The 54,738-nt window shown below is 72.0% G+C and carries 50 protein-coding genes, 1 tRNA gene, 1 other RNA gene, 1 pseudogene and 1 riboswitch (1 of these 54 only partly in view); of the genes and pseudogenes, 31 read left to right on the plus strand and 22 right to left on the minus strand.

Annotated features, from left to right (window positions below):
- The 3 genes and pseudogenes from HEQ75_RS17415 to nudC all read right to left on the minus strand — a co-directional run.
- Positions 1-555, minus strand: a pseudogene (locus HEQ75_RS17415) (hypothetical protein); the annotation flags it as partial.
- Between the two features lie 51 nt (positions 556-606).
- Complete coding sequence (locus HEQ75_RS17420) at positions 607-903, minus strand: phosphoribosylamine--glycine ligase (protein ID WP_168032984.1); 297 nt, start codon at positions 901-903, stop codon at positions 607-609.
- Positions 900-1,829 (minus strand): NAD(+) diphosphatase, encoded by a 930-nt coding sequence (nudC, locus tag HEQ75_RS17425; RefSeq protein ID WP_168032986.1) that lies wholly within the window; start codon positions 1,827-1,829, stop codon positions 900-902. Before nudC ends, HEQ75_RS17420 begins: the two co-directional genes overlap by 4 nt.
- A gap of 121 nt (positions 1,830-1,950) precedes the next feature.
- Here nudC and ffs point away from each other — a divergent pair.
- The 4 genes from ffs to recR all read left to right on the plus strand — a co-directional run bounded on the left by ffs (position 1,951) and on the right by recR (position 5,138).
- Positions 1,951-2,049, plus strand: an RNA gene (gene ffs / locus HEQ75_RS17430) — signal recognition particle sRNA small type.
- A gap of 49 nt (positions 2,050-2,098) precedes the next feature.
- A complete protein-coding gene (locus HEQ75_RS17435; RefSeq protein WP_168032988.1) occupies positions 2,099-4,015 on the plus strand; it encodes a DNA polymerase III subunit gamma/tau in 1,917 nt (638 codons plus the stop codon).
- 7 nt (positions 4,016-4,022) lie between these two features.
- Complete coding sequence (locus tag HEQ75_RS17440; RefSeq protein ID WP_168032990.1) at positions 4,023-4,364, plus strand: YbaB/EbfC family nucleoid-associated protein; 342 nt, start codon at positions 4,023-4,025, stop codon at positions 4,362-4,364.
- A gap of 177 nt (positions 4,365-4,541) precedes the next feature.
- Positions 4,542-5,138 carry a recombination mediator RecR gene (gene recR, locus HEQ75_RS17445; protein ID WP_168032992.1) on the plus strand — a complete coding sequence of 199 codons (597 nt, stop codon included), beginning with the start codon at positions 4,542-4,544 and terminating at the stop codon, positions 5,136-5,138.
- Between the two features lie 3 nt (positions 5,139-5,141).
- Here recR and HEQ75_RS17450 read toward each other — a convergent pair whose 3' ends face one another.
- Positions 5,142-6,122, minus strand: a complete 981-nt coding sequence (locus HEQ75_RS17450) for a YihY/virulence factor BrkB family protein (RefSeq protein WP_168032994.1) — start codon at positions 6,120-6,122, stop codon at positions 5,142-5,144.
- A gap of 137 nt (positions 6,123-6,259) precedes the next feature.
- Here HEQ75_RS17450 and HEQ75_RS17455 point away from each other — a divergent pair, with 137 nt between their 5' ends.
- From HEQ75_RS17455 to HEQ75_RS17480, 6 genes are all read left to right on the plus strand, one after another.
- Positions 6,260-6,673: a DUF3830 family protein gene (locus HEQ75_RS17455; protein WP_168032996.1), complete on the plus strand. Its 414-nt coding sequence runs from the start codon at positions 6,260-6,262 to the stop codon at positions 6,671-6,673.
- A 15-nt stretch (positions 6,674-6,688) separates the two neighbouring features.
- Positions 6,689-7,021, plus strand: a complete 333-nt coding sequence (locus HEQ75_RS17460; RefSeq protein ID WP_235961876.1) for an FKBP-type peptidyl-prolyl cis-trans isomerase — start codon at positions 6,689-6,691, stop codon at positions 7,019-7,021.
- A 62-nt stretch (positions 7,022-7,083) separates the two neighbouring features.
- A riboswitch (SAM-I-IV-variant riboswitch) is annotated at positions 7,084-7,193 on the plus strand.
- A gap of 44 nt (positions 7,194-7,237) precedes the next feature.
- Positions 7,238-7,636: a hypothetical protein gene (locus HEQ75_RS17465; RefSeq protein ID WP_168033000.1), complete on the plus strand. Its 399-nt coding sequence runs from the start codon at positions 7,238-7,240 to the stop codon at positions 7,634-7,636.
- Between the two features lie 50 nt (positions 7,637-7,686).
- Entirely contained in the window at positions 7,687-8,649 is a 963-nt protein-coding gene (locus HEQ75_RS17470) for a tripartite tricarboxylate transporter substrate-binding protein (protein WP_168033002.1), read from the plus strand.
- Positions 8,646-9,830: a 3-hydroxybenzoate 6-monooxygenase gene (locus tag HEQ75_RS17475; protein ID WP_168033004.1), complete on the plus strand. Its 1,185-nt coding sequence runs from the start codon at positions 8,646-8,648 to the stop codon at positions 9,828-9,830. Before HEQ75_RS17470 ends, HEQ75_RS17475 begins: the two co-directional genes overlap by 4 nt.
- The gene (locus HEQ75_RS17480) at positions 9,827-10,549 is read left to right on the plus strand and encodes a class II aldolase/adducin family protein (protein WP_168033006.1); all 723 of its coding nucleotides are present in this window, start codon (positions 9,827-9,829) and stop codon (positions 10,547-10,549) included. The genes HEQ75_RS17475 and HEQ75_RS17480 overlap by 4 nt, the downstream gene beginning before the upstream one ends.
- Before the next feature lie 3 nt (positions 10,550-10,552).
- On the opposite strand, the gene HEQ75_RS17485 is transcribed toward HEQ75_RS17480, so the two are convergent.
- From HEQ75_RS17485 to ppsR, 3 genes are read right to left on the minus strand one after another with little or no spacing between them, the layout of a single operon-like run.
- Entirely contained in the window at positions 10,553-11,131 is a 579-nt protein-coding gene (locus HEQ75_RS17485; RefSeq protein ID WP_168033008.1) for a biliverdin-producing heme oxygenase, read from the minus strand.
- A gap of 3 nt (positions 11,132-11,134) precedes the next feature.
- The gene (locus tag HEQ75_RS17490) at positions 11,135-13,354 is read right to left on the minus strand and encodes a GAF domain-containing protein (protein ID WP_168033113.1); all 2,220 of its coding nucleotides are present in this window, start codon (positions 13,352-13,354) and stop codon (positions 11,135-11,137) included.
- A gap of 2 nt (positions 13,355-13,356) precedes the next feature.
- Positions 13,357-14,703 carry a transcriptional regulator PpsR gene (gene ppsR, locus HEQ75_RS17495; protein ID WP_168033010.1) on the minus strand — a complete coding sequence of 449 codons (1,347 nt, stop codon included), beginning with the start codon at positions 14,701-14,703 and terminating at the stop codon, positions 13,357-13,359.
- Between the two features lie 236 nt (positions 14,704-14,939).
- Between ppsR and HEQ75_RS17500 the strand changes: the two genes are divergently transcribed.
- Entirely contained in the window at positions 14,940-16,400 is a 1,461-nt protein-coding gene (locus HEQ75_RS17500; protein WP_168033012.1) for a phytoene desaturase family protein, read from the plus strand.
- Positions 16,397-17,356, plus strand: a complete 960-nt coding sequence (locus HEQ75_RS17505; RefSeq protein WP_235961883.1) for a carotenoid 1,2-hydratase — start codon at positions 16,397-16,399, stop codon at positions 17,354-17,356. Before HEQ75_RS17500 ends, HEQ75_RS17505 begins: the two co-directional genes overlap by 4 nt.
- 2 nt (positions 17,357-17,358) lie before the next feature.
- On the opposite strand, the gene HEQ75_RS17510 is transcribed toward HEQ75_RS17505, so the two are convergent.
- The gene (locus HEQ75_RS17510; protein ID WP_209318626.1) at positions 17,359-17,628 is read right to left on the minus strand and encodes a hypothetical protein; all 270 of its coding nucleotides are present in this window, start codon (positions 17,626-17,628) and stop codon (positions 17,359-17,361) included.
- A 193-nt stretch (positions 17,629-17,821) separates the two neighbouring features.
- Here HEQ75_RS17510 and HEQ75_RS17515 point away from each other — a divergent pair, with 193 nt between their 5' ends.
- Positions 17,822-18,193, plus strand: a complete 372-nt coding sequence (locus HEQ75_RS17515) for a c-type cytochrome (RefSeq protein ID WP_328734266.1) — start codon at positions 17,822-17,824, stop codon at positions 18,191-18,193.
- Positions 18,194-18,255: 62 nt separating this feature from the next.
- On the opposite strand, the gene HEQ75_RS17520 is transcribed toward HEQ75_RS17515, so the two are convergent.
- From HEQ75_RS17520 to HEQ75_RS17540, 5 genes are all read right to left on the minus strand, one after another.
- The gene (locus HEQ75_RS17520) at positions 18,256-19,110 is read right to left on the minus strand and encodes a type 2 periplasmic-binding domain-containing protein (protein ID WP_168033016.1); all 855 of its coding nucleotides are present in this window, start codon (positions 19,108-19,110) and stop codon (positions 18,256-18,258) included.
- Positions 19,103-19,897, minus strand: a complete 795-nt coding sequence (locus HEQ75_RS17525) for a class II aldolase/adducin family protein (RefSeq protein WP_168033018.1) — start codon at positions 19,895-19,897, stop codon at positions 19,103-19,105. Before HEQ75_RS17525 ends, HEQ75_RS17520 begins: the two co-directional genes overlap by 8 nt.
- Positions 19,898-19,932: 35 nt before the next feature.
- The gene (locus HEQ75_RS17530; RefSeq protein ID WP_168033020.1) at positions 19,933-20,910 is read right to left on the minus strand and encodes a Bug family tripartite tricarboxylate transporter substrate binding protein; all 978 of its coding nucleotides are present in this window, start codon (positions 20,908-20,910) and stop codon (positions 19,933-19,935) included.
- A gap of 403 nt (positions 20,911-21,313) precedes the next feature.
- A complete protein-coding gene (locus tag HEQ75_RS17535; RefSeq protein ID WP_168033022.1) occupies positions 21,314-22,348 on the minus strand; it encodes a questin oxidase family protein in 1,035 nt (344 codons plus the stop codon).
- Positions 22,349-22,387: 39 nt separating this feature from the next.
- On the minus strand, positions 22,388-23,572 hold the full coding sequence (locus tag HEQ75_RS17540) for an amidohydrolase (RefSeq protein ID WP_168033024.1): 1,185 nt from the start codon (positions 23,570-23,572) through the stop codon (positions 22,388-22,390).
- Between the two features lie 145 nt (positions 23,573-23,717).
- Here HEQ75_RS17540 and HEQ75_RS17545 point away from each other — a divergent pair, with 145 nt between their 5' ends.
- The 3 genes from HEQ75_RS17545 (at position 23,718) to HEQ75_RS17555 (ending at position 25,910) form a co-directional block, all read left to right on the plus strand.
- Positions 23,718-24,395, plus strand: coding sequence for an isochorismatase family protein (locus HEQ75_RS17545; RefSeq protein WP_168033026.1), 678 nt, complete (start codon positions 23,718-23,720; stop codon positions 24,393-24,395).
- Positions 24,392-25,783 (plus strand): dihydroorotase, encoded by a 1,392-nt coding sequence (locus HEQ75_RS17550; protein WP_168033028.1) that lies wholly within the window; start codon positions 24,392-24,394, stop codon positions 25,781-25,783. Before HEQ75_RS17545 ends, HEQ75_RS17550 begins: the two co-directional genes overlap by 4 nt.
- Positions 25,784-25,833: 50 nt before the next feature.
- Positions 25,834-25,910 (plus strand) — tRNA-Arg (locus tag HEQ75_RS17555).
- A 61-nt stretch (positions 25,911-25,971) separates the two neighbouring features.
- Here the strand turns inward: HEQ75_RS17555 and HEQ75_RS17560 are convergent.
- Entirely contained in the window at positions 25,972-26,835 is an 864-nt protein-coding gene (locus HEQ75_RS17560) for a prephenate dehydratase (RefSeq protein ID WP_168033030.1), read from the minus strand.
- Between the two features lie 203 nt (positions 26,836-27,038).
- Here HEQ75_RS17560 and HEQ75_RS17565 point away from each other — a divergent pair, with 203 nt between their 5' ends.
- From HEQ75_RS17565 to HEQ75_RS17600, 8 genes are all read left to right on the plus strand, one after another.
- A complete protein-coding gene (locus tag HEQ75_RS17565; protein ID WP_328734275.1) occupies positions 27,039-27,548 on the plus strand; it encodes a c-type cytochrome in 510 nt (169 codons plus the stop codon).
- The gene (gene hisN / locus HEQ75_RS17570; protein WP_168033118.1) at positions 27,545-28,339 is read left to right on the plus strand and encodes a histidinol-phosphatase; all 795 of its coding nucleotides are present in this window, start codon (positions 27,545-27,547) and stop codon (positions 28,337-28,339) included. Before HEQ75_RS17565 ends, hisN begins: the two co-directional genes overlap by 4 nt.
- 51 nt (positions 28,340-28,390) lie before the next feature.
- Positions 28,391-30,247, plus strand: a complete 1,857-nt coding sequence (locus tag HEQ75_RS17575) for an extracellular solute-binding protein (RefSeq protein ID WP_168033034.1) — start codon at positions 28,391-28,393, stop codon at positions 30,245-30,247.
- Between the two features lie 257 nt (positions 30,248-30,504).
- Positions 30,505-31,623 carry a microcin C ABC transporter permease YejB gene (locus HEQ75_RS17580; protein WP_168033036.1) on the plus strand — a complete coding sequence of 373 codons (1,119 nt, stop codon included), beginning with the start codon at positions 30,505-30,507 and terminating at the stop codon, positions 31,621-31,623.
- A gap of 24 nt (positions 31,624-31,647) precedes the next feature.
- A complete protein-coding gene (locus tag HEQ75_RS17585) occupies positions 31,648-32,685 on the plus strand; it encodes an ABC transporter permease (RefSeq protein WP_168033038.1) in 1,038 nt (345 codons plus the stop codon).
- Complete coding sequence (locus HEQ75_RS17590; RefSeq protein WP_168033040.1) at positions 32,682-34,292, plus strand: ABC transporter ATP-binding protein; 1,611 nt, start codon at positions 32,682-32,684, stop codon at positions 34,290-34,292. The genes HEQ75_RS17585 and HEQ75_RS17590 overlap by 4 nt, the downstream gene beginning before the upstream one ends.
- Entirely contained in the window at positions 34,289-34,738 is a 450-nt protein-coding gene (locus HEQ75_RS17595) for a hypothetical protein (RefSeq protein WP_168033042.1), read from the plus strand. The genes HEQ75_RS17590 and HEQ75_RS17595 overlap by 4 nt, the downstream gene beginning before the upstream one ends.
- Positions 34,738-35,670 carry a 2-hydroxyacid dehydrogenase gene (locus HEQ75_RS17600; protein ID WP_168033044.1) on the plus strand — a complete coding sequence of 311 codons (933 nt, stop codon included), beginning with the start codon at positions 34,738-34,740 and terminating at the stop codon, positions 35,668-35,670. The genes HEQ75_RS17595 and HEQ75_RS17600 overlap by 1 nt, the downstream gene beginning before the upstream one ends.
- A gap of 116 nt (positions 35,671-35,786) precedes the next feature.
- Here HEQ75_RS17600 and HEQ75_RS17605 read toward each other — a convergent pair whose 3' ends face one another.
- Positions 35,787-36,170 (minus strand): MarR family winged helix-turn-helix transcriptional regulator, encoded by a 384-nt coding sequence (locus tag HEQ75_RS17605; protein WP_168033046.1) that lies wholly within the window; start codon positions 36,168-36,170, stop codon positions 35,787-35,789.
- 169 nt (positions 36,171-36,339) lie between these two features.
- The gene (locus HEQ75_RS17610; protein WP_168033048.1) at positions 36,340-37,734 is read right to left on the minus strand and encodes a leucyl aminopeptidase family protein; all 1,395 of its coding nucleotides are present in this window, start codon (positions 37,732-37,734) and stop codon (positions 36,340-36,342) included.
- A gap of 288 nt (positions 37,735-38,022) precedes the next feature.
- Here HEQ75_RS17610 and HEQ75_RS17615 point away from each other — a divergent pair, with 288 nt between their 5' ends.
- Entirely contained in the window at positions 38,023-39,120 is a 1,098-nt protein-coding gene (locus HEQ75_RS17615; RefSeq protein ID WP_168033050.1) for a glycosyltransferase family 4 protein, read from the plus strand.
- A 12-nt stretch (positions 39,121-39,132) separates the two neighbouring features.
- Here the strand turns inward: HEQ75_RS17615 and HEQ75_RS17620 are convergent, their stop codons facing one another.
- Positions 39,133-39,345 (minus strand): hypothetical protein, encoded by a 213-nt coding sequence (locus HEQ75_RS17620; protein WP_168033052.1) that lies wholly within the window; start codon positions 39,343-39,345, stop codon positions 39,133-39,135.
- 146 nt (positions 39,346-39,491) lie between these two features.
- Here HEQ75_RS17620 and HEQ75_RS29080 point away from each other — a divergent pair, with 146 nt between their 5' ends.
- The gene (locus tag HEQ75_RS29080) at positions 39,492-40,580 is read left to right on the plus strand and encodes a class I SAM-dependent methyltransferase (protein WP_168033054.1); all 1,089 of its coding nucleotides are present in this window, start codon (positions 39,492-39,494) and stop codon (positions 40,578-40,580) included.
- 231 nt (positions 40,581-40,811) lie between these two features.
- Here the strand turns inward: HEQ75_RS29080 and HEQ75_RS17630 are convergent, their stop codons facing one another.
- Positions 40,812-42,671: a hypothetical protein gene (locus tag HEQ75_RS17630; RefSeq protein WP_168033056.1), complete on the minus strand. Its 1,860-nt coding sequence runs from the start codon at positions 42,669-42,671 to the stop codon at positions 40,812-40,814.
- Positions 42,672-42,930: 259 nt separating this feature from the next.
- A complete protein-coding gene (locus HEQ75_RS17635) occupies positions 42,931-45,312 on the minus strand; it encodes an ATP-binding protein (protein ID WP_209318627.1) in 2,382 nt (793 codons plus the stop codon).
- 180 nt (positions 45,313-45,492) lie between these two features.
- Here HEQ75_RS17635 and HEQ75_RS17640 point away from each other — a divergent pair, with 180 nt between their 5' ends.
- Positions 45,493-46,926 carry an amidohydrolase family protein gene (locus HEQ75_RS17640; protein WP_168033066.1) on the plus strand — a complete coding sequence of 478 codons (1,434 nt, stop codon included), beginning with the start codon at positions 45,493-45,495 and terminating at the stop codon, positions 46,924-46,926.
- Between the two features lie 90 nt (positions 46,927-47,016).
- Here the strand turns inward: HEQ75_RS17640 and HEQ75_RS17645 are convergent, their stop codons facing one another.
- The gene (locus HEQ75_RS17645; protein WP_168033068.1) at positions 47,017-47,997 is read right to left on the minus strand and encodes an ABC transporter substrate-binding protein; all 981 of its coding nucleotides are present in this window, start codon (positions 47,995-47,997) and stop codon (positions 47,017-47,019) included.
- A 199-nt stretch (positions 47,998-48,196) separates the two neighbouring features.
- On the opposite strand from HEQ75_RS17645, the gene HEQ75_RS17650 reads away from it, so the two are divergent.
- Genes HEQ75_RS17650 through HEQ75_RS17660 form a run of 3 tightly spaced genes read left to right on the plus strand, consistent with a single transcriptional unit; the run spans position 48,197 to position 51,893 of the window.
- Entirely contained in the window at positions 48,197-49,147 is a 951-nt protein-coding gene (locus HEQ75_RS17650; RefSeq protein ID WP_168033070.1) for a tripartite tricarboxylate transporter substrate binding protein, read from the plus strand.
- Positions 49,147-49,890 (plus strand): aspartate racemase/maleate isomerase family protein, encoded by a 744-nt coding sequence (locus tag HEQ75_RS17655; RefSeq protein WP_168033072.1) that lies wholly within the window; start codon positions 49,147-49,149, stop codon positions 49,888-49,890. Before HEQ75_RS17650 ends, HEQ75_RS17655 begins: the two co-directional genes overlap by 1 nt.
- Positions 49,890-51,893: a tripartite tricarboxylate transporter permease gene (locus tag HEQ75_RS17660; RefSeq protein WP_168033074.1), complete on the plus strand. Its 2,004-nt coding sequence runs from the start codon at positions 49,890-49,892 to the stop codon at positions 51,891-51,893. Before HEQ75_RS17655 ends, HEQ75_RS17660 begins: the two co-directional genes overlap by 1 nt.
- Here the strand turns inward: HEQ75_RS17660 and HEQ75_RS17665 are convergent.
- A complete protein-coding gene (locus HEQ75_RS17665) occupies positions 51,888-52,745 on the minus strand; it encodes a metallophosphoesterase family protein (RefSeq protein WP_168033076.1) in 858 nt (285 codons plus the stop codon). The genes HEQ75_RS17660 and HEQ75_RS17665 overlap by 6 nt on opposite strands.
- A 284-nt stretch (positions 52,746-53,029) precedes the next feature.
- On the opposite strand from HEQ75_RS17665, the gene HEQ75_RS17670 reads away from it, so the two are divergent.
- Positions 53,030-54,061, plus strand: a complete 1,032-nt coding sequence (locus tag HEQ75_RS17670) for an acyltransferase family protein (protein WP_168033078.1) — start codon at positions 53,030-53,032, stop codon at positions 54,059-54,061.
- A gap of 124 nt (positions 54,062-54,185) precedes the next feature.
- Here HEQ75_RS17670 and metX read toward each other — a convergent pair whose 3' ends face one another.
- A protein-coding gene (gene metX / locus HEQ75_RS17675; RefSeq protein ID WP_168033080.1) for a homoserine O-acetyltransferase MetX crosses the window boundary here: on the minus strand, positions 54,186-54,738 show its 3' portion. Its footprint extends 581 nt past the window's final position; the window shows 553 of its 1,134 coding nt (coding positions 582-1,134); the start codon falls outside the window, past its right edge; the stop codon is at positions 54,186-54,188.

Consider the following 54,738-nt stretch of genomic DNA (forward strand, 5'->3'; position numbering starts at 1 on the left):
GGGGCGCGGCGGCACCGGGACGGCGCGGACCGGCCGCGGTTCCGCCGGCCTTGCTGCGGCCCCTGCTTCGGCGACCCCTGCTTCGGCGACCCCCGGCGCGGCGGTCCCTGCCTGGCTGCCCGGGGCTTCGGCGGGCACGGCCTGGGCAGGTCGGGCCTCGGCAGGCGGCGCGGCAGGCGGCGCGGCGGGCGCCTCCGTGGTCGAATCCCAGCCGGCCTCGGCTTCCAGCGCCTCCCGCATCCGGCGGGTCATGGCCAGGGTGGTGCTGGCCTGGCGGCCGGGCAGCAGGGCGCGCACCCGCACCCGGCCTTCCAGGAAATCCTGCGGTGCCAGCTTCTGCGGCGCCCTCAGCCGGAAGCCCGGATTGCCGTCGTCGCGGGCCACATCGGCCTCGCATTCGGCCAGCACCTCCACCCCACGCATCAGGCGGATGGTGGGGCGCGCCTGGCGGTCCGTGGGATCGGCGGCCCAGCCGACGACCAGCTCCCCCTGCCGCAGCGCGTCAAGGAAGCCGATCAGCCCGCGCGGCGGCGCGGCGGGGCCGGGGCCGCTCATGCCCCCTGGCCCCCGATCCGATCCGTCTCGCGCGGCACCGCCATGGCCGGGCTAGAAGCGCGGCCGGCGAACCGGCTCCACCCCGCCGCCCCTGGCCAGGCCGCGCCGCCGCAGGCAATCGCTGAAGGCGCTCGATTCGGCCTGCGCCGCTTCCTGGCGGTAGCGTTCCTCGCTGGACGCCAGCCCGATCACCACCCGGCCATAGGCGTTGCGCACACCCGTGGATTGCGCGGCTTCCGCCCGGCAGGCGGCGAGTTCCGGGCTGTCGCTGGCCGGTTGCGGCGCGGCGCTGCCGCAGCCGGCCAGCAGCAGGCCCAAAGCGGGCAGGAGGCGAAGAAGGGGGGTCATGGCGCCTGCTCCAGCCAATCCTCGATCAACCGCCGGGCGATGGAATCCACCCGCGGCAGGGAGAAGCCATGCGCCGCCGGGTCGCGCAGCTGCGCGCGGCTGAACCAGCGGGCGTCCTTCAGCTCCTCCGGGTCGATGGTGATCGCCTCGGAAAGTCCTTCCGCATGGAAGCCCAGCATGATGCTGGCCGGGAAGGGCCAGGGCTGGGAGGAATGGTACAGCACATCCCCCACCGCGATGCCGGCTTCCTCCATCACCTCCCGCCGCACGGCTTCCTCCAGGCTTTCCCCCGGCTCCACGAAGCCGGCGAGGGTGGAATACATCGCCACGTTGGGGAAGCGGTGCGAATGGCCCAGCAGGCAATGCCCGTCGCGCACCACCAGCATGATGACGGCCGGGTCGGTTCTCGGAAAATGCTGCGCGTTGCAGTGGGTGCATTGCATGGCGTTGCCGGCGCTGCGCGGCGCGCATTCATGGCCGCAGACGCCGCAGAAGCGGTGCCGGGTGCGCCAATGCATCAGGCCGCGCGCATGCGCCAGCACCGAAGCCTCCCCCGGCGGCAGCAGGCCGGCCACTTGGCGCAGGTCGGTGAAGCCGCCCATGCCGTCGGGCAGCAGCGGCAGCGGGTCCTCGGCGGCGGAACAATCCACCGCGAAGACCGGCCGCTGCTCCCACAGGCCCAGGAAGGCCCAGGGGCCGCCGGCCATGCGCACGGCCTCGGCCGCCGCGCCGGTCAGCAGCACGGCTTCCGGCGCACCCTCGGCCACACCCTTCATGAGGCTGCGGCTGCGCCAGACCGGCGCGAACAGGGTTTCGGGATCGACGAGCGCCTGGGCGATCCAGTCCGCATCGTCCCGGCGGGTGCCCGCGCGGTCGAGAGGACTGCCGGTATAGGCATTGGGGCGGCTGGCTGGGACTGAGAGCATGCGGGCGGACCCTGCCACGCGCCCGTGATCGGGGCAACCGAGCGCCGGTTGCAGGGCCGAGTGGGCGGATCGGCCGCGGCCCCCCATTGCTCCGCGCCGCCGGAGCCCCGATATAGGGGTCGGAAGGTCGGCGACGGACGTGCCCCTCGCCAACCCGGTCAGGTCCGGAAGGAAGCAGCCGTAACGAGTTCTCGCGCGGGTCGCCCGCCGGCCTTCCACCCCTTCCCGCGGCCCTGCCATCCGGGCCCCCGCTTCCCGGACAGCGCCCGATGCCCAGCGACATCTTCGGCGATCCGATCGCCCCCGACGATCTTCCGGACCCGCCGCAGGACGGCCCCGGCCTGTTCGGCGACCCGGCGCCCGCCGCGCCGGCCAGGGCGCCCGAACCCGCGCCGCCCGCCACCACCCCCTACCGGGTGCTGGCCCGCAAATACCGGCCCCAGAGCTTCGCCGACCTGATCGGCCAGGAAGCCCTGGTCCGCACCCTGAAGAACGCCTTCGCCCAGGGCCGGGTGCACCACGCCTTCATGCTCACCGGCGTCCGCGGCGTCGGCAAGACCACCACCGCGCGCATCATCGCCCGGGCGCTGAACTGCGTCGGCCCGGACGGCAAGGGCGGGCCGACGCCCGAGCCCTGCGGCGTCTGCGCCGAATGCCGCGCCATCCTGGCCGACCGCCACCCGGATGTGCAGGAGCTGGACGCGGCCAGCAACAACGGCATCGACGATGTGCGGGAACTGCGCGAGCGCCTGCGTTTCCGCCCCGCCCAGGGCCGCTTCAAGGTCATCATCCTGGACGAGGTCCACATGATGTCCACGGCCGCCTTCAACGCCCTGCTGAAGACGCTGGAGGAACCGCCGCCGGACGTGAAGTTCATGCTGGCGACCACCGAGCTGCGCAAGGTGCCGACCACCATCCTCTCCCGCTGCCAGACCTTCCGCCTGGCCCGCGTGCCGCAGGAGACCCTGCGCGCCCATTTCGCCCGCATCTGCGACCTGGAAGCGGTGCCGGCGGAGGCCGAGGCGCTGGCCATGGTGGCGCGGGCGGCGGATGGCTCGGTGCGTGACGGCCTTTCCATCCTGGACCAGGCCATCGCGCTGGCCGGCGGCGGGCCGGTCTCGGCCGCGCTGGTGACGGAGATGCTGGGCCTGGCGGATCGCGGCCTGGCGCTGGACCTGATGCAGGCGCTGATGGAAGGCGATGCCGCCCGCGCCCTGGCCCTGGCCGAAGCGGCGCATGCCGCGGGCATCGACCCGGCCGTGCTGCTGTCCGACCTGATGGAGCTGGTCCACCTGCTGTCGCGCATGAAGACCGTGCCGGCGCTGGCCGAGGATCCGGCGCTGCCGGAGGCGGAGCGCACGCGCGGCGCCGCGCTGGCCGGGAAGCTCGGCATCCCGGTGCTGGCGCGGGCCTGGCAGATGCTGCTGAAGGGCCTGGCGGAAGTGGCGCAGGATGGCGTGAACCGCCGTGCCGCGGCCGAGATGGTGCTGATCCGCATCGCCCACCTGGCCGACATGCCGACGCCCGGCGAATTGGTGCGCCGCCTGACCGAAGCCGGCGCCGCGCCGGCCCAGGGACCATCGCCGGGACCATCGCCGGGACCATCCCAGGGCGGCGGGCTGCGGGCGGTCGCCGGCGGCCTGGCGATGGCCGCGCCGGCACCCGCTTCCCTGCCCCTGGCGGCGCCGGCGCCGGTCCCGCAGCCCGCCAGCTTTCGGGAGATCGTCGCCCTCGCCTCCGGCCGGAAGCCCAGCCTGCACGCGCATCTGCGGCTGAACGTGCATCCGGTGCGGGTCAGCCCCGGCCGGATCGAGATCCGCCCCCGTCCGGAAGCCCCGCGCGACCTGGCGCAGCAACTGACCGCCCTGATGCAGGAGATGACCGGCACGCGCTGGACCGTCAGCCTGGTCAACGAGGGCGGCGAGCCGACGCTGGCGGAACAGGGCCGCACGGCGGAGGCCGACCGGCTGGTGCTGGCACAGGGCCATCCGCTGGTGCAGGCGGTGCTGGCCGCCTTCCCCGGCGCCAGGATCGAGGCGGTGCGCGACACCACCCTGGATGCCTATGGCCTGCCGCCCGCCATGGCCGCCGACATGGCCAGCCTGGTGGATGGCGATGGCCGCGACTTCGCCCCGCCGGATGCGCTATCCGCCGGACCCGACGACGATTTCCCGCAGGAGGATTGAGGACGCCATGAAGAACCTCGGCAACATGCTGAAGCAGGCGCAGCAGATGCAGACCCGCATGCAGGAGATGCAGGCGAAGCTGGAGCAGACGGAGGTCGAGGGCGCGTCCGGCGGCGGCATGGTGAAGGTGCTGCTGTCCGGCAAGGGCGATCTGCGGCGCGTGACCATCGATCCGTCCCTGATGGTGGCCGATGACCGGGAGGTGCTGGAGGACCTGCTGGTCGCCGCCCATGCCGATGCCAAGCAGCGGGTGGAGGCGACGATGGCGGAGGAGATGCAGAAGGCCACCGCCGGGCTGAACCTGCCGGGCGGCCTCGGCGGCCTCGGCGGCCTCAAGCTGCCCTTCTGATCCCCACCACGTCGCTTTGCGACGCGGCGGGGGCCCCATCGACATCCCCACCACGTTGCTCCGCAACGCGGCGGGTGCCCCGGTTTGGCGCCGGTCCCGCCAGGTTGCTCGGCCTGCCGTGGCAAAGCCACGGCAGGATTCCGGCGATCGCCCTTGGGCCGCAGGCAGTAGGGAAAAATGGCTGACCGCGACCCGATCGAGCATCTGATCGCCCTGCTGTCGCGCATCCCCGGCCTCGGCCGGCGCAGCGCGCGGCGGGCGGCGTTGCGCATGCTGATGCGGCCGCAGGAGACGATGCTGCCGCTGGCCCAGGCGCTGGAAGCCGCCGCCCAGGCGGTGCGGCCCTGCGAGACCTGCGGCAACCTGGACGCGCAATCGCCCTGCGGCATCTGCCGCGACCCGCGGCGCGACCGCCACCTGGTCTGCGTGGTGGAAGGCGTGGCGGATCTCTGGGCGCTGGAACGCGCCCACGCGCATCAGGGCCTGTACCATGTGCTGGGCGGCGTGCTCTCGCCGCTCGGCGGGGTGGGGCCGGAGGATCTGTCCATTGCCCCGCTGCTGGCGCGCATCGCGGCGGAAGGGGCGGAGGAGGTGATCCTGGCCCTGCCGGCGACGGTGGATGGCACCGCCACCGCGCATTACGTGACGGACCGTCTGCAGCCCACCGGGGTGGCGGTGACCCGCCTGGCGCAGGGGGTGCCGATGGGCGGCGCGCTGGACGTGCTGGACGAGGGGACGCTCGCCACCGCCCTGCGCGCCCGGCGCCCTGCCTGACCCTCAGCGCGGCCGCCTGCGCAGCCCGTTGCCCAGCCCCTTGCCCAGCCCATGCGGCCTGGGCGCCTTGCCCTGCGGCCGCAGGGCCCGCACCGAGGCCGCCGGTACCGCGCCTTCCCCGGGCTGGGCCTCGCCTTTCGCCCGCAAGGCCGGTCGCCGGGTCCAGGCACGGGTGAATTCCGCGCCCAGCAGGAAGATCTGGGCGGAATAATACACCCACAGCAGCACCACGATCAGCGCCCCGGTGGCGCCGTAGCGCGCGGCGATGCCGCTGCCGCCGATGTACCAGCCGATCAGCGTCTTGCCGATGCTGAACAGCAGCGCCGTGCACAGCGCCCCCATCGCCACGTCGCGCCAGCGCAGCCGCCGGTCAGGCAGCACCTTGTAGATGGCCGCGAACAGCAGCGCGGTCAGCAGGAAGGAGACGGCGAAATTCGCCGCCTCCAGCAGGTTCGCCGCCTGCGGCAGCACGCTGCCCGCCCATTCCCCCAGCGCCGTCAGCGCGGCGGAAGCCAGCAGCGAGACCAGCAGCAGGAAGCCGGTGGCCGCCACCAGACCGATGCTCAGCAGCCGCGCCCGCAGCAGGTAGGAGACCGAGAGCCCGCGCGGCTCCGCCTTCCAGATGGCGTTCAGCGCCGCCTGCAACTCGGCGAAGACGGCGCTGGCGGTGACCAGCAGGATGGCGATGCTGACCAGCGCCGCGAAGCCGCCGCCCTGCGTCTGCTGCTCGAACCCGGCATCGCCGATCAGGCCCTGGATCGCCGTCGCCCCCTGCCGGCCGACCAGGCCGATGAGCTGCATGGCCACCGCCTCCCGCACCGCTTCCTCGCCGAAGGCGACGCTGGCCATGGCCACCGCCAGCACCAGCAGCGGGGCGAGGGAGAACATGGTGTAGCAGGCGATCGCGGCACCACGGGTCATTGCCTCGTCATCGATATAGCCCTGCACCGTTTCCGACAGCAGCGTCCAGGCGCCCTTGCCCATGCCGAAATCCCCCGCCCAAGGCCCGGGAGGGAAACCGTTCTGCGGCACCAAGGTTTCCCCACCCGCCGCGACCCCGCCACCTTGGCAAGCGCCGGCCTCTCGCGTAGGCCGGGTGGGAAAGCGGGAGAGGCAGCCAGATGGCCGAGATCGAGATCGACATTGCCGGCGAGACCTTCCTCGCCCGGTTCGAGGATGCCGACGCGCCGAAGACCTGCGCCCGGTTCCGCGAACTGCTGCCCTTCAGCGACCGCATCATCCATGTGCGCTGGTCCGGCGAGGCCTGCTGGATCCCGATGGGCGACCGCGACCTGGGCATCGGGCATGAGAACGCCACCAGCCATCCCGCCCCCGGCCACGTCATCGTCTACCCGGGCGGGGTCAGCGAGACCGAGATCCTGATCGCCTACGGCCCCTGCTGCTTCTCCTCCAAGGCCGGGCAGCTGGCGGGCAACCATTTCCTGACCATCACCGGCGGGCTCGACCGCCTGGCGAAGATCGGGCGCGCCGTCCTTTGGGACGGCGCCAAGACCATCACCTTCCGGAAGGGCTGATTCATGGGCGTTGCAATGGTCGATTCCACCGTGGGCGAGGGCGCGCTCGCCATCGCCGGCAAGCCGGTGGCGGTGCACTACACGGGCTGGCTGTTCGACCCGAAGGCGGCGGACAAGAAGGGCCGGAAGTTCGACAGCTCGCGCGACCGGGGCGAGGCCTTCCGCTTCCAGCTCGGCGCCGGGCAGGTGATCGCGGGCTGGGACCGCGGCGTGCAGGGGATGAAGGTGGGCGGCCACCGCACCCTGACCATCCCCCCCGAGTTCGGCTACGGCGCGCGCGGCGCCGGCGGCGTCATCCCGCCGAACGCCACGCTGGTCTTCGACGTGGAACTGCTGGAGGTCGGCTGACCGGCCAGGCGGGTGGGGGGTGGAAACCCCTTGCCCGCCGCTTCCCGCGCTTGCTATCAGCGCCCCTGCATCAAGAGTTGGGCCGACGCCCAACGCCAACCTGCCTTCCCGGGCAAGGTGGCGCCTCCTTCACCGGGGGGATGCGGCCGTTCCGGCAATCATTCGGGCAGCGCCGCCGTCGGTTCATGGCTTGAAGACCATGGGTTGGAGGCTGGCATGCTGGATTGGACGGGCGCGCGCCCGGATTTCTCCCTGTTTCTGGGGCCGGAGGATGTGGCGGAGTTCGTCGGCGCCTGCAGCTGGCGCGACCGCGCCGGGCGCTGCCGGCCGGCATTGCTGTATGTGCTGCTGCACCGCCGCGGGGCGGAGGCCTGGACCCATGCCTGCCGAATCGCGCCGGACCGCCGCCCCGGCCACCTGACCCTGCACCTGGAACGCGCGGCGCCGGGCGACCGCCGGGCGGAGCTGGCCGCCTGGCTGCGGGACGCAGCCGCAACGACCGCGCTGCGGGACGCAGCCGCAACGACCGCGCTGCGGGACGCAGCCGCAAGGACTGCGCTGCGGGACGCAGCCGCAAGGACTGCGCTGCGGGACGCAGCCGGAATGGCCGGTTGACAGCGCCAACGGGCGCGTGATCCTGCGGCCACAGGGCAGGAAACCAAATCATGAATCGCAGGACCATTCTGGCCGCCGCCGCCATTGCCGCCTTGGCGCGGCCGGCCCTGGCGCAAGGCCGCGCCGTGCGGCTGGTGGTGCCGGCCCCGCCGGGCGGCGCCATCGACGTGCTCGGCCGGCTCTACGCGCAGAAGCTGACGGCGGCGGGCGGCCCGGCCTGGCTGGTGGAAAACCGCGCCGGCGGCAACAACACCATCGGCGCGGCGGAGGTGGCGCGCAGCGCGCCGGATGGCAACACCTTCCTGGTCAATGCCGACATCCACCTGATGGGCAAGCGCGTGGTGCCCGGCCTGACCTACGACCCGGTGGCAGATTTCACCCCGATCGCCCGGCTGGCCACCGCGCCGCTGGTCATCGTCGGCCACCCCACCGCCAGCGGCGCCGGCAGCCTGGCGGAGCTCGCGGCGAAGATGAAGGCGGCGCCGCGGGACTACACGATTTCCACCTCCGGCGCCGGGTCCATGGCGCATCTGGCGGCGGAAGGGCTGAAGCGCCGCGTCGGCGCGGATGAGGCGGTTGTGGCGCATTACCGCGGCACCGCGCCGGCCATCAACGACGTGGTCGCGGGCAATGTCTCGCTGATGGTGGCACCGCTGCTCTCGGCGCAGCCGCTGGTGCAGGCGGGCCGGCTGCGCGCCTTCGCCGTCGTCTCCCCCACCCGCAGCGCCGCCATGCCGGACGTGCCGAGCGTGGAGGAGGCCGGGCTGCCCGGGCTGCATTTCCTGCTTTGGTACGCCGTCTGGGCGCCGCGCGGCTTTGCCGGCGGGCCGGCGGCCGCGCTGGCGCAGGCGCTGAACGCCGCCGGCCGGACGCCGGAGATCACCCAGCGCCTGACCGCGATGGGCGCCGAGGCGCATACCACCGACACGCCGGCCAGCTTCGCCGCCTTCATCGCGGAAGAGGACCGGAAGAACGCCCGCATCGCGGAACAGGCCGGAATCAAGCCTGAATGAGCCTGCCGATCCTGGTCGCCGGCGGCGGCATCGGCGGGCTGGCGGCCGCGCTGGGCCTGGCGCGGCAGGGCTTTGCCGTGACGGTGCTGGAGAAGGCGGCCGCGATGGGGGAGGTGGGGGCCGGCATCCAGCTTGGCCCCAACGCCTTCCACGCCTTCGACTGGCTCGGCATCGGTGAGACCGCGCGCGCCATGGCCATCCATATCGACCGGCTGCGGCTGATGGATGCGATGACCGCGGCGGAAATCTGCCACATCGACCTGGGCGAGGCGTTCCGGGCGCGCTTCGGCGCGCCCTATGCCGTGATCCACCGCGGCGACCTGCATGGCGTTTTTTTGCAAGGCTGCCGCGGCAGCGATCGCATCACGCTGCGCACCTCGGCGGAGGTGGTTGGGTATGAGCAGGATGCGTCCGGCGTCATCGCCACCCTGGCCACCGGGGAAAAACTGCGCGGACGGGCGCTGATCGGCGCCGACGGGCTGTGGTCCAAGGTGCGCCGGCAATTGGTCGGCGACGGACCGCCGCGCGTCTCCGGCCACACCACCTATCGCAGCGTGATCCCGACGGAACGGATGCCGGAAACGCTGCGCTGGAACGCCGCCACGCTGTGGGCCGGGCCGAAATGCCACATCGTCCACTACCCGCTGCAGGGCTGGAAGGCGTTCAACCTGGTCGTCACCTGCCACAACGACGCGGCGGCGCCCGTCGCCGGCAAGCCGGTGCCGGCCGAGGAGGTGCTGGCCGGCTTCGGCCATGTGCATCCGCTCGCGCGTTCCATCATCCACCAGGGCAGCGACTGGAAGCTGTGGGTGCTGTGCGACCGCGACCCGGTGGAGAATTGGGTGGAGGACCGCGTGGCGCTGCTGGGCGATGCCGCGCACCCGACGCTGCAATACCTGGCGCAGGGTGCCTGCATGGCGATGGAGGATGCCGTCTGCCTGGCGCAGACCCTGGCGGCGCATCAGGGAGAGGTCGCGCCGGCGCTGGCCGCCTACCAGGCGGCGCGCCTCCTGCGCACGGCCAGGGTGCAGTTGCAGTCCCGCGCGGTGGGCGATCATGTCTACCACCCCGCCGGCGCCCATGCGGCGCTGCGCAACAGCATCATGGCCGCGAAGACGCAGGCCGAATGGCAGGACACGCTGGCCTGGCTCTATGCCGGCCCGAAGGAGACGACGAGATGAGCGACGCCGTGGCGCATGCGATCCGCGAGCTGGTGCTGGCCAACCGCATCCTGGCGCGGGAGGAGGTGATCGACGATTTCGGCCACATCTCGCTCCGCCACCCGGAACGCCCGGACCGCTACTTCCTCTCCCGCAGCCGCAGCCCCGTGGCGGTGACCGCCGACGACATCATGGAGTTCGAGCTGGACGGCACGCCCGTGGCGCAGAACGGCAGGCGGATGTATTCCGAACGCGCGCTGCACTCCGCCATCCTGATGGCGCGGCCGGAGGTGATGTCCGTGGTGCATCACCACGCGCGCAGCGTCATCCCCTTCACCGTGGTGCGCAGCCTGGTGCTGAAGCCGATCTTCCACATGGGCAGCGTCATGGGGTCCGAGGTGCCGCTGTGGGACAGCCAGCCGGAATTCGGCGACACCAACATGCTGATCGACGACCTGCCGCGCGGCCATTCCCTGGCCCGCGCGCTGGGGCCGAACCGCAGCGTGATGCTGCGCGGCCATGGCGCCTGCAATGTCGGCGTGACCCTGCGCGCCGCCGTCTTCACCGCCGTCTACATGAAGCACAATGCGGAGATGGTGCTGGCCAGCATCCCGCACGGCACGCCGGAATACCTGACGCCGGGCGAGGTGGAGAAGACCGCGACCATGCTGCTGTCCGACATGCCGCTGGCCCGCGCCTGGGACTACTGGATCACCCGCGCCGGCTATGGCGGCGTCTGACGTTCAGCCCGGCTGCGGCGCGAACCAGCTCTCGAAGCGGGCGAAGGTGGCCTCCGCCCCGGCGATCATCGCCGCCAGCCGCCCCGCTTCGGCGCCGCAGGCCTCGATGGCGGTGCAGCATTCGCGCCACATGGCGCCGTGCCGCGCGCCATAGCCCCGCAGGAAGCTGCGCCCCGCCTCCCCCGGCAGCACGCCATCCAGCGCCCGCGCCAGTTGCTGGCCGCCAAGCGTGGAGCCTTCCGTCACATACAGGCAGCCCATGGCGAAGCCGGCATCCGCCGCCGGCGGCAGGGCCGCCACCGGGGCCAGCGGCGCCGCCCCCAGCGCCACCAGATCCGCCACCAGCAGCGGCGATCGCCGGCGTTCCTCCACCGCGATGCCGAAGGGCGCCAGCGAGGGCGCGGCGGCCAGCGCCGCCTCCACGCCCAGGTGGAAGCCCAGCAGCCGACGCAGCAGCGTCACATATTCCGCGGCACCGATGCGCCCGGCGGCCAGGCGCGCGAAGACCGGCACCTGGTGCAGCCGTTCATGCACCGCACCGGTCGCGTGCCGCAGGGCCAGCCGTGCGGCGTCTCCGGGCATCTTCTAATCCTCCGCCTCGGGCGGCGGCTCTTCGCTGGCGTGGCGGATCAGCGTCTCCAGCACCGCGGCGGTGCGGGCGACGGAGGCGCGGACCGACTCCAGCAGGTCCGGCATCCGGGCCACATCGACGCCATCGGCGATCTCCAGCGCCGCGAGCTGCGCATTCTCCACCACCGAGGCCAGGATTGCCTGGAAGGTGAGGTCCGCCTGGCGGTCGAGCCGCCCGGCGCGCTGCCGGCTGCCTTCCTCGATGCCCGCCTGGAAGCGCCGCCGCGCCGCCTCGGCCGCCTTGCGCTCCGCCAGGTCGTTGAACAGGAAGACGAAGCCCAGCACCCGGTCGGGCGCGGAAAACACCGGGTCGGCGCGCACCAGCACCGGCCTGCCGCCGCCCTGGCCATCGGCCAGCCGCACTTCCCCGCGCCAGGAGCGGCCATTGTCCAGCACGTCGCGCAGCCGGCGGCCGACATCGGCGGGGTCGGCGAAATAGGGCAGCAGGTGGTCGATGCGCCGCGGCGCGGCGCCGCGCAGCCCGGGCATCAGCCGGTCGAAGGCCTCGTTGCGCAGGTCGATATTGCCGGCCGGGTCGCAGATCACCACCGGTTGGGCCGAAAGCCCCACCTGCCGGCGCACCTGCGCCAGCTGGTCCTCCGCGATCAGCATCCGCACGGAGCGGAACTGCAGCACCACGTCGGTGACGGTGTCGCCGACCAGCCGGGCGGTGGCCAGATCCTTGGGCGACCATGGCTCTGACCGCCCCTCCACCACCTGGTTCCACTTGGCGAAGGACCGCCGGGGCGAGAGGTCGCGCGGGTCGTCGCCGACCAGCACCGGCTTGGTCGGGTCCCCGCCCCAGGTGACGGTGGAGACCTGTTCCGGCCGGAACCACACCAGGTATTCGCCGGGCGCGGTGGAGATCGGCGCCGCCAGCACCCCGGCGGCCACCCGGGTCAGCGGCCCCAGATGCGGCGCCTCCGCCACCAGGGACGCGGTGGCGATCACCGGGGCATGGGTGGTGGGGCCGCGGGCGCGGCTGTCCAGCCACTTGCCGATCTCGCGCAGCCCGGCGGTTCCCGGCACCTCCCCGGCGGTCTGCGTCTGGCCCTCGAACAGCAGGGCGGCGCCGCTGGCGCCCATCGGCAACAGCAGGGTCTGCGGGTTGTCGAACAGCGCGGTGCGCCAGTCCCCGTCGCGGGTGATCGCCTCGATCATCCGCTGTTCCAGGCGGCGCACGGCCAGTTCCGCCTGCGACTGCACGAAGGATTCCAGCGCGGCGATGCGCGTGCCCACGGCTTCCGCCAGCAATTCGGTCACCGCGCGCACCGCGAAGGGGGTGCGGCGCGGGGTCTGGTGGTGGCAGGAGACCAGGCCCCAGAGCCGCCCGCCCACCAGGATGGAGGCCACCAGCGTGGCGCCGACGCCCATGTTCTTCAGGTACTGGACATGCATCGGCGAACTGCTGCGCAGGGCGCACAGCGACATGTCGAGGTCCTGGCCGGTCAGCGGCGACAGCCGCGGCTCCAGCGGCACCGGCGCGTAGTGCACATCGGTCAGCACGCGCACGCGGTTGCGGATGTACAGCCGGCGCGCGATTTCCGGGATGTCGGAAGCCGGGTAGCGGTTGCCGAGATAGGGTTCCAGCCCCGGCTCGTGTTCCTCGGCGAAGACCTCGCCATGCCCGTCATCGTCGAAGCGGTAGACCATGACGCGGTCGTAGCCGGTCAGCTTGCGGAAGATCCGCGCCACTTCCTCGCAAAGCGGGCGCAGCGCGTAGCTGCCCAGGATGGCCTGCAGGGCGGGCTCGATGCGCGAGGCCGGCGGGTCCACCAGCGCCGCGCGCTCCAGCTCCAGCACCAGCCCGCCGGCCTGCCCGCCGATTCCGGCGGGGCGGTGGATCTGCGCATCCAGCTTCACGCCGCCGGCGCCGGCCGGGATGCGGGCAGCGGCCGGCACCTCATCCAGCGGGTCGGCCAGCAGCGGCATCACGGCGCGGGCGATGGCGGGCGCGAACTCCGCCAGCGGGCGGCCGAGCGGCGAGGCATCCAGGCCGAGGAAGGCGCGCGCATTGGCGCTGGCCTGCAGCACCACCAGATCCGGCTCGCGCAGCGCCAGCAGCGCGCCATGCGGCTGGATCGAGGCGGCGAGGTGGATCTGCTCGCGCTCGCAATTCGATAGATCGGCGTTGCCGAAGGCTGGGGATCCGGCGGCGGTGCCGGGCAGGTCCATGGTCACCGCGCCCCGTCTCCGCTGGCCTCGCGGTCTTCGCCGAGGTCGTAGCGTTCGAGCTTGGCGTAGAGGCTCTGCCGGCTGAGGCCGAGCGCATCCGCCGCGGCCGTCCGGTTGCCATTGGCCAGGCGCAGCGCCTGCTCGATGCAGGCGCGCTCCACCAGGGCCGCGGTGTTGCGCACCATGGTGGGCAGCGGCACCCGGCCGACATCATTGGCCAGCATGCCGAGCGCGGTGCGCAGCGCCGCCGCCTCGCCCGAAGCCAGCACGCGGCGGCCGACATCGCGGATGATCAGGCCGATCATGCGGCTGCCGCCCTGGGTGACGGCGCAGCCGGAGATCTCCACCTCCGTCTCCGAGCCGAGATTGCCGGTGAGCTGGGTGGTGAACAGGCGCACCTCGCCGTGCTGCCCCACCGTGTCCATCAGCACGGCGGAATCCATGCCGGGCTGGGCCAGCCAGCGGTCCAGCTTCTCCCCCAGGATGGAGGCTTCCGTGCCCGCCTGGGCGAGGTCGAGGAAGGCGCGGTTGGCGCGGCGCACCAGGCCATCGGCGTCGATCGCCACGAAGCCGTCCGGCATCTCCTCCAGCAGCGCATCGCCGCGCGGCGGCGCAGCGCGGGAGGGGGTGGCCGTGGCGGCGGGGCTGAGCTGGATCAGGAACACCGGGCCCGGCGTGCGCGCCATCAGGGAGGCGCGCAGCAGCCAGGGCGTCGCATCGGCGCCCAGATGCACCATGATGCCCGGCGCGCGGCCCTGTTCGCGGGCCCGCATCAGCACGTCCCGCAGCGCGGCGCGGTCGCGCGGCGCCACCTCGTCCGAGAAGTTCCAGCCCGGCGCCATGCCCAACTCGCGGATCGCGGCCGGATTGGCCTCGACGATCCGCAGGGTGGAGGCGGCGATGACCAGCACGGCCTCGCTGGATGCGTCGAAGAGCAGGCGGGACCGGGTCTCGATCTCCCGCAGCTTCCAGTAATCCTGCTCCCGCGCCTGCTGGGCGGCGACCAGGCGCGATTGCAGCTCCGCCACCGCCTGCAGGTTCTTGCCGACGGCGATCAGCCCGGCCTGCCCGCCGAGGCGGACGGTGGTGTATTCGATCGGCAGTTCGAGGCCGGAGGGGAAGCGCTGGGTGACCTGGAGATAGGCGGAGACGCCGCTGGCGCGCGCATCCTCCACCATGCGGCGGACCTGCAGCCCGGCAATCTCGCCCACGGTTTCCATCCAGGGCCGGCCGAGCCATTCCTGCACCCGTTCGGACGGGATGGCGTCCGACAGGCTGGCGTTTCGGATCACCCCTTCCCAGTCCAGGCTGAGGGTGATGTCAGGCTGGATCACGGCGACGCGGGTCATGCAAGGATCCGATTGATCTGCCAGGCTCATGACGCAAGCGAGGGAACCTGGCCCCACCGGCGCGCAGCATGGCGCCGACACGGTATTCCATCTGTGGGGATTTGCCAGTGCGCCGTCAATGCAAGATGACGCTGCGCAGCAGGATTTTCACGAATAGCCAGCGTTAATTGTCGCTAGTCCCTGGCGGTGTCCAGGGTGCTTGACAGGTTGGGGTCGCCCCCCGCCCAATCCGGCCCATGCCCAGCGAGCCCCGCATCGTCATCGTCGGCGCCGGAATCGGCGGCCTGGCCGCCGCCATCCACCTGGCCGCCGCCGGCCGCCCCGTGCTGGTGCTGGAACGCGCGGCGGTGCCGGGCGGCAAGGTGGCGACGGCGGCGGTGGGCGGCGTGGCGGTGGATACCGGCCCCGCCGTGCTCGCCCTGCGCCCGGTCTTCGAGGCGCTGTTCGAGGCCGGGGGCGGCAGCCTGGCAGCGGAACTGGCGCTGGACCCGCTGCCGGTGCTCGGCCGGCACCTGTGGCCGGATGGCCGAAGGCTGGATCTGATGGCCGACCCGGCGGCGGCGGAAGAGGCCATCGGTGACTTCGCCGGCCCGTCGGCGGCGCGCGGCTTCCGGGATTTTGTGGCCCGCGCGGCCCGGGTGTACCGGGCGCTGGAAGGCCCATTCCTGACCGTGCAGCGGCCGGGGATGCTGGCGCTGGGGGCCCGGGTGGGGCCGGCGCTGCGCGGCACCTCCCCCTTCGGCACCATGTGGGACGCGCTGGGCGAGCATTTCGCCGACCCCCGCCTGCGCCAGGTGTTCGGCCGCATGGCCGCCTATGTCGGCTCCTCCCCCCTGCAGGCGCCGGCCACGCTGCTGCTGGTCGCGCATGTGGAGATGTCCGGCCTGCAGGTGGTGCGCGGCGGCATGGTCCGGCTGGCGCAGGCGCTGGCAGCGCGGGCCGCGGCCTGCGGGGCGGACATCCGCTACGGCGCGCCGGTGGCGGAACTGCTGGTCCGCGGCGGCCGCATCGCCGGGTTGCGCCTGGCGGATGGGCAGGCGGTGGCGGCCGAGCAGGTGGTGCTGAACGCCGACCCGGCCGGCCTGCCCGCCGGCGCCTTCGGCCGCGCCGCGGCGGCGGCGGTGCCGGCGCTGCCGGCCTCCCGCCGGTCCTTCTCCGCCTTCGGCTGGGCCATGGCCGGGCGGGCCGAGGGGCCGGACCTGCCGCGCCAGGCGGTGTTCCACCCCGCCGATGCCGCCGCCGAATACGCCGCCCTGGCCCGCGGGCGGATGCCGGCGGTGCCCACCGTCACCTTGTGGGCGCAAGGACGCCTGGCACCCGCCGCGCCGCCCGAGGGGGCGGAGCCGCTGCTGGCCCTGGTCGCCGCCCCGGCGCGGGGCGACACCCAGAAGCTGGACCCGGCGCCGCCGCGGGCGGCGATGCAGGCGGCGCTGGCCGGGGCCGGCGTGACACTGCGGGCGGCGGCGGAAGTGGTGGCGACGCCGCAGGACCATGCCGCCCGGGCGCCCGGCACGGGCGGGGCGCTCTACGGGGCGGCGGTGCAGGGGTGGCAATCCATCTTCCACCGCCCGGCCGCGCGCACCGCCCTGCCCGGCCTGTTCCTGGCCGGCGGTGCCACGCATCCCGGCGCGGGCATCGCCATGGCGGCGCTGTCCGGCAGGCTGGCCGCCGCGGCGGTGATGGGAGAGAAGCCATGAACGCGATCCAGCCCCCCGCCGCGAGCCGTTCCTGGGCCTTCGACCGCCTGCTGGTGCCGCGCGGCTATGGCTGGTGGTATGTGGACGCGCTGAGCGCCGATGGACGGCACGGGCTGACCATCATCGCCTTCCTCGGCACCGTCTTCTCCCCCTGGTATCGCCTGGCACGGCGCGGCGGCGCCCCGGCGGCGCCGGAGAACCATTGCTGCGTCCATGTCGCGCTCTATGGCCGGCCCGGCGGCTGGGCGATGACGGACCGCCGCGCCAGCGCGTTGCGCCGCAGTGCCGATCTGCTGGAGATCGGGCCAAGCTCCCTGCACTGGGACGGCACGCGCCTGACCATCCGGCTTGATGAGGTCACGGTGCCCTGGCCGCGGCGACTGCGCGGGCAGGTGGTGCTGCGGCCGGAGGCGGTGTCGGACCGTGCCTTCCAGCTCGATTCCGCCGGCCGCCACCACTGGCACCCGATCGCGGCGCGGTCCTCGGTGGAGGTGGCGCTGGACAGCCCGGCGTTGCGCTGGTCCGGCCCGGCCTATTTCGACACGAATTGGGGCACGGCGCCGCTGGAGCAGGATTTCATCGGCTGGGACTGGTGCCGGGCGCCGATGCCGGACGCCACTGCCATCCTCTACAACGCCCAGCGCCGCGACGGCACGGACCAGTCCCTGGCGCTGCGCGTGGCGCGCGACGGCAGCGTGACGGATGTGGCGCCGCCGCCGCCGGTGACGCTGCCGCGCACCCTGTGGCGCATCGCCCGGCCGACGCGGGCGGAAGGCGGCGCGGCGCGGGTGGTGCGCACGCTGGTGGACGCACCCTTCTATTCCCGCTCGGAGATCCGCACCCGGCTGCTGGGGCAGGAGGCGACGGCGATCCATGAAAGCCTGTCGCTGGACCGCTTCGCGCATCCGTCCATGTACGCCATGCTGCCCTTCCGGGTGCCGAGGCCGCTGCGCTGAGGTCAGCGCCGCAGCCGCAGCGCCAGGTCGAACAGATGCGCCGCCAGCGCCGCCAGCAGGGCGGCGGCCACCCAGGGCCAGGCGGCGCCCACCAGCGCGGCCCGCAGCGCCAGCACCAGCGCCACGCCGGGCAGCACCAGCCCGGCCAGGGCAGAAGGTGCCAGGCCGCCGCCGCGGCGCCATCGCCAGGCCAGCAGCAGCAGCGCCTCCGCCCCCAGGACCAGCAGGACCAGGTCGGCGACACGGCCGGAGGCGAAGAAGGACGCCATCATCGGCAGGGGGGAACCGGCAATGCTGACCGAGGTTTCATGATGCTCTACCCTTGCGCTGCAGCACCCACCTGCCACCTTGGCGGCTGTGGGGCGGGCCACAGATCACGCCGCAAGGCGGTACTTGTCCAGGAAACCGGTGGCCGGCCGCGTCGCATGCGGCAGGTTCGGGCGGACTTCAAGGAGGATGCTTCGAATGCGATTTCTGACCTATGGCCTGATGGCGGCCTTCGCAATCGCGCCGATGGCGGCGCAGGCCCAGGATGCGGCGGCTGGCCAGCGCGTCTTCAACCAGTGCCGTGCCTGCCACACGATCAACGAGGGCGGCCGCAACGGCGTCGGCCCGAACCTGCACGGCGTCGTCGGCCGCGCCGCGGGCTCCATCGAGGGCTTCCGCTACTCCGCCAACATGCGCGAATGGGCGCCGGGCAAGACCTGGGACGAAGCCCTGCTCACGCAGTACCTGACCAACCCGAAATCCGTCCTGCCGCGCGGCAGCATGTCCTTCGTCGGCCTGCGCAACCCGCAGCAGGTGCAGGACGTGATCGCCTATCTGAAGGCGAACTGATCCGGCCGGCGGCGGCCCTGGCACCTGCCAGGGCCGCCACCCCCCAAGCAAGCCGGGTCGGGTCAGGCGATCCCGGGCGGCAGGCCGTCCCAGGCTTCTTCCGGCGTGAAGCGGCGGGCCAGCAGCCCCTGTTCGGCGCAATAGTCGATCGCCAGCGCGATCGCCGGCCGCAGCGCCTCCCGGCTGCGCACCGCGGCGCCTGATTCCCCCAGCATGCGCAGCAATTCCACCACCAGCCCGGGCGAGGACTCGGCCACGTCGCGCCGCACCACCACCAGGTGGTTCAGCGGCAGGAAGCCGTGCCTGGCACGGAAGGCGGCGCCGGCGGCCTGCGGGTCCGGGAAGACCGGCCGCAGGTCCGGCGCGTCCGGCAGGTCGTTGCCGAAGATCGCCGCATCCGCCTCCCCGGCGCGCAGCATCCCCAGCAGGTCCTGGCCCGGGCCGGCCCGCGTCACCCAGGGCGGGTCGCGGTATTCGGCCACATGCGCATCCTCGAAGGTGGTCCAGCGCTGCGCATCCGCCTTCACGCCGAAGCTCTCCGACAGGCTGCCGCGCAGCCACATGCCGGTGGTCTGGCTGTAGGCGCGCACCGCCACATGCGCCCCGGCGAGGTCCGCCGGCCCCTGGATGGGGCCGTCCCGCCGGCACAGCATGGCCGCTTCCTGTGCGCGTTCCACCAGCACCACCGGCAGCAGCACCAGCGGCTTGTCGCAGGCGCGGGCCATCAGGAACGTGGCGATCGCCATCTCGCTGACATCGAAGCGGCCTTCGCGCACCATCGGGGCGAAGGCCCTGCTGATCGGCGAGACGGCTTCGAATGCCAGCCGCAGCAGGCCGGAGGGGATTTCCCCCTCCAGCAGCTTCCGCGTCCCGGCATAGCGGCCGAGCGCGGCCTTCAGCACGGCAGGCTCAGTCACGATAGGAGGGGTCCAGCCGGTCCAGCTTGCGCAGCAGCGCCGGCCATTCCATCACGCCATAGGGGCGGCGCGTGCCGGGCTGGTAGTTGTTCCAGGTGGCCTCCACCACGGCCTGCGGCACCTCCACCAGCTTCTGCCCGGTGGCCTGGGCGGCCAGCTGGGCGCGGCAGGACAGTTCCAGCCGGTGCATGGCGTTGAACGCCTCGCCCACCGTCTTGCCGACGGTCAGCAGCCCGTGGTTGCGCAGGATCAGCGCGTTGTTGTCGCCCAGGTCGCGCACCAGGCGCTCCTGCATCGCCAGGTCCAGCACCACGCCTTCGTAGTCGTGGTAGCCGATCTTGGCGAAGCGCATGGAGGTCTGGTTCATCGGCAGCAGGCCGCATTCCAGCGACGACACCGCCATGCCCGGCCAGGTGTGGGTGTGGATGACGCAGGCGATCTCGTGGCTCGCCTCATGGATCGCGCCATGGATGACGAAGCCGGCGCGGTTCACGCCATAGCCGAGGCCGCCGGGGAATTCCGGCTTGGCCAGGACATTGCCCTTCACGTCGATCTTCACGAGCGACGAGGCGGTGATCTCCTCATACAGCATGCCGTAGGCATTGATGAGGAAGGCGTTGTCCTCGCCGGGCACACGAACCGAGATGTGGTTCGCGGCCATGTCGGACATGCCGTAGAGGTCGATCAGCCGGTAGCAGGCCGCGAGGTCGATGCGGGCCTGCCATTCCTCCGGCGTCACGCGGTCACGCAGGGAGGGGATGCGGAAGCGGTCGGGGCTGTCGGGCATCGTCGGGGTCTCCGTTGACAAGTCGGGTCGGTCGATCACTCGGGCAGGGCGCCGGCCAGGCGCACGATCTCGCGCCAGCGGCTGATCTCATGCGCCAGGAAGGCGCGGAAGGCTTCGGGGCCGTTGCCCACCGGGTCGGCCCCCTGGTCGATCATGCTCTGCGCATTGCGCGGAATGGCAAGGGCGGCGTGCACGTCGGTGACAATGCGATCGATCACGGGCTTTGGCGTCGCCGCCGGCGCCACCATCCCGAACCAGGAGGAGGCGTCGAATTCCGGATAGCCCAGCTCCACCATCGTCGGCACGCCGGGGTTGGAGCGCGAGCGGGTGGTGGAGGACACCGCCAGCGGCCGCAGCCGCCCGCCGCGGATATGCCCGATGACGGAGGGGATGGTGGCGAACATGAAATCCACCCGCCCTGCCAGCAGGTCGTTCAGCGCCACCGCGCCGCGATAGGGCACGTGCTGCATGCGCACGCCCGCCATGTGGTCCAGCATCACGCCGGACAGATGCGCCGAGGTGCCGACGCCGGTGGAGGCGTAGCTGAGCTCACCCGGCTTCGCCTTGGCCGCCGCCACGAGCCCCGGCACGTCCTGGATGGGGGAGGCCGCCGGCACCACCAGGATGTTCGGCACGCCCGCCAGCAGGGTGATCGGCGCGAAGTCGCGCAGCGTGTCGTAGGGCATGTTCTTGACCAGCGACTGGTTCACCGCCAGCGGCCCGACGGAGCCGACCAGCAGCGTGTAGCCATCCGGCGCGGCGCGCGCGACATGCTCGCTGCCGATATTGCCGCCTGCGCCCGGGCGGTTGTCGACCACGACGCTCTGGCCCCAGGTCTCGGTCAGGGTGGCCCCCAGCAGCCGGGCGATGATGTCCGTGGTGCCGCCGGGGGTGAAGGAGACGACGAAGCGCACCGGGCGGTTCGGCCAATGCTCCTGCGCGCCGGCCGCAGCGGCGCCGAGCGCCAGGAAGGGAAGCGCCAGCGCGCCGCGGCGTGCGATGGGCCTGGTCATGGTGGTTTCTCTCCCCCGCGGGGCGGTCGGTGTGCCGCCCATCTCGGCCGAACAAGATGCGGCAGGGTGGCCCATGCGACAAATGGAAAGAAGGAAGCGGTTGTTTCCTTCCCTGCATTAATCAGACAGGGGCGGGGACGGCGCGCGGGCGCGGGGGCAGGCCGGGCGCGCCGCCGGGGCGCGTCAGGCCACGAAGGCTTGGAGACCGTCTGAGAATGCCGCCGACCCGACCTGCTGGTGTTCTCATGCCAGCGCTTCCGCGACCACCGCGGTGTCGACGCAGGCGCCGGGCGCCGCGCATCCGCGCGGCTTGGCTTCGCGGCACTTGCCGCGGCGCCCCTGCGGCCGCTCGGCCCTTCGGGCCGCAGGTCGGGACTTCCTGCGTCGCGTATCAGAAGGTCTCTCAGGCCAGGCCCAGGCGCCTGGCCGCCAGCACGCGGTACAGCCGGTCGCCCCACTGCGCTTCCTCGCAGCGGCAAGACCAGGTGAGGGAGATGTCGTGCTCGTCGTCAGAACGGCAGGCGGCGGCGGCGATCGCCGGCCAGTCGGGCGCCGGCAGCGCCCGCATCCGCGCCGCCGCCTCCGCCGTCAGCGGCGGCGGGCAGCCCATCTTCGGGTAGACCGAGGCGATGGCCTGCCAGAAGAAGCGGATGGCGCGGCTCTGGTCCGCCGGGTCCAGCGCCGGCAGCACCAGGCGCAGCCAATGCGTGCCGGTCAGCGCATGCAGGGCGCAGAAATCGAGCGTGGCGCCGAACAGCAGCAGCGAATCGCGTGCCATGCGGGCAATGCTGTCCGGCTGCACCGCCAGCCAGTCATGCACCGCGGCGAAGTCCGGCATGGCGGCGGTGCGCCGCATGGCGTGCCACAGCAACCCATCGTCGAATTCCATCGCCCGCAGCGCCGGCTTCGCGGCCACCGCCAGCAGCACGCCGGCGGGCTGGTCCGTGACGGCGGCGGCACCGATGCCCTCGCCCAGCGGCAGGTAGGTGGCAGCCCAGTAGCCCAGCGCCGCCGCCACCTCGCTGGGCGTGCCGGAGTCAACCGCATAGGCGAGGCGCATCAGCGCGTGCAGCGCGCTGGCGGCGATGCCCGGCAGCAGGCGCGGCAGGTACTGGCGCTGCAGGGCCCGGGGGCTGCCCAGCCGGCCCAGTTCCAGCCGGAAGAAGGCGCGGTAGGCGGCCTCCGCCCGCCGGTCGCCCAGCCGGGCGGTCCAGTCGTTGCGGTCGATCCAGCCATCGGCCGGGGCCATCGAGCCCAGCCCGTTGTCGCGGATGTAGTGGGCCAGGAAGCGGCGCGCCTGGGCCTCCGTCCCGCCCAGGTCGCGCATCGCCCAGAGCACCATGGCGGTGTGGTTGGCGAAGGCCGTGCCGTATTCGGCGCTCAGACGCCGGGCCTCGGTCAGCGCATCCTCGGCCGCCGGTGCCACGCTGTCCGTCATCCTGTCCTCTCCGCCCCTCCGCCCGCGCGACCCGGCGCCTCAACCCACCAAGGCGCCAGCCCGAGCCACGATCCGCCCCGCCTTCACCACCAGCGCCCGCGGCGGCGCGGTGGCGATGGCTTCCGGCACCTGCGTCGCCGCCACCAGCACCAGGTCGGCCGCGGCGCCTTCCGCCAGCATCGGCCGCGGCAGGCCCATGGCGCGGGCCGGCGCGCTGGTCACCAGGTCCAGCGCCAGGTGCAGCTCCGCATCCGTCAGCAGCCCGGCGCGGTAGCCGACCAGCCTTGCCCGCGCCAGCATGTCCCCATCGCCATAGGGCGACCAGGCATCGCGGATGTTGTCCGAGCCGACGAAGACCGAGACCCCCTCCGCCACCAGCCGCTTCACCGGCGGCATCGCCTCCGGCCCCGGGCCGTTGGTCATGATGGCGACATCGGCTTCCGCCAGGGCGGCGGCGGTGCGGCCCAGCGTGCGGTCCTCCACCTGGCCCAGCGCAAAGGCGTGGCTGACCACGACGCGCCCCTGCATGCCGGCGGCGCGGGTGCGGGCGGCGATGCGCCGCAGCTCGAAGGCCCCCAGCTCCCCGGGGTCGTGCAGATGGATGTCCACCGGCACGCCATGGCGCTCCGCGATGCCGAAGACGATGGCGAGCTGCGCCTCGATATCCTCGTCGATGCCGGCGGGGTCCAGCCCGCCCACCACATCGGCGCCGGCGGCGACGGCGGCGGCCAGCACCTCGGCATGCGCCAGCACGCCGCATTGCGGGAAGGCGACGATCTGGATGCCGACCAGATGCGCCACCGCCTCCCGCAATTCCAGCAGCGCCACCAACCCGGCGAGGCCGCCATCCCGGTCCACATCCACATGGCTGCGCAGCATGGTGGTGCCGCGGGCGGCCACATGGTCCACCAGGCGCCGGGCGCGCAGCGCCATGGGCTCCGCGATCGCGGCCAGCTGGGCCTTCTCCAGCGCGATGCGCCCGGCGACGCTGTCATCCGGCCGGTGCGGCTGCCAGGGCAGGCCGAGGAAGGTCTTGTCCAGGTGGATGTGCCCGTCCACCAGCCCCGGCAGCACCAGCCGCCCGCCGCCCGGCTCCACCGCCCGGCCGCCCAGCGTGCCGGATGCGGCGATGCGGGCGATGCGGCCATCCCGCAGCCCGATATCCACCGCCATTCCGGCAAGCCTGACATCGGCCAGGACCAGATCGTGATCGTCGCGCGTCATCCGCAAGCTGTGACATGCGCCGCGGCGGCGGGCCAGCGGTGTGGCCGGGGCGCGCCTGCGGGTTTGCCGATTGTCGCGGACGTAGGATACATCTTGTGTGCGATCCGGGCCACCAGGGTCATGGCGCAGGAAACGGAACGACCGCATGAAGCCGTGGGATGGCGTCATCTCGGAGGAGGAACAGCGCGCCTATGCCGCGGCCGGCTTCGGCCGCCGGGCCGGGCTCGGCCGCCGGCCGGCGCTGCTGATCATCGATGTGCAATACCGCACCACCGGCACAAGGCCGATGCCGTTCTGGGAGGCGGTGGCGGAATACCCGACCAGCTGCGGCCAGGTGGCCTGGGACGCGGTGGCACACATCCAGCGCCTGCTGGCGCTGTTCCGCAGCCGCGGCTGGCCGGTGCTCTACCCGCATGTCTCGCCGAAGGAGCGCTTCGACCAGGGGCGGCTCGCCGCCAAGGTGCCGGCGCTGATGACGGTGCCGCAGGAAAGCTACGCCTTCCTGGCGGAGGTCGCCCCCGCCCCCGGCGACATCCTGCTGCCCAAGAAGCACCCCAGCGCCTTCTTCGGCACGCCGCTGGCCAGCTACCTGATCGATCTGGGCGTCGACACGCTGGTGGTCACCGGCTGCACCACCAGCGGCTGCGTCCGCGGCTCCGTCGTCGATGCCTTCGCCTACAACTGGCGCGTGCTGGTGCCGCAGGACGCGGTGTATGACCGTTCCGCCACCAGCCATGCGGTGAACCTGTTCGACATGGCCGCGAAATACGCCGATGTGATGCCGACGGACGACGCGCTGGCCGCCCTGTCGGCGCTGCCATGACGCGGCACGACCTGCTGTTGCGGGGCGGCACTGCGGTTCTGCCCGGCCTGGGGCCGGTGGCATGCGACATCGCGGTGACGGAGGGGCGCATCGCCGCCCTGCTGGCCCCCGGCACGCCGGCGGAAGCCGCCGCCGTGTGGAACCTGCGCGGGCTGGTGGTGCTGCCCGGCGCCATCGACGCGCATCTGCACCTGGGCCATGGCGCCGACATCGCCCGCCCCCGGGTGGCGGAGGATGCGGCGCAGGAAAGCGGTGCGGCGGCGGCCGGCGGCATCACCTGCTTCCTGCCCTACCTGATGGCCACCGACCCCTTCTCCACCTTCTGGGACGAGGTGGTGGCGGTGACCGCCGCCGGGTCGCGCATCGATTTCGGCTACCACCCGATCATCTCCACCGAGGCGCAGCTGGCCGAGGTGCCGGTCTATGCCCGCGACTACGGCGCGCCCAGCTTCAAGATCTTCATGAACAACCGCGGCGGGGAGGGAAAGCGGCTCGGCCTGCCGGACATCGACGACGGCTTCCTGCTGCGCCTGGCGGAAGCCGCCGCCGCGCATGGCGGCATGGTCTGCCCGCATCCCGAGACGATCGAACTGGCCTGGGTGATGCGGGAACGCGCGATGCGCGCCGATCCGCAGGGCGAGGGCGGCCTGGCCAGCTGGAATGCCTCCCGCCCCCCCTTCGTGGAGGCCGATGCGGTGCAGCGCGCCGGGCTGGTGACGCGCCAGGCCGGCGCGCCGCTGTATATCGTGCACTGTTCCTCCGCCGCGGCGCTGGACGCCGCGGTGGCGCAGCGGGCCCTGGGCGGGCGCGTCTGGGTGGAGACCTGCCCGCACTACCTCACCCACGACATCGGCTGGGAGGGCGGCGCCATCGGCAAGATCAACCCGCCGCTGCGCGAGGCCGCGGACCGCGAGGCGCTCTGGGCCGGCCTGGCCGATGGGCGCATCGACACGGTGGCGACCGACCATGTGCATCGCGACCTGTCGGGCAAGGCGGGCGGCATCTGGAAGGCCTCCCCCGGTTGCCCGGGCATGGAGACGATGCTGCCGGTGCTGCTCTCCGAGGGCCATGCGAAGCGCGGGCTGCCGCTGGCGCGGATCGCGGCGCTGCTCGCCGCCAACCCGGCGCGGGCCATGGGCCTGGCCGCCAAGGGGGCGATCGCGCCGGGGATGGACGCGGATTTCGCCGTGGTGGACCCGGCCGCGCGCTGGACCGTGACGCGGGAAGGCGTGCTCTCCGCCGCCGGCTATTCGCTGTATGAAGGCTGGGAGATGACCGGGCGGGTGGTCCACACCCTGGTGCGCGGCCGCCCGGTGCTGCGCGACGGGGCGCTGGAGGCCGGGGCAGTGGGCACCGGGCGCTACGTGCCACGAAGGCTGCAAGGCTGACGCGACGGGCCTTCCCACGGCGCGCCGCCCGGGCTAAAGAGGCGCGACCTGGACCCGTAGCTCAGCTGGATAGAGCGCTGCCCTCCGAAGGCAGAGGCCGTACGTTCGAATCGTATCGGGTCCGCCACTCCTTCCCGAGGAACGTCGCCGGGGCGACACGGGCCGTTGCCGGCCGCTCCCTCACCGCTTCAGTTGCCCTCGCGCTGCGCCAGCCGCAGCCGGTGCGCCCGGTAGGTGCCCAGCACCCGCAGGTCGGCGGAGAAGAAGGAAAGCTCCTCCAGCGCCCGGGCCAGCCCCGGCTCGTCCGGCCTCCCATCCACATCGGCCAGAAACTGGGTCGCGGTGAAGGCGCCGCCGACCATATAGCTTTCCAGCTTGGTCATGTTCACGCCATTGGTCGCGAAGCCGCCCAGCGCCTTGTACAGCGCGGCCGGGATGTTGCGGACGCGGAAGACGAAGGTGGTCACCCAGTCGCCCTCCGGCAGCGGCGGCGCCAGGGGCTTCAGCGAACAGATGTAGAAACGCGTGGTGTTGTGCGCCGCATCCTCCACGTTCTTCCGCAGGATCTCCAGCCCGTAGATCTCCGCCGCCAGCTCGCTGGCGATGGCCGCATCCTCCACCCCGCCGCGCGCCGCGATCAGCTGCGCCGCGCCGGCGGTATCGGCCTCGATCACCGCTTCCAGCTTCAGGTCCCGCAGCAGGTTCAGCACCTGGCCGAGCGCCACGGGGTGGCTGTGCGCCCGCTTCAGCGTGGCGATGGAGGCGCCGCGGGGCGCCAGCAGGCAATGCTCCACCCGCTCGAAATGCTCGCCCACCACATGCAGGCCGCTGTCCGGCAGCAGCCGGTGGATGTCCGGCACGCGGCCGGCCAGCGAATTCTCGCAGGGCAGCATCGCCAGCCCGGCCCGGCCATCCCGCACCGCCGCGATTGCCGCCTCGAAGGAAGGGCAGGGCAGGGTGGTCCAGCCGGGATGCGCCTGGCGGCAGGCGAGGTCCGAATAGGCACCGGGCAGGCCCTGGAAGGCGATGACACCGGAGGAGGCATGGGGCATGGGAAGTCCTGCGTGCGGCGCAGCGCCCGGGTTGTCGCGGCCGGCCGGCGCCTATATTGTCTCGCAGGTTTTACGGCAGGCGGGCGCCGGCGCAAGCCTGCCGCCATAGCCTGCATTCACGCTGGCCGTGCGGCGGCCGAAACAGGCGACCAACGCGGCGCTTCGGAAGGGTGCACTCCAGGATGAGTCTGGAAGTCAATAAGATGTTCGCCGCGGTCCTGACCGCCGGCGTGGTGTTCATGGTCACCGGCGTGATCGGCGACGCCATCGTGCATCCGCGGCGCCTGGAGACCAGCGCCCTGGCCGTGGCCACGCCGGAACCGGCGGCCGCCCCCGCCGCCGCGGCCGCCCCGCAGCCGATCGGCCCGCTGCTGGCCGCGGCCAACCCGGATACCGGCCGGCAGATCGCCCAGCGCGCCTGCGCCTCCTGCCACAATTTCGCGCAGGGCGGGCCGAATGGCGTCGGGCCGAATCTGTGGGGCGTGGTCGGCGGCCCGCATGCCCATGTGGAAGGCTTCAACTACTCCGCAGCCCTGCGCGCCAAGGCCGCCGAGCCCTGGGATTACGAGGCGCTGAACGCCTTCCTGACGCGGCCTTCCGCTGCCATCCCGGGCACCCGCATGGCCTATGCCGGCATGTCCAGCATCAACCAGCGCGCGGATGTCATCGCCTTCCTCCGCAGCCTGGCCACCGACCCGGTGCCGCTGCCCTGAGCGACGCGGTTTCGGCCGGCGGCGCCTTCCTGGCGACGGCGGAAGCCGCCGCCGAGGCCGCCGGCGCCGTCATCCGCCCGCTGTTCCGCTCCGCCCTGCTGGTGGAGGCGAAGGGCGACGCCAGCCCGGTCACGGAAGCCGACCGGGCGGCGGAACGCGCCATCCGCGCCCTGCTGGCGGAACGCCACCCCGACCACGGCGTGATCGGGGAGGAATATGGCGACCACAACCCGGATGCCGACTGGGTCTGGGTGCTGGACCCGATCGACGGCACCCGCGCCTTCGTCACCGGCCGGCCGCTGTTCGGCACGCTGATCGCCCTGCTGCACCGCGGCACCCCCGTGCTCGGCCTGATCGACCAGCCCTCCACCGGCGAACGCTGGACCGGACTTGCCGGCCGGCCGACGCAATTCCGCTCCGCCCTCGGCGGCACCCCGCGCTGCCGCCCCTGCGATCGCCTGGCGGAGGCCGAGCTTTCCTGCACCTCGCCGGACATGTTCGACGCCTGCACGGCGCCACGCTTCGCCGCGGTGAAGCAGGCCGCCCGCCGCACCACCTGGGGCGGCGACTGCTACGCCTATGGGCTGCTGGCGCTGGGCCTGGTGGATGTGGTGGTGGACGCCACGATGAAGCCCTGGGACTGGGCCGCGCTGGTCCCGGTGATCGAGGGCGCCGGTGGGCGCTGCACCGACTGGGCCGGCCAGCCCCTGCGGCTGGAGGGCGACGGCACGGTACTGGCGGTGGGCGACGCCGCCCTGCTGCCGGAGGCGACGCGGCTGCTGGCCGGCTGAAGCACCGGCCACCGGTTGCGGTGGCGGGGGGGAACCCCCATGCTCTGCGACATGCGCCGTCGCGATCTTCTCGCCCTTTCCGCCGCCCTCGGCCTTGCCCCGGGCGCCCTGCATGCCGTGACGCCCGCCGGCGGCACCGCCGCGCCCGGCCAGGCGCTGCGCACCCATGCCCTGTCCCTGCTGGGGGAGCCTGCCCTGCCGGCAGACTTCACCCACTTCCCCTGGGTGAACCCGGCGGCGCCGAAGGGCGGCGAAATCGCGCTGACCGCGCTTGGCACCTTCGACAGCTTCAACGCCTACATCCTGCGCGGCACGCCGGCCGTCGGCCTGAGCCTGCTGTACGACACGCTGCTGGCGAACAGCCCGGACGAAGCCAGCACCGAGTATCCCTACCTGGCGCAATGGATCGACCTGCCGGCGGACCGCCTGTCCATCAGCTTCGAACTCAACCCGGCCGCCCGCTGGCATGATGGCCGGCCCGTCACCGCGGCCGACGTGGTCTTCACCTTCAACGCGCTGCGCACCCATGGCAGGCCCTTCTTCCGCTCCTACTGGGGTGACGTGACGGAGGTGGTGGCCGAGGCCGAGCGCCGGGTCACCTTCCGCTTCCGCAGCAACGAGAACCGGGAACTCGGCCTGATCCTCGGCCAGATGCCCGTCCTGCCCGCCCATTGGTGGGAAGGCCGCGACTTCGCCCGGCCGCTGCTGGACGTGCCGCTGGGCTCCGGCCCCTATCGCCTGGAACGCTTCGACGCCGGGCGCAGCCTGGTCTACGCCCGGGTGCCGGACTGGTGGGCGAAGGACATCCCCAGCCAGAAGGGCACGCAGAATTTCGACGTGCAGCGCTTCGAATACTTCCGCGACACGACCGTGGCGCTGGAAGCCTTCAAGGCCGGGCAGATCGACTTCCGCACGGAGAACAGCGCGCGTGACTGGGCCACCGGGTACGACTTCCCGGCGGTGCGCCGCGGCCTGGTGAAGCGGGACGAACTGCGCCACGAACTGCCCACCGGCATGCAGGCCTTTGCCATGAACCTGCGCCGCCCGCTGTTCCAGGACGCCCGCGTGCGCCGCGCCCTGATCGAGCTGTTCGACTATGAATGGATGAACGCCAACCTGTTCTACGGCAGCTATACGCGCACCACCTCCTACTTCTCCAACTCCGACCTCGCCTCCTCCGGCCTGCCGATCGGCGCCGAGCTGGCGGTTCTGGAGCCCTTCCGCGGCCGGGTCCCGGAGGCCGTCTTCACCACCGAATACAAGCTCCCCGTCACCGACGGCTCCGGCAACAACCGCGAGGGCCTGCGCACGGCGCTGCGCCTGTTGCAGGCGGCCGGCTGGCGGGTGCAGAACCGCCGCCTGGTCGGGCCGCAGGGCCAGCCCTTCGAATTCGAGATCCTGCTGCAGGGCGCCACCTACGAACGTATCGCCCTGCCCTACGTGCAGGCCCTGGAGCGCATCGGCATGACGGTGCGCGTCCGCACCGTTGACCCGGCCCAGTACCAGACCCGCGTCGACGCCTTCGACTACGACATGACCGTCGAGGTGGTGCCGCAGTCGCTTTCGCCGGGCAACGAACAGCGCGACTTCTTCACCTGCGCCAAGGCCCAACAACCCGGCAGCCAGAACGTCGCCGGCATCTGCGACCCGGCGATCGATGAACTGGTGGAACTCGTCGTCAACGCGCCGGACCGTGGCCAACTCGTCGCCCGAACCCGCGCGCTGGACCGCGTGCTGCTGTGGCACGACTTCATGATCCCGAACTGGCACCTGCAGAGCTTCCGCATCGCCTTCTGGGACAAGTTCGGCCGTCCTGCACGCAACCCGCGCTATGGGCTGGGCCTCGAAAGCTGGTGGGTCGACGCCGAGAAGGACCGCGCCCTGAGCGACGCCCGGCGGACGCTGTAGGGATGGCAAGGGCGGTGCTGGTCGCTTGCAGGGAGGGCGCTGCCCTCCCTGCACCCACCCGCAAAGGGCTCTTGCCCTTTGAACCCATGACCATTGTGAGCAGAGGGGCCAGCGGGGCCAGCGGGACCTTCGGCCCGGCGGTTTCTCAGGCCACTCTCCTCTCCTGCTCAGGAACCTCGCGCTCCAGGGGGGCGAGCCCCCTGGCGGGGTGGTGCCGGAGGGGCAGCGCCCCTCCCGCGTGCAACCGGCGCTGAGCCATGGCCGCCTACATCTTCCGCCGGCTTCTGCTCGTGGTGCCGACTCTGTTCGGCATCATCCTGATCAATTTCGCGGTCGTGCAGTTCGCGCCGGGCGGGCCGGTGGAGCAGATGCTGGCGGAGTTGCGGGGGGAGGGGCAGACGCTGGGGCGCCTGACCGGGGAGGGTCCGGGCGAGGTCCGGGCGCCCTCGGGTGCGCAGCAGGGGGGCGGGGCTTCGACGGCGGCCGCGCCGGTCGGCACCTATCGGGGCGCGCGGGGGTTGGACCCGGCGATCGTGGCGGAGATCGAGCGCAGCTTCGGCTTCGACAAGCCGGCGCATGTGCGGTTCTTCGAGATGATGCGCGGCTATCTCACCTTCGATTTCGGGCGCAGCCTGTTCCGCGACCAGCCGGTGGTGGATCTGGTCCTGCAGAAGATGCCGGTGTCGATTTCCCTCGGCCTGTGGTCGACGCTGATCATCTACTTGGTGTCGATTCCGCTCGGCATCCGCAAGGCGGTGCAGGATGGGACTCGGTTCGATGTCTGGACCAGCGGCGTGGTGCTGGTGGGCTATGCGGTGCCGGGCTTCCTGTTCGCCATCCTGCTGGTGGTGCTGTTCGCCGGCGGGTCCTTCCTGCAGTGGTTTCCGCTGCGCGGGCTGACCTCCTCCGGCGCCGAGGCCTGGCCGTTCTGGCGGCAGGCGCTGGACTATGCCTGGCACATGGTGCTGCCGACGCTGGCGCTGGTGATCGGCGGCTTTGCCGGGCTTACCATGCTGACCAAGAATGCGTTCCTGGATGAGATCGGCAAGCAGTATGTCGTCACCGCCCGGGCCAAGGGGAATTCCGAATCGCGGATCCTGTATGGCCATGTGTTCCGCAATGCGATGCTGCTGATCATCGCCGGCTTCCCGGCCGCCTTCATCGGCCTGCTGTTCACCGGGGCGCTGCTGGTGGAGATCGTCTTCTCGCTGGACGGGCTGGGGCTGCTGGGGTTCGAGGCGGCGATCCGGCGCGATTATCCGATCATGTTCGGCACGCTGTACATCTTCACGCTGCTGGGGCTGATCCTGCAGATCGTCGGCGACGTGATGTACACCATCGTCGACCCGCGCATCGATTTCGAGGCCCGCCGATGAGCTTGGGCCGATGAGGGTGGGCCGATGACGCCGATCACCCGGCGCCGCCTGGCCAATTTCCGCGCCAACCGCCGCGGCTATTGGTCGATGTGGGTCTTCCTGCTGCTGTTCTTGCTGACGCTGTTCGCGGAGTTGCTGGCGAACGACAAGCCGCTGGTGGCGCGGATCGACGATCGCTGGCTGTTCCCGGCCGTGGTCGGCGGCTATGCGGAAAGCGACGTGCTGCCCGATGGCCTGCCCATCACCATGGATTGGCACGACCCGTCGCTGCGCGCGGAATTCGCCGAGCGCGGCGGCTGGGCGGTCTGGCCGCTGATCCCGTACCGCCATGATTCGGTGGTGCGCGATGTCGGCCAGCCCTCCCCGGCGCCGCCATCCTGGAAGAACTGGCTGGGCACGGACGACCAGAGCCGGGATGTGCTGGCGCGGGTGATCTATGGCTTCCGGCTTTCGGTGCTGTTCGGCTTTTCGCTCACCATCGTCAGTTCGGTCGTCGGCATCATGGCGGGGGCGGTGCAGGGCTATTATGGCGGCTGGGTCGATCTGGGATTCCAGCGCTTCATCGAGGTCTGGTCGGGGATGCCACAGCTCTACCTGCTGATCATCCTGGCCAGCGTGCTGGAGCCCAGCTTCTTCACCCTGCTGATCTTCCTGCTGCTGTTTTCCTGGATGTCGCTGACCGGGGTGGTGCGGGCGGAATTCCTGCGTGGGCGCAACCTGGATTATGTGCGGGCGGCGCGGGCGCTGGGCGTTTCGGACGTGGCGCTGATGGCGCGGCACATCCTGCCGAATGCGATGGTGGCGACGCTGACCTTTCTGCCCTTCATCCTCTCCGGCTCCGTCACCGTGCTGGCGAGCCTGGACTTCCTGGGCTTCGGCCTGCCGCCGGGGTCGCCCTCGCTGGGGGAATTGGTGAACCAGGGCAAGAACAACCTGCAGGCACCCTGGCTGGCGATGACCGGCTTCTTCGTGCTGGGCGGCATGCTGACGCTGCTGATCTTCGTCGGCGAGGCGGTGCGCGACGCCTTCGACCCGCGCAAGCTGCCGGGGGGCCAGGCATGACGCAGCCCTTGCTGAGCGTGGAGAACCTCTCCGTCGCCTTCGGCGCGAAGACCGTGGTCCACGGCGTCTCCTTCACCGTCGCGCGGGGGGAGACGGTGGCGCTGGTGGGGGAAAGCGGCAGCGGCAAATCCGTCACCGCGCTCTCCTGCCTGCGGCTGCTGGCCGGCGCCGGGCACAACCCGCAGGGCCGCATCCTGCTGGATGGCACGGAGGTGCTGACCGCGAAGGGCGAGGATCTGCGCCGGCTGCGCGGCGGCGTGGCGGGAATGGTGTTCCAGGAACCGATGACCTCGCTGAACCCGCTGCACACGGTGGGCCGCCAGGTCTCGGAAGCGGTGACGCTGCACCGCAACCTCGGCGGCGAGGCGCTGCGGGCGCGGGTGGTCGAATTGCTGACCATGGCCGGCTTTCCGCAGGCGGAGGCGCGGCTGAACGCCTATCCGCACCAGCTGTCGGGCGGGCAGCGGCAGCGGGTGATGATCGCGGTGGCGCTGGCCAACGACCCGGCGTTGCTGATCGCCGATGAGCCGACCACGGCGCTGGATGTCACCATCCAGGCGCAGATCCTGGACTTGCTGGCCGGGCTGAAGCGGCGGCTTTCCATGGCGGTGCTGCTGATCACCCACGACCTGGCCATCGTCCGCCGCCATGCCGACCGCGTGGTGGTGATGCGCCATGGCCAGGCGGTGGAAGCCGGCACGGTGGCGGATGTGTTTGCCAATCCGCAGCATGACTACACGAAGATGCTGCTGGCGACGGAACCGCGCGGCCGGCCGGCGCCGGTCCCGGCGGACGCCGAGGAATTGCTGCGCGGGACGCAGGTGAAGGTGCATTTCCCCATCCGCCGCGGCGTGCTGCGCCGCCAGGTGGGGCAGGTGAAGGCGGTCGATGGCGTGACCCTCTCGATCCGGGAGGGGGAGACGCTGGGCCTGGTGGGGGAAAGCGGCAGCGGCAAGACCACGCTCGGCCTGGCGCTGCTGCGGCTGGAGGCCAGCGAGGGGCCGATCCGCTTCGAGGGACGCGACATCCAGGGCCTGGACCGCGCCGCGCTGCGGCCGCTGCGCCGGCGCATGCAGATCGTCTTCCAGGACCCCTATGGCAGCCTTTCGCCGCGCATGACGGTGGCGGAGATCGTCGGCGAGGGGCTTCTGGTGCATGAGAAGCTCTCGGCGGCGGAGGTGGCGCGGCGTGCCGCCGCGGCGCTGGAGGAGGTGGGGCTGGAACACGCCATGCTGGACCGCTACCCGCATGAATTCAGCGGCGGCCAGCGCCAGCGCATCGCCATCGCCCGCGCCCTGGTGCTGAAGCCGAGGCTCCTGGTGCTGGACGAGCCGACGAGCGCGCTGGATGTCTCGGTCCAGGCGCAGGTGGTGGAATTGCTGCGCGACCTGCAGGCGCGCCACCGCCTGGCCTATCTGTTCATCTCCCACGATCTGCGCGTGGTGCGTGCGCTGGCGCACCGCATCATCGTGCTCAAGGACGGGCGGGTGGTGGAGGAGGGGGAGGCGCAGGCGGTTGTCGAGGCGCCGAAAGAACCCTACACGCGCGCCCTGATGGCGGCCGCCTTCAACCTGGCCGCCGCGGGGGATGGCGTGGTGCGGACATGAGCGAGGAGGCGCCGCTGCTGGAGCGGCTGCGCGGGCTGCTGGCCGCCGAGCACGTGAAGCTCGGTGTGCATATCCGCAAGATGAATTCGCCCGGCAGCCCGGTCTATCGTTACTGGGAGAACATCTGGCCGGCCGGGACCATCCTGGCGGCATCCTTCGCCGGCACCGCGCTGGTGCATTTCTACCTGGGCGGGGCGATCCTGGCGGCGGGCTGCTGGTGGTGGCTGGCCAAGGCGCATCCGCGCATCCGCGACGGCGTCTTCGAACGCACCACCGCCTGGGCCCTGCAATCCGAGGCGCATTTCGACGCGCTCTGGGCCAAGGGCGTGCTGAGCCTGCATGCCGAACTGCCGGATGGCCGCAAATTCGCCGCGGCCCGCCGCGACGACTGGCGCGGCTTCGTGCGGCTGGTCAGCCGCGAAACCCGCCTGCCGGAGGCTGCGTGATGGCGGTTCTTCTTTCCACCCGCCGGGAAGCGATGGCCGATTGGCGCGCCGCGCTGCTGGCGGTGGACCCGACGCTCGAGATCCGGATGTTCCCGGAGGCCGGCGACCCGGCCTCGATCGAGGCCGCGGTGGTCTGGACCGCGCATGACATGGCGGAGCTGCGGCGCTACCCCAATCTGCGGCTGATCGTTTCCATGGGCGCCGGGGTGGACCATCTGCTGCGCCCGCCGGGGCCGCCGCCGGGCATTCCGGTGGCCCGGCTGGTGGACCGCATGCTGACCACGCAGATGGGCGAGTGGGTGCTGCTGAACGTGCTGCGCTTCCATCGGCAGGATCCCGACTACCGGGCGCAGCAGCGCGACCGCGTCTGGCAGGAACTGCCCGCGCCGGTGACGGCGGAAACGCCGGTGGGCTTCCTGGGTCTCGGGGAACTCGGCACCCATGCGGCCGGGCTGCTGCGTGGCCTGGGCTTTCCCGTGCTCGGCTGGTCGCGCCGGCCGAAGCAGGTGCCGGGGGTGGAGGGCTTCCACGGCGCCGATGGCCTGGCGGCAATGGCCGCGCGGTCCCGCATCCTGGTCTGCCTGCTGCCGCTGACGCCGGAAACGCGAGGCCTTGTCGATGCCCGTCTGCTCGGACGGCTGCCGCGCGGCGCCTTCCTGGTGAACGGGGCGCGCGGTGGGCATGTGGTGGATGCGGACCTGCTGGCGGCGCTGGACAGTGGCCAGGTGGCCGGCGCCGCGCTGGATGTCTTCACGCCGGAGCCGCTGCCGCCGGCGCATCCCTATTGGGCGCATCCGCGCGTGGTGATGACGCCGCACGCCGCCAGCATCACCATCCCGGCCAGTGCCGCGCCGCAGGTGGTGGAGAACCTGCATCGCGCCCGGCGGGGCGAGGCGCTGCTCAACCTGGTGGACTTCGCCGCCGGCTACTGAGCGTTTGTCAATGAAGGCCCGAAAGCGCCAGAAGGTTCAGGAGAAATCCCGAACATGTCAGCGGGCCATCAAGACACCAACGCGCTCCTTTCAGACACGCCGGGCCGGCGAGAGCATCAGCCGGCCTTGCGTGCTTCGTCCGGTACCACGGTTTCCCGCGCCGTCTGCTCCGCCACCGTCATGATGCCGCGCATGTCCCGCAGGAAGGCGGCGCCCTTCAGGGTGCGCTGCACCAGGACGGAGCGGCGGTCCATCGGGTCCACCTTGCGGCGGGCGAGGTCGAGTTCGCCCAGCCGGTCCAGCGCGCGGGTGATGGCGGGCTTGGAGACGTTGAGCTCCGCCGCCAGGCCGCGCACCGTGTGCGGCCCGTCCGTCAGATAGACGGTCAGGAACACGCCGAGCTGTCGGGCGGAGAGGTCCGGCCCGTCGCGGCGTACCAGCGCCACGACGGTATCGCGGAGAATGCCGACCAACTGGTCGGAGGATGTCTGGGTGGCCATGCTGTCTGTTCCTTCCTCGGCGCGGCCACGGCTTGGCGGCGCCGCTTTGGCGGCGCCGGCTCGGCCCCTGCCACGCCCTTCTGATATCCCGCCCTGCGGAGCGTGCTGCTGCGACCTGCCCTTGTCAGAGCGCCGCGCGCCAGAAAGTTCCCGTTTCATCTCAAATTCGTTACCGTCCTGGGTTGGCCTGTCCGGTCGCCAGCTTTGCCACGGCGTGGGCGATGGCCCGCGCGGCGTGGATTTCGCCACCTTCCGGTCGCCCCGGCCGGGTCTGGTCATTCCACGCGTACAGATCGAAGTGCGCCCAGCGTACATCGTTCGGTACGAAGTGTTGCAGGAAAAGTGCTGCAATGACCGCGCCAGCCATGGGCTTGGTGCTTACGTTGTTGAGGTCGGCGACCGGGCTGTCCAGCCACGAAACGTAATTTTTTACCAGAGGAAGTTGCCACACCGCATCGTGAACAACTTGTCCAGCACAGTGAATACTTTGTGCGAGCTCTGAATCATTGCTGAACAGGGCCGGAAGATCCGGTCCCAGCGCGACTCGGGCCGCGCCGGTCAGCGTCGCCGCATCCAGGATCAGGTCCGGCGCGTGTTCGCCAGCGAAGGCCAGCAGATCCGCCAGCACCAGGCGACCCTCGGCATCGGTGTTGCCGATCTCCACTGTCAGGCCCTTGCGGGTGCGGATCACGTCCATCGGCCGGAAGGCGGCGCCGGAGACGCTGTTCTCCACCGCACCGACCAGCAGCAGCAGGCGGATCGGCGCCTGGGCCCGCATCAGCATCTCGGCGGCCGCAATCATCGCGGCGGCGCCGCCCATGTCCTTCTTCATGCGCAGCATGGCGCCGGCCGGCTTCAGGTCCAGCCCCCCGGTATCGAAGCAGACGCCCTTGCCGCACAGCGCCACCAGCGGGCCGTCCGCGGCCCCTTCCCAGCGCAGCACCGCAACCTGCGGGGCGCGCGGGCTGCCCTGCCCGACCGCGTGGATGGCGGGGAAGCCCTGTTCCAGCGCCGCGCCGGCGATCAGCTCGAAGGCCGCGCCCTGCGCCGCGGCCAGGCGCTGCACCGCGGCGGCGAGTTCCGCCGGGCCCAGCAGATTGGCGGGCGTGTTGATCAGGTCGCGCCCGGCCTGGATCGCCGCCGCCTGCTGCTGCGCCGCGTCGCTGCCGGGCGGTGCGGCAAGCCGGGCCGGCTGGCGTCCCTGGCGGGATTTCAGCCCGGCGAAGCGATAGGCGCCCAGGCACCAGCCAAGGGTCGCGGCCACCGCATCCGGCGCGCCCTGCAGCCGCCAGGCGGTGCCTTCCGGCAGGCTGAAGGGCAGGGCGCCATAGGCCCAGGGGCTGGCGGCGAGGATGGGGTCGGCACCCAGCCCAAGCACTGCGCCGGCCAGGCCTTCGGGGCCCGGCAGCAGGCGAAGCTCCTGCGCCTTGGCGGCAAAGCCACTGGCGCGCAGGAAGGCGGCCGTGGCGGTTGGCAGCCCGGCCAGCCAGAGGTCCAGCGCGTCTGGCGTCACCGCCTGCAGCGGCAGCGCACCCTCCTCGGTGGCGATCAGGCACTCGAGCATGACAACTCCGCAGGGACGCGCACAGGGATGCGCGGTGGGATGCACAGGCTTGGCGACGGGAGTACGGCGAACCGTCGCGGTGGCAGGCTAACACGCCGGCGAAAAACAACCATAGGATGTAATGCGCCCGGTGAGGACTTGGCCGGCTTCCGACCGGTCAGGCTGGATGCTAGACCGGATCGACCGCGGCGTGGCGCCCGGAATTCGCTCAATCTTGTTGATTTGTGTCCATCCTCGGGGGGGCGGACGCGCCCAACCGATCCCGAATGCCCAGAAAGGGACCGGCCCATGCGAATCCTGCTCTGGTACTGGGGGCGCCGCGGGGGCGGCGCGCAGTTCACGCTGGGCCTGGCCCAGGCCCTGGCAGCGCGGCCGGATGTCTCGCTTCGCCTGTCGCTCTCAGCGCAAGGTGAATTGCTGGACACGTTCCGAAAATTGATCGTTCCGACCGACATTGTGGACACCTACAGCGATCTGGCCGGTTTTGCCATGGCGTTGCCGAGAATTCCGGCGCTCCGCCACAATTTGATGCAATCGGCGAATGAAGCCACGGTGGTGGTCTCCGGCATGACACATCTCTGGACGCCGCTGGTGGCGCCGGGCCTCGCCCGCGCCGGCCACGCCTTCGTCCCGGTGGTGCACGACGCCACGCCGCATCCCGGCGATTTCGGCTGGGCCTGGAACTGGCGCCTGGGGCGGGAGCTGGATGCGGCGCGGGCGGCGGTGGCGCTCTCGGCGCCGGTAGCGCAGGCGCTGGCCCGGCGGCGCCCGGCCCTGCCGCTGATCCGCATGGAACTGCCGGCGCTTCTCACCGGCCCGCTGCCGCCACGCAGGCCGGCCCCGCCCGGCGCGCTGCGGCTGCTCTTCTTCGGGCGGATGCGGGCCTACAAGGGTCTCGACCTGCTGCGCGACGCCTTCCGCACCCTTCACCAGGCGCATCCCGGCGCGACGCTGCGCGTGGTGGGGGAGGGTGATGTGGAAGCCTGCGCCCCGGGCCTGGCGGCGCTGCCCGGCGTGCGGGTGGAGAGCCGCTGGGTGGCGGAGGACGGCATCCCCGCCCTGCTGGCCGAGGCCGATGCCCTGGTCGCCCCCTATCGGGAGGCCAGCCAGTCCGGCGTGATTCCGCAGGCGCTGGCGATGGGCGTGCCGGTGGTGGCGACGCCGGTGGGCGGGCTGTCCGGGCAGTTGCCGCCTGGCGCTGGCGGCGTCCTGGCCGGTGCGGTCACGGCGGCGGCGCTGGCCGCGGCGCTGGCGCGGCTGTTCGAGCCCGGGGTGCTGGACCGCCTGCGGCAGGAGGCCAAGGCGGCCGGCGCGGCGCGATGCGACTGGGCGGCGGCGGCGGACACCCTGCTGGCTGGTCTGGACCGGGTGCTTTCGGCCGGTTGAGCGCCTGCGGCGTCAGCGCAGCAGCAGGCCGGTGGACCATTCCAGGATGCCGAGCGCGAAGATCACCGCGCCGATGCCGTACAGGATCGGCGGCGGCACCGGGGTGACGCGCAGCGCCAGCAGCGCCAGCGTGCCGAACAGCGCCCGCCAGAAGCTGGCACCGAGCAGGAGCAGGCCGAGGAAGGTGAACCCGGCGAACCAGACGGCCCGCATCATCCGCAGCATGCCCGCGTCATTCCGTTCCGGTTGTACATCGCCCTTCTGGCGCAGGGCCACCGGGCACACAAGCCGCAGGGCGCGCACCGCCGGCGGGTTGCGCTTGGCGGCCGCCTGCTCAACTTTCGCGGTGGCTGGCCGAGGACCTTCGCTGCGTGACCCATCCCCTGCTGCGCGACATCGCCCTGCTGCTGCCGCCGCTGCGGCGCCTGGTACAAGGCCGCGACGCTGCCCGTGCCGAACGCGATTGCCTGCGCGCGGCGCTGGAGGCGCGGATCGCCCGGCTGGAGGAGATCGCCACCGAGGCCCGCGCCGAGGCCGCCCGCCTTGCGGAGGCCGCGGCGCAGGAGCGGGAGGCGCAGCACAGGCGGGATGCGGCGGCGCGCATGGCGGAGGGCAACGCCCGGGTGGAGCAGGCGCTGTCGTTGGTGCGCCAGGAATATACGGTGCTGCCGCGCTTCGGCTTCCACCAGCCGCTGGACTACGAGACGGACAGCCTGCCGCCACGCTTCGGTGCCCCCGTGCTGCGGGACGGGGAAGCCCTGCCCCTGCCGGCGCCGGAGGACCGCTTCGGCTACCCGGCGGAGGATGCCGCCTATCTGCGCATGGGGGCGATGGACGCCGCCATCATCCGCCAGGCCATCGACCGCCACCTGGGGCCGCGGGAAGGGCTGGCGCTGCTGGATTTCGGCTGTTCCTCCGGCCGCGTGCTGCGGCATTTCGAGGCGGAGCGCCGGGCAAGCGGCTGGCACCTGCACGGCGTGGACATCCAGGCGCGGCCGATCGAATGGCTGCGCCTGCACTTCCCGCCGGACTACACCGTCTCCACCGGCACGGTGCAGCCGCATCTGGCCTATCCGGACAACAGTCTGGACGTGATCTACGGCTTCAGCGTCTTCACCCACATCAAGTATCTCTGGGACATGTGGCTGATGGAGTTGCGGCGCGTGCTGAAGCCGGGCGGGCTGCTGCTGCAGACCCTCCATACGGAGACCGCCTGGGCCTTCTACCACCAGCACCGCGACGAGGACTGGGTGCGCCGCGCCCATTCGCCCCGCCTGGCGGAGGCGCCGGCGATGCCGGAGGACTGGTTCCACCATGGCGACATCGCCGTCAGCCAGGCCTTCTGGAAGGCGGAGACGGCGCGCCGCAACTGGTCCCGCTACCTGGAGGTGCTGGAGTTGCTGCCGCCACAGCACGATTACTCGTTCCAGGACATGATGGTCTGCCGCAAGCGGGGCTGAGAGACCGCTGGAGAATGCCGCCGAACCGACCCGCTGGTGTTCTCAAACGGTCTCTTGCACCGAAGCCCGGTGATCGTGACCGATCCCCGCCTCAATCGCCGGCTTGGCTGCGCGCCGGATTGGCGCGGCGGCCACCCGGCCGCTCACCCGCCTTCGGCGGGCGCAGCGTCCGATCGATGGGCGTTGCCATGAACCGTTCGCGTGTCTGGTCGGGGGATGCACCGCCCTGGGCTACAGGATGAAGGGCTCCGGCGGGTTGTTCGCGGCCAGACGCGGGACGTCGATCTCATGGATGCCGCCGACGCCAAAGCCCAGCCATTCGGTGCCGGTCCAGGCATATTCGTATTCGTTGCCGATGCCCCATTCGCTGGCCGACTGCCCGTTCTGGCCCCAGGAGCGCGTCGGCAGCCAGCGATCGCTGTTGCCGTCGTAATAGTCCGTGATCCACAGCGTGCCGTCGCGGATGTTGGTGGGGTTGGGGTGGTCCCACTTGGCGTAGATCTCGTAGTAGCCGAAGGCGCCCTGCAGCCGGTCGCCAACCTCGAAACGGGCGAAATCCTCGCTCAGCCAGCCGGCATAGAGGTCGCCGGAATCACTGTAGAAGGCCCAGGCGTAGAAGCCGTCCGGCCCGAGGTCGAGCTGGTAGATGCCACCCTGGCCGAAATCATCCCATTCCACGCCGTCCCAGGCGTAGTCGTATTCCTGTCCCAGCCCGGCCTGCGTCACCCATTGCCCGCCATTGGCCCAGGCGCGCGGCTTCAGCCAGGTCTGGGTCGGGCCGTCCAGATAGTCGGTCACCCAGACCGTGCCTTCCGGCGCGTCGCCCAGGCGCCAGGGCTTCTCGTCGTAGATGGTGTAGGTGCCGCGGGCGCCGGCAAGGGTGTCGCCGGTCGTCCAGCGGCCGGCATCCTCCACGGTGAAGCCGACATACAGGTCGCCGCTGGCGCGGTGCTGGAAATACCAGGCGAACAGGGCCGGCTGTTCCACGCTGGCCAGTAGGGCACCGGCGCGGCCGTAATCGTCCCACTCATCGCCATCCCAGGCATAGTCGAGCTCCGATCCCAGCCCGCCATAGCCGCTGGGCGCGCCGCCGAGGACGAAGCCGGAATAGCTGGTCAGCCATTGCTGCGCGCTGCTGTCGTGGTAGCCGCCGGTGGTCCAGACCGTGCCATCGGCGATCACCTGCCCGCCCAGCGAGGCCTTGCCCGTGATGGTGTAGGTGCCGCCGGCGGTGGCCACCGTGTCGCCGACGGACCAGGCGGTGTCGTGGCCCACCAGCCGGCCCAGATAGCGGTCGCCATTGCCGGCCTGGAAGCTCCAGTCCATCAGCATGTCCGGCAACCGGTCCGCCTGCAGCGCCCCGCCCTGGCCCACCTGCACCCATTCGCTGCCGTTCCAGGCGCGGTCCAGCTCGCTGCCCAGCCCGGCCTGGCCGGTCGGGGCCGCGCCGCCGCTTTCCAGGGTGAAGTCGATGCGCGCGGCGCCGTCGGTGTAGCGGGTGGTGCGCACCGTGCCCTCGAGCCCGGTCTCGCCCTGCGCCTGGCCGAAGGGGGTCTCGCTGTCGATGCGGTAGGTGCCGTGGGCGGTGCGCAGCGTGTCGCCCGGGTTCCAGTCCACGCTGTCCGCCAGCAGCGTGCCGTAGAGGATGTCGCCGCTATCGGCGCGGAAGGTCCAGCCGAACAGGCTGTCGGCCAGCGCGCCGGGGTTGGCCTGGTCCGCCCCACCCAGGCCGAAGCCGTCCCAGCCCTGGCCGTCCCAGGCCCAGTCCTGCTCGCTGCCCAGCCCGGCGCTGCCGGCGGCCGAAGCCTCGCCCCGCTGGGTCACCAGCCAGGCGCCGGTGGCATCGCGGTACCAGCCGATGGCGATCCAGCCTTCCTCCAGCCCCAAGGCGCCGAGGTCGATCGGCTGCGCATCGGCGGCGACGATGCTGTAGGTGCCATGCGCGGTCGCCAGGGTGGAGCCGACGACGTAGCGGCTGGAATCCTCCACCAGCGTGCCGCCCCAGCTGTCGCCGGAGGTGGCGCGGAAGGTCCAGGTGAAGATGCTGTCCGTGACCGAACCTGCGGCCTGCGGCAGGGGGGTGGATGACATGCGGCGCTCCGCGGCCCCTTGTTGGGCGGCTGGGCGCAATGTGCCGGTGGCGCGGTGAAACCGCGGTTAAGACCGAATTCCATGATCGGAGCCTGCGCCCGCCCAAGGCGGGCGAGCGGCCGGATGGCCGCCGCGCCAGGTGGCGCGCAGCCGGGCCGGCCCATGCCGGCGCCGGCGATCGAGGCGGTGATCGACCACGAACACCAGGATCTGGCATTCTGCCTGGCGCACCAAGGTCCGCGCCGGGTAGAACCGGCTGCTACCGCAGCAGCCGGCCGATCTTGTCCACCAGCGCAGCCGCCGTGTAGGGCTTGCCCAGGAAGTTCACGCCCTCGTCCAGCCGGCCCTGGTGGATGATGGCGTTGCGGGTGTAGCCGGTGGTGAACAGCACCGGCAGCTTCGGCCGCCGCGCCAGCGCCGCCGCCGCCAGCTCCCGCCCGTTCATCGGCCCGGCCAGCACCACGTCGGTGAACAGCAGCGCGATCTCGGGATGCGCGTCCAGCAGCGCCAGCCCGGCCGGGCCGTCGCCGGCGGCGATCGGACGGCAGCCGGCTTCCTCCAGCGCCGTCACGGCGAAGTCGCGCACCATGGCGTCGTCCTCCACCACCAGCACCACCACGCCGGGCCTGGCGTCCACGACCAGCGGCTGCGGCCGCGGCGGCGGCGGCGCCTTCACATCGCCCTCGCGCAGTCGCGGCAGGTACAGCTTCACGCTGCTGCCCTGGCCCGGCTCGCTGTAGATCGCCGCGTGGCCGCCGGACTGGCGGGCGAAGCCGTAGACCTGGCTGAGGCCGAGCCCGGTGCCGCGGCCGACCGGCTTGGTGGTGAAGAAGGGCTCGAAGGCGCGGGCCAGCACGTCCGCGGTCATGCCCGTGCCGGTGTCGGAGACGCAGACCGAGACATACTGGCCCGGCGCCACATCCTCCCGCCCCGACACATAGGGCTCGTCCAGATGGGCGTTCGCCGTCTCGATCGTCAGCTTGCCGCCGCCCGGCATGGCGTCCCGCGCATTCACCGCCAGGTTCAGCAGCGAGGATTCCAGCTGGTTCGGGTCCACATGCGCGCGCCACAGCCCGCCGGCCAGCACCGTCTCGATCTCGATATCCTCGCCCAGCGTGCGGCGCAGCAGGTCCGACATGCCGGCCACCAGGCGGTTCGCATCCACTGCCTCCGGCGCCAGGGGTTGCTGGCGGGAGAAGGCGAGCAGGCGCTGCGTCAGCGTCGCCGCACGGTTGGCGCCCTCCATCGCGTTGTCGATGCCACGGCGGATGCGTTCCAGCGCGCCGTCGCCCTTCTCCCTCGGCGCCGTGCCCTCCAGCTCCGCCACGCGGCGCCGGGTCAGGGCGAGATTGCCGATGACGACGGTCAGCAGGTTGTTGAAATCATGCGCCACGCCGCCGGTCAGCCGGCCCACCGCCTCCATCTTCTGCGACTGGCGCAGCTGCGCCTCCGCCCTTTCGCGCCCGGTGGCGGCAGCGATCAGCCGGGCATTGGTCTCGGCCAGGTCGCGCGTGCGCTCCCCCACCCTGACCTCCAGCGCGTCGTTCAGCCGGCGCAGCTCCTCCTCCCGCCGTCGGATGGTGGCGGCGGCGTCCACCAGCGCGGCGCTGATGCCGGCCACCTCCCGGATCGGGCTGGCTACCGGCGCCACCGCTTCCCCCCGCCCCAGCGCCGCGGCCTGCGCGGCCAGGCGGCGCAGCGGGCTGGCGATGCGCTGGCCCAGCAGCAGCGCCAGCCCCACGGATATGGCGGCCAGCAGCACCCCCGCGACGCCCAGCAGCAGCAGGCTGCGGCGCAGCGGCTGGTTCAGGGTGCGCAGCGGCACGCCCACCGCGATGCGCCAATCCGAGAGGGTGGAGCGGGCATAGGCGCCGAACACCGGCGCGCCATCCGCCGTGGTGCCGCGCCAGCTGCCCAGATGCCCGGTGGTGTTGGCGCGCAGATCCCGGGTGGCCAGGGTGCCGACGAAATCCGCATGGCGATTGTTGCGCGCCAGGATGATCCCGGCCCGGTCGATCACCGCGATGGTCCAGCCCTCCGGTGCCTGGCGGTCCTCCACCACCTGGCGGATGCGCGTGACCGGCGCGCTGAGGCTGAGGAACAGCGGCCCGTCCGGAGCGGCCACCGGGACCTCCACCGCGAAGCGCGGCCCGGCGGGAGCGCGGCCGGGCAGCAGGTTGCTGACCAAAGCGCGGTCCGGCCCGCCATCCGGCATCGGCTGGTCGGCCGGGCCATCCGCCAGCGGCAGGCCGGGGGCCAGGCTGTCGCTGAGGATCGGGCGGCCGGCGGCGTCGCGCAGCAGGGTGCTCATCCCCAGCCGGTCCTGCATCTCCACCGCCAGGGCGTGGAAGCCGTCCAGGTCGCCGGTGCGGAGCTGCGGCGACAGCGCCAGCAGGTTCAGCGTCGCGGTCAGCCCGGTGAGCTCCCGGTCCACCGCCAGGGCGACGGCCTGGGCGGTGTCCAGCGCCGCCGTCTCGAGCCCGTCGCGCTGCGCTTCCGTGTAGCGCCAGGCCAGGCCGGCGACGAAGACCAGGATGGGCAGGGCCAGGGCGACGGCAAACAGCGCAAGCTGGCGCCGCACGGGCTGGCCACCGGTGGCGGGCGGGTCCGGCACGGGGGGGCGCGGCGCGGCGCTGTCCAACAAGGGCGCTCCGGTTTGCAGGGCAGTGGCGTGCGGGCAGGCACGGGGCGCCGGGAAGCTTCCGAGCTTGGCACCCGCCCGCTCCCCATGCCCCGCGCGGGACCGAACGGCAAGGGGGTAGGGCGCCGGCGCCCCGGCGAGCGGATGATCCGGGCCGCGCGCGCCGCGCCCGGCCGTGCCATGCTCCGCCGACACAATGCGGAGGCTGCCTTGGACACGCTGATCCTCGAACCGGGCTGGATCTGGGACGCGCGCGACGGCCTGCGCGGCGGCCAGCATGTGGTCGTGCAGGGCGGGCGCATCGCCGATGTCGTGGCGGAGCGCCCGACGCTGGAGGCCGAGCGGATCGTCCTGCCCGACGGCCTGCTGCTGCCGGGCTTCGTCAACCTGCACAACCACGCCTTCAGCGCGCCGCTGTTCCGCGGCCTGGCGGACGACATCGCGGCGGGGGAGCTGCCCGGCGACATCGTCTATTCCCTGCTGATGCCGCTGGGCGACATCGCGGCGGAGGTGCTGGACGAGGCGGCCATCGGCGACGTGGCGGAGATGGCGCTGCTGGAGACGATGAAGGGCGGCTCCACCACCATCATGGATGTGTGGCGGCTGCAGCAGGCGCCCTTCATCGAACGCGGGCGCGGGCTGGGGCTGCGCACCTATTCCTGCCCCTACCTGTTCTCCACGCCGAAGATGGACATGACGCCGGATGGCCGCCCGGTGACGGCGCCGGAGGCCGCCGATACCGGCTTCGACCGGGTGATGGCGCTGTTCGCGGCAAATGATGAAGGCCCGCGCGGCCGCACCCGCGTGGGCTTCGGCCCGCATGGGCTGGATACCTGCACGCCCGAATTGCTTGTCCGCCTTCGCGACACGGTGGACGCGATCGGCTGCCCGCTGACCATCCATGCGGCGCAGAGCCAGGTGGAGATCGACATCGTGCGTGCCCACTACGGCAAGTCGCCCATCGAGCACATCCGCGACCTCGGCCTGCTGCGGCCGGGTACGGTGCTGGCGCATTGCGTGCTGGCCACGGATGCGGAGCTGGCGATGATCCGCGACCATGGCGCGGCGGTGGCCTCCTGCCCCTATGCCTTTTCCCGCTTCGGCGTGGCGGTGCCCTTCGCGCGCTTCCTCGATGCCGGCATCAACCTCGGCGTCGGCACGGATGGCGTGGGGCTCGACATGGTGGCGGAGCTGCGGGCGGCGGCCCTGCTGGCCAAGGTGCAGGCCGGACGGGGCGGCATCGCGGGCGGCGAGGCGATGCTGCGGGCGGCGACGGCCGGCGGCGCCGCGGCGATCGGCCGCGACGACCTCGGCACGCTGGCGGTGGGTGCCACGGCGGACCTGCTGCTGTTCGACCTGTCGGGCGCCCGCTACCAGCCGGTGTGGAACCCGCTGCAGGCGCTGCTGACCAATGGCGTGGCGGCGGACCTGCACACCATGCTGGTGGACGGCCGGATGCTGATCCGCGACCGCGCCGTCCAGGGCGTGGACGAGGCCGCCATCACCCGCCGCGGCGCCGCCGCCATCCGCCGCGTCTGGGACGCGGCCGCCCGGCTGGGCCGCCTGCCCGCCGGCATCGCCGCCCGGCGGGCCGAGCAGGCTGCGTTCGCTTGAACGCCTATTGCTCTGGCGTGTCCGCCCCGGCAGCGCTCTCCCCCATGCTGCATGGGGGAGAGGGTTGGGGGAGGGGGAACAGGCTCCCGGTCAGACGATCTTGCGGTCCGCCGGCAGGAAGCGGTCGGTATAGGTGAAATCCATCGCCGGGCGGACCGGGATGTTGAAGGCCTCCGCCACCTGGCGGGCGGAGGTCTCGAAGCGCTCCTTCACCACGGAGGAAACGCCATTGGTCCGCACATGCGGTGTCAGCAGCGCCACCTGGTTGATCAGCTCGTTGCGTGCGATTTCCACGGCCACGTCGATCAGCGGCTCGCGCTGCTTCAGGGATGCCATGGCGGCGGCGGGGTCGGCCAGCATGGTGCGCAGGCCGCGGAGGGTGGCCTGGATGAAGCCGCGCACCACCGCCGGGTTCTGCTCGGCGAAGGCCTTCCGCACCACCAGGCCGGAGGAATAGAGCTGCACGCCCCACTGGTTGTATTGCAGCCAGCCGATGTCGTTCAGCGGAATGCCGGTGCCCACCATGTTCAGCGCCGTGGTGGTCAGGAAGCCGAGCGTCGCATCGGCGCGGCGCTGGATCACCATGGTATCGCGCAGCTGCGCCGTCACCGACAGCAGGTTGATCTTCGACACGTCCAGGTCATTGGCGCGGGCGAAGATCGGGAACAGCAGATGCGTGCCCTCGCCCGGGGAGACGGAGACGGTCCGCCCCTCCAGGTCCTTCGGCTTGGTGATGCCCGACCGCTTCAGGAAGATCGCCGCATTGGGCGAGGCATCGTAGAGCACGAAGACGGAGGTGACCTGGCTGTTCGGGTTCTCGTGGTTGAATTTCAGCGCCAGGTTGGTGTCGGCGAAGCCGATGTCGTAGGTGCCGGCCGCCACCTTGGTCAGCGTGTCGCCGGAGCCGAAGCCGCGGTCGATCTGCACCTCCAGCCCGGCTTCCGCGAAGTAGCCGCGGTCGGCCGCGAGCGTCCAGGCGGAATGGGCGGATTGCCACGCCCAGTCCAGGCAGAACTTCACCGGCCTGCGCGCCCCCTGCGCCACGGCGGGCGTGGCGAGTGTGGGCAGCAACAGGGCAGATGTCAGGACATTCCGCCGGGTCGTTGATCGCATCTTGGGCAGCCTCCGTCTGATTGCGCGCTATCCAGCGGTCTCAGCAAGCGGCGTGCCGGATCCGGCCGGCAGCCTGCGCCCTGCCGTTCCGTCTGGACACCGGCGGCGGGGCGCGTGATCCTGCCAGGATCGGCAAAGGACAGGACAAATGCGAGCGATGCGAATTTTCGGATGGCTGCTTGCCGCGATCGGCGCACTTCTCGCGCCCGCCCTGCAACCCGCCATGGCGCAGCCCTGGCAGCCCACCCGCCCCGTCGAGATCATCGTGCCCTTCACCCCCGGCTCCCTGGCCGACCGCAACATGCGCACCGTGGCGCCGCTGCTGGCGGCGGAGCTTGGCGTGCCCGTGGCGGTGCAGAACATCCCCGGCGCCAATGGCTACAACCGCCTGTTCCGCGCGGCGCCGGACGGCCAGACCATCGGCTATGGCGACCCGGTGGCGCAGATGGCGCTGGCCCTGGTGCAGCCGCAGCCCTTCGACGTGATGCGCTTCACCTGGCTCGGCCATTTCTCGGCCGGGGTGCAGACCATGGTGGCCTCCGCCCGTGGCCGGGTGGCGAGCCTGGAGGCGCTGCGCGGCATGCGCCAGCCCGTGCGCTGCGGCACCTTCGGCGGCATCTCCACCGGCGCCGCGCAATGCGCGCTGCTGGGCGCGCAGTTCGGCTTCCCCGTGGCCTTCGTCTCGGTGCAGGGGCCGCCCGAGCTGGTGCTGGCGGCGGTGCGCGGCGACGTGGACATCGCCTCGCTCGGCCCGACGCTCTGGCGCGACCATATCGCCGCCGGCGCGGTGCGCCCGCTGCTGTCCTGGTCCGGCCAGCGCGACCCGCGCCTGCCGGAACTGCCGGCGCTGACCGATATCGGCCTGGTCAGCCTGGCGGATGTCACCGTCATCCGCGGTGTCGCCGCCCCGCCCGGCCTGCCGGCGCCGATCCGCGACCGGCTGCTGGCGGCGCTGAACGCGGCGATGGACAAGCCGGAATGGCAGGCCTTCGTCACCCAGGCGCGGCTGGAGCGGGACTGGACCTTCTCGGCCGGCTATCCGGAAAGCCTGGCCCGCGCCAAGGCGCTGCTGGAGCAGAACGCCGCGACGCTGCGCGGCGCCTTCTGATGCTGGCGCCGCTGCTGCTGCCGGGCTGGCGTGCCCGCATCGGCGTGATCAGCCCAACGGTGCTGGAACGCATCCCGCTGGATTTCCAGCGCATCGCACCGGAAGGCGCGATGCTGTGCGGCATCACCACGGGGATGTCGGGCTGGGCGGGCAACCAGTATGGCCAGGCGCTGGCGCAGCTGCGCGAGTCGGTGCGCTACCTGGCGGCGCGCCGGGTGGACTACATCCTGCATGTCGCCTCCCCCATCGTGGTGGCGCAGGGGCCGGGGCATGACCGCGTGCTGCTGGCGCAGATGGCGGAGGAAGCCGGCGGCATTCCCTGCGGCACCAGCATCCGCGCGGCGCTCGATGCCTTCGCCCTGCTGGGGGCGAAGCGCATCCTGGCCGTGACCCCCTTCCACGAGACCCTGAACGGCCAGATGCGCGTCTTCGTGGAGGCCGAGGGCCACAGCTTCTCCCGCATCGCCAGCGTGCCGGCGGCGTTCGACTTCCTGCAGGACATCGCCCCGGATGCGCTGTTCCGCGCGGCGCTGGCGGCGGCGGCCGAGGATCCGGAATTCGATGCCATCTGGCTGCCCTCCGGCCAGGTGCCGGCGGTGGAGGTGGTGCGGCCGTTGGAGGCGCGGCTGGGTCGGCCGGTTGTGGCACAGAACCACGCCGATTTCCTGGCCGCCTTCCGGGCGCTGGGCCTCGGCGGCGTGGCGCGCGGGCATGGCATGCTGCTGGACCGGTTCGCCGCCTGATGGACAACCTGCTGGCCGCGCTGGCCGAGGGCCTGGCCCAGGCCACGGCTTTCGACGCGCTGCTGTTCATGCTGTTCGGCACCGTGGTCGGCTATGTCTTCGGCATCCTGCCCGGGCTGCAATCCATCACCGCCATGTCGGTGTTCCTGCCGCTGACCTATTGGTGGACGCCGGCGCAGGCGATGTATTTCTTTGCCGGTATCATCGGCGCCGCCGGCAATGGCGGCGCGGTGACGGCCATCGTGCTGAACATCCCCGGTACGGCGCAGAACGCGGCGACGACGCTGGAAGGCTACCCGATGACGCGCGCCGGCCGCGCGGTCTTCGCGCTGAACCTCTCCGCCGCCGCCAGCTGGCTGGGCGCGGTGTTCGGCGTGGTGGTGCTGCTGGCGATGGTGCCGGTCTTCCTGCCCTTCCTGCTCTCCTTCGGCCCGGCCGAGACCTTCTGGGTGGCGGTGTTCGGGCTGGTGACCATGGTGCTGGCGGTGGCCGGCTCGCCGGCCAAGGGGTTGGTCTCCATCGCCATCGGCGTCGTCCTCGCCATCATCGGGATGGGCGGGCCGCGCCTGCCGGTGCCGCGCTTCACCTTCGGCAGCACCTACCTGCTGGACGGGCTGGAGATCGTGGTGGTCATCATCGGCTTCCTCGTCGTCTCCGAATGCGTGCTGCAGGTGGCCGGCGTCTGGGCGCATGGGCGCGACAGCGGCCGGGCGCGGAATGCGGTGGGGCACCTGGCGGGGGATTGGAAGCGCCAGGCGATCGATGGCTGGAAGGCGCCGTTCCGCCATTGGGGGATCTTCCTGCGCTCCTCCGCGCTGGGCACCGCGGTCGGCGCGCTGCCGGGCGTGGGCGGCACCGTGGCGCAGTTCCTGTCCTACAACCTGGCCGTCGCCACCACCAAGGATGCCGGGCAGATCGGCAAGGGGGCGGAGGACGCGCTGGTGGCGACGGAGGCCGCGACGAATTCCAAGGAAGGCGGTGCGCTGTTCCCGACGCTGCTGTTCGGCATCCCTGGCAATGCGGAGATGGCGCTGGTGCTGGCCGCCTGGCAGATCCATGGGCTGGAGCCGGGGCCGAGCTTCCTGACCACGCATGGGGCGCTGGCCTGGGCGCTGGTGTTCGGGCTGCTGTTCTCCAACCTGCTGGCCAGCCTGGGCACGGCCCTGGCCAGCCCCTGGCTGGCCCGGCTGCCGGGCTTCGACATGGGCATCCTGGCGCCGGCGGTGCTGGTGGCGTCGCTGATGTCGGCCTTCACCGTGCGGTCCAACGTGCTGGACCTCGGCCTGCTGGCGGCGCTGGGCGTCTTCGGCGCCTTCCTGCGGCTGTACGGCTATTCCGTGATCGGCGTGGTCATCGGCTTCGTGCTGGGCGACGTGATCGAGCGCAGCTTCTACACCGCGCTGCAAAGCTCGCTCGGCGACTACGGCGTCTTCGTCGCCAGCCCGGTGGGCGCGGGGCTGGCGGTGCTGACCGGGCTGGCGGTGGTGTTCTGCGCGGTGAAGGTGGCACGCGGCCGGCGCGACGCGGCGGAGGCGGCGGGGTTTTCCACCGGCGCGCTGGTCTTCGCCGCGCTGCTGCTGGCGGGGTGCCTGGCGCTGCTGGCCCAGGCCATGGCGCCGGGCTGGCGCGGCGGCACGGTGGCGCCCGCGGTGCTCGGCCTGGCCGCGGCGCTGCTGGCCCTGCTGCTGGGGCAGGGGATCGCCGCGCAGCGGAAGGGGCCGGTGCCCGAGGCGGCGGCCACGCTGAAGCTGGCGGCGCTGCTGGGCGCGGCGCTGCTGATGGCGCTGTGGGCGGGCTTCGTCATCGGCATGGCCGGCTTCCTGCTCGCCTTCTGGATGGGGGTGCAACGCCGCCCGCCAGCCCGCGCGCTGCTGCTGGCCGCGATCTTCGCCATCGCCCTGCCGATCGGCTTCACCTGGCTGGTGGACAGCGCGCTGTGGCGCGGCGTGGTGGCGCCGGTCCTGCCCGGGATCCTGGGTGGGGAGGTGCTGCCGGGCCTATAGCGGGGCCAGCGGCGGCAGCGTCGTCGTGGTGCCGCCATGGGTGGCGGTCCAGCCGGACATGTCGATGACGAACATCCGCGGCGGCTCCACGAGCCTGTGCGTGGCGCTCGGCCCGTCCAGCGTCCATTCCACATAGCCCGGGCGGGGGAAGCGGCGCAGCCGCCCCTGCCAGCGCCGCACATCCACCATGGCGGTCGGCGGCGCCCAGACGATCGCCATGCCGCGATGCCGCATGCGCCGGTACACATGCAGGTGGCCGCAGGCGATCACCTTCACCCCGCCCGCCGCGCAGGCATCGAGGAAGGCGCCGCGCGCCCGGTGCGGCATGACGGAGGTGGAGGGCCCCGCATCCGTCACGTCGCGGTCGAAGGGCGGCATGTGCACGAAGACCATCACCGGCCGGCCCTGCCGCCCCGCCAGCGTTTCGGCCAGGAAGGCCGCCTGCGCCGCCTCCTCCGCCAGGCCGCTGCCCATCAGCGCGGTATCGAGCCCGACCAGCCGCCAATCGCCGAGATCCTGCGACCACCAATGCGGTCCGACATGCCGGCGCCAGGCGGCCAGCCGCGCCGCATTCACCGGCTGGTCGAGCCGGGAGAAATCCGGGGCCTCCCCCACATCATGGTTGCCGGCGATGGCGCGCCAAGCCACGCCCAGCCGGGCCAGTTCCGCCGCACCGAAGGCAAGGTCGCCCTCCGCCGCCGGGCCGTTGAAGGAGAGGTCGCCGCCATGCACCAGCAGGTCGGGCGGCGCGGCCGCCATGGCGTCCCGGAAGGCGGCCCAATTGGCCGCGAAATAGCCATGCGTGTCGGAGAGATGCGTGTCCGAGACGTGAACCAGTCGAATCGCTGCCATGGGTATCGGGTCCTGCGGGCGGCGCAATCTGCGTCGCACTGGTGACAGGCGCGGGTCAGTGCCGTGATGCTTCGATGGAGACAGGGCGTTTGCCACCGGGCCAAGGCGCCGCGCGCCGCGTGGCGCCCCGGCACCATCCATCCCATGGACCTGCGCCCGGACAATCGGCGCTTCCCCTGAAGACCCGGTCGCGGCTTCTTGCCTGGACAGCCGGGGCTTGCGGATGAGACTTCGGTCGGGCCACGGCCCCTCGTCTCAACCCCGGCGTCAGGGAATCGCGTGGCATGCAAAGAAATGAAGCGGAGATCCGCATCTCCATCCTCCGCTTCATCATGATCTTCGGCGTGGTGGTGTTGCATGTGCCCCCGCATGTGCCGATCGCGGAAATCGGGCCGGGCGCCTTCGACCAGCTGAAGGCCTTTTTCCAGAGCGCGGTGTTCCGCTGTTCCGTCCCGGTGCTGACGGTGATCTCCGGCTACCTGCTGTTCCGCGCGGGGCTGGACCGGCGGTACGGGGCGCTGTTGCGGAAGAAGCTGAAGACACTGGTGGTGCCCTTCCTGGCCTTCAACCTGCCGCTGGTGGCGCTGGCCTTCCTGCTGCAGTCGGGCGGGGATTTCGCCATTTCCTACCAGCTGGTGCCCCTCGATGCCGCCACCATGCTGGATGCGGCCTTCGCCTTCAGCGCCGCGCCGCTGAACTTCCCGCTGTATTTCCTGCGCGACCTGATGGTGCTGGCGCTGGCGGCGCCGCTGCTGGGCTGGTGCCTCCGCCATGCCGCGCTGCCGGGGCTGGCGGCGGCCCTTCTCATCATGCTGTACGACCTGGGCGGGCCGCTGCTGCTGCGGACGGAGATGCTGGTGGCCTTCTATGTCGGCGGCATGGCGGCGCTGCGGGGGTGGAACCTGCATGCGCTGGACCGCTTCGCCTGGCCGGCGCTGCTGGCCTTCCTGCTGGCCGCCGCGGCGATGGTCGCCGGAAGGGTGGAGAACACCACCTGGCTCGGCCTGGCCGCGCCCTTCCTGGTCTGGCCCGCGGCCAGCCTGCTGGACGGCACACGGACGGGCCGCTGGCTGGCGGGGATGGGCCGCTACAGCTTCTTCATCTTCCTGGCGCACAGCGTGGTGCTGCTGGTGGCCTGGATGGCCTGGCGGCACCTGGCCGGCGGGCTGCCCTATCCGCTGTTCTGGGCGGTGGCGCCTTTCGCCACGGTGGCGCTGCTGGTGGCGCTGCACCGCCTGGCCAGCCGCCACCTGGGCGACCCCTTCCACCGGCTGCTGGGCGCGCGCGGCCCGGCGCCCCGCGCGGTGGCGGGCTAGGGCCGTTTCACCGCAAGCGAAGACGGTGAAACGGCTCCAGCTTATCGTTTCGACGCATTTTTCGAGTGGCCTTGCGAAGCCGCAAGGCTTGAAGGTGCTCCAGAAGAACGCGGTTTGCCCTGGCTCAGACCCCCACGCGCTCGGCCGCGCCGCGCAGGAAACCGCCGAGCGCGCGGTGGAATACCGGCTCGTCCAGCAGGAAGGCGTCGTGGCCCTTGTCGGTGGCGATCTCCACGAAGGAGGTATTGGCCGCCGCCGCGTTCAGGGCCCGCACCAGGGCGCGGGATTCCTCGGTGGGGAACAGCCAGTCGCTGCTGAAGCTGGCCACCAGGAAGCGGGTACTGGTGCCGCGGAAGGCGTTCGCCACCTCCCCGCCATGCTCCGCCGCCAGGTCGAAATAATCCATGGCGCGGGTGATGGTCAGGTAGGAATTGGCGTCGAAGCGGCGGACGAAGGTGCTGCCCTGATGGCGCAGGTAGCTTTCCACCTCGAACACATCCTCGAGGAAGGTCAGCGCGCTGGCGCCGCGCAGGCGGCGGCCGAACTTGCGGCCCAACGCGGCCTCGGAGAGGTAGGTGATGTGCGCCACCATGCGCGCCACCGACAGGCCCTTGGCCGGGATGCGGCCATCCTGCCAGTAGCGGCCGCCGACCCAGTCCGGGTCGCCATGGATGGCG

The sequence above is a fragment of the Falsiroseomonas selenitidurans genome (assembly GCF_012103215.1).
GTDB lineage: Bacteria > Pseudomonadota > Alphaproteobacteria > Acetobacterales > Acetobacteraceae > Falsiroseomonas > Falsiroseomonas selenitidurans.

Excerpts from the sequence above, each read along its gene's own strand:
- HEQ75_RS17420 (WP_168032984.1), bottom strand. The coding sequence starts at position 903 with ATGACCCCCCTTCTTCGCCTCCTGCCCGCTTTGGGCCTGCTGCTGGCC.
- nudC (WP_168032986.1), bottom strand. The coding sequence starts at position 1,829 with ATGCTCTCAGTCCCAGCCAGCCGCCCCAATGCCTATACCGGCAGTCCT.
- HEQ75_RS17435 (WP_168032988.1), top strand. The coding sequence starts at position 2,099 with ATGCCCAGCGACATCTTCGGCGATCCGATCGCCCCCGACGATCTTCCG.
- HEQ75_RS17440 (WP_168032990.1), top strand. The coding sequence starts at position 4,023 with ATGAAGAACCTCGGCAACATGCTGAAGCAGGCGCAGCAGATGCAGACC.
- recR (WP_168032992.1), top strand. The coding sequence starts at position 4,542 with ATGGCTGACCGCGACCCGATCGAGCATCTGATCGCCCTGCTGTCGCGC.
- HEQ75_RS17450 (WP_168032994.1), bottom strand. The coding sequence starts at position 6,122 with ATGGGCAAGGGCGCCTGGACGCTGCTGTCGGAAACGGTGCAGGGCTAT.
- HEQ75_RS17455 (WP_168032996.1), top strand. The coding sequence starts at position 6,260 with ATGGCCGAGATCGAGATCGACATTGCCGGCGAGACCTTCCTCGCCCGG.
- HEQ75_RS17460 (WP_235961876.1), top strand. The coding sequence starts at position 6,689 with ATGGTCGATTCCACCGTGGGCGAGGGCGCGCTCGCCATCGCCGGCAAG.
- HEQ75_RS17465 (WP_168033000.1), top strand. The coding sequence starts at position 7,238 with ATGCTGGATTGGACGGGCGCGCGCCCGGATTTCTCCCTGTTTCTGGGG.
- HEQ75_RS17470 (WP_168033002.1), top strand. The coding sequence starts at position 7,687 with ATGAATCGCAGGACCATTCTGGCCGCCGCCGCCATTGCCGCCTTGGCG.
- HEQ75_RS17475 (WP_168033004.1), top strand. The coding sequence starts at position 8,646 with ATGAGCCTGCCGATCCTGGTCGCCGGCGGCGGCATCGGCGGGCTGGCG.
- HEQ75_RS17480 (WP_168033006.1), top strand. The coding sequence starts at position 9,827 with ATGAGCGACGCCGTGGCGCATGCGATCCGCGAGCTGGTGCTGGCCAAC.
- HEQ75_RS17485 (WP_168033008.1), bottom strand. The coding sequence starts at position 11,131 with ATGCCCGGAGACGCCGCACGGCTGGCCCTGCGGCACGCGACCGGTGCG.
- HEQ75_RS17490 (WP_168033113.1), bottom strand. The coding sequence starts at position 13,354 with ATGGACCTGCCCGGCACCGCCGCCGGATCCCCAGCCTTCGGCAACGCC.
- ppsR (WP_168033010.1), bottom strand. The coding sequence starts at position 14,703 with ATGACCCGCGTCGCCGTGATCCAGCCTGACATCACCCTCAGCCTGGAC.
- HEQ75_RS17500 (WP_168033012.1), top strand. The coding sequence starts at position 14,940 with ATGCCCAGCGAGCCCCGCATCGTCATCGTCGGCGCCGGAATCGGCGGC.
- HEQ75_RS17505 (WP_235961883.1), top strand. The coding sequence starts at position 16,397 with ATGAACGCGATCCAGCCCCCCGCCGCGAGCCGTTCCTGGGCCTTCGAC.
- HEQ75_RS17510 (WP_209318626.1), bottom strand. The coding sequence starts at position 17,628 with ATGATGGCGTCCTTCTTCGCCTCCGGCCGTGTCGCCGACCTGGTCCTG.
- HEQ75_RS17515 (WP_328734266.1), top strand. The coding sequence starts at position 17,822 with ATGCGATTTCTGACCTATGGCCTGATGGCGGCCTTCGCAATCGCGCCG.
- HEQ75_RS17525 (WP_168033018.1), bottom strand. The coding sequence starts at position 19,897 with ATGCCCGACAGCCCCGACCGCTTCCGCATCCCCTCCCTGCGTGACCGC.
- HEQ75_RS17530 (WP_168033020.1), bottom strand. The coding sequence starts at position 20,910 with ATGACCAGGCCCATCGCACGCCGCGGCGCGCTGGCGCTTCCCTTCCTG.
- HEQ75_RS17535 (WP_168033022.1), bottom strand. The coding sequence starts at position 22,348 with ATGACGGACAGCGTGGCACCGGCGGCCGAGGATGCGCTGACCGAGGCC.
- HEQ75_RS17540 (WP_168033024.1), bottom strand. The coding sequence starts at position 23,572 with ATGACGCGCGACGATCACGATCTGGTCCTGGCCGATGTCAGGCTTGCC.
- HEQ75_RS17545 (WP_168033026.1), top strand. The coding sequence starts at position 23,718 with ATGAAGCCGTGGGATGGCGTCATCTCGGAGGAGGAACAGCGCGCCTAT.
- HEQ75_RS17550 (WP_168033028.1), top strand. The coding sequence starts at position 24,392 with ATGACGCGGCACGACCTGCTGTTGCGGGGCGGCACTGCGGTTCTGCCC.
- HEQ75_RS17560 (WP_168033030.1), bottom strand. The coding sequence starts at position 26,835 with ATGCCCCATGCCTCCTCCGGTGTCATCGCCTTCCAGGGCCTGCCCGGT.
- HEQ75_RS17565 (WP_328734275.1), top strand. The coding sequence starts at position 27,039 with ATGTTCGCCGCGGTCCTGACCGCCGGCGTGGTGTTCATGGTCACCGGC.
- HEQ75_RS17575 (WP_168033034.1), top strand. The coding sequence starts at position 28,391 with ATGCGCCGTCGCGATCTTCTCGCCCTTTCCGCCGCCCTCGGCCTTGCC.
- HEQ75_RS17580 (WP_168033036.1), top strand. The coding sequence starts at position 30,505 with ATGGCCGCCTACATCTTCCGCCGGCTTCTGCTCGTGGTGCCGACTCTG.
- HEQ75_RS17585 (WP_168033038.1), top strand. The coding sequence starts at position 31,648 with ATGACGCCGATCACCCGGCGCCGCCTGGCCAATTTCCGCGCCAACCGC.
- HEQ75_RS17590 (WP_168033040.1), top strand. The coding sequence starts at position 32,682 with ATGACGCAGCCCTTGCTGAGCGTGGAGAACCTCTCCGTCGCCTTCGGC.
- HEQ75_RS17595 (WP_168033042.1), top strand. The coding sequence starts at position 34,289 with ATGAGCGAGGAGGCGCCGCTGCTGGAGCGGCTGCGCGGGCTGCTGGCC.
- HEQ75_RS17600 (WP_168033044.1), top strand. The coding sequence starts at position 34,738 with ATGGCGGTTCTTCTTTCCACCCGCCGGGAAGCGATGGCCGATTGGCGC.
- HEQ75_RS17605 (WP_168033046.1), bottom strand. The coding sequence starts at position 36,170 with ATGGCCACCCAGACATCCTCCGACCAGTTGGTCGGCATTCTCCGCGAT.
- HEQ75_RS17610 (WP_168033048.1), bottom strand. The coding sequence starts at position 37,734 with ATGCTCGAGTGCCTGATCGCCACCGAGGAGGGTGCGCTGCCGCTGCAG.
- HEQ75_RS17615 (WP_168033050.1), top strand. The coding sequence starts at position 38,023 with ATGCGAATCCTGCTCTGGTACTGGGGGCGCCGCGGGGGCGGCGCGCAG.
- HEQ75_RS17620 (WP_168033052.1), bottom strand. The coding sequence starts at position 39,345 with ATGCTGCGGATGATGCGGGCCGTCTGGTTCGCCGGGTTCACCTTCCTC.
- HEQ75_RS17630 (WP_168033056.1), bottom strand. The coding sequence starts at position 42,671 with ATGTCATCCACCCCCCTGCCGCAGGCCGCAGGTTCGGTCACGGACAGC.
- HEQ75_RS17640 (WP_168033066.1), top strand. The coding sequence starts at position 45,493 with ATGCTCCGCCGACACAATGCGGAGGCTGCCTTGGACACGCTGATCCTC.
- HEQ75_RS17650 (WP_168033070.1), top strand. The coding sequence starts at position 48,197 with ATGCGAATTTTCGGATGGCTGCTTGCCGCGATCGGCGCACTTCTCGCG.
- HEQ75_RS17655 (WP_168033072.1), top strand. The coding sequence starts at position 49,147 with ATGCTGGCGCCGCTGCTGCTGCCGGGCTGGCGTGCCCGCATCGGCGTG.
- HEQ75_RS17660 (WP_168033074.1), top strand. The coding sequence starts at position 49,890 with ATGGACAACCTGCTGGCCGCGCTGGCCGAGGGCCTGGCCCAGGCCACG.
- HEQ75_RS17665 (WP_168033076.1), bottom strand. The coding sequence starts at position 52,745 with ATGGCAGCGATTCGACTGGTTCACGTCTCGGACACGCATCTCTCCGAC.
- HEQ75_RS17670 (WP_168033078.1), top strand. The coding sequence starts at position 53,030 with ATGCAAAGAAATGAAGCGGAGATCCGCATCTCCATCCTCCGCTTCATC.